The sequence below is a fragment of the Micromonospora sp. NPDC005367 genome (genome assembly GCF_040606825.1).
In the GTDB taxonomy this organism is placed as follows: Bacteria; Actinomycetota; Actinomycetes; order Mycobacteriales; family Micromonosporaceae; genus Micromonospora.
Genome location: NZ_JBEXFP010000008.1, coordinates 113448 through 170513 on the forward strand (window position 1 = coordinate 113448; position 57066 = coordinate 170513).

Annotated in this window: 52 protein-coding genes, 3 tRNA genes, 1 other RNA gene and 1 pseudogene (2 of these 57 running past the window's edge); 26 read left to right on the plus strand and 31 right to left on the minus strand. The window is 71.5% G+C overall.

The genetic code is table 11. The features are described 5' to 3' along the window. From ABZS42_RS08640 to ABZS42_RS08660, 5 genes are all read right to left on the minus strand, one after another. Positions 1 to 3506: the 5' portion of an adenylate/guanylate cyclase domain-containing protein gene (locus ABZS42_RS08640; protein WP_355143320.1), read on the minus strand. The gene continues 85 nt to the left of window position 1, outside the view; the window shows 3506 of its 3591 coding nt (coding positions 1-3506); it begins with the start codon at positions 3504 to 3506; the stop codon falls past the left edge of the window. Continuing rightward, positions 3503 to 4336, minus strand: a complete 834-nt coding sequence (locus tag ABZS42_RS08645; protein WP_355143321.1) for an MBL fold metallo-hydrolase — start codon at positions 4334 to 4336, stop codon at positions 3503 to 3505. The genes ABZS42_RS08640 and ABZS42_RS08645 overlap by 4 nt, the downstream gene beginning before the upstream one ends. 128 nt (positions 4337 to 4464) lie before the next feature. Beyond that, entirely contained in the window at positions 4465 to 4926 is a 462-nt protein-coding gene (locus ABZS42_RS08650; protein WP_355143322.1) for a RidA family protein, read from the minus strand. 22 nt (positions 4927 to 4948) lie between these two features. After that, positions 4949 to 5104, minus strand: coding sequence for a DUF4177 domain-containing protein (locus ABZS42_RS08655; protein ID WP_132350902.1), 156 nt, complete (start codon positions 5102 to 5104; stop codon positions 4949 to 4951). Positions 5105 to 5147: 43 nt separating this feature from the next. Beyond that, entirely contained in the window at positions 5148 to 5636 is a 489-nt protein-coding gene (locus ABZS42_RS08660; protein ID WP_355143323.1) for a hypothetical protein, read from the minus strand. 759 nt (positions 5637 to 6395) lie between these two features. On the opposite strand from ABZS42_RS08660, the pseudogene ABZS42_RS08665 reads away from it, so the two are divergent. The 3 genes and pseudogenes from ABZS42_RS08665 to ABZS42_RS08675 all read left to right on the plus strand — a co-directional run. Then, positions 6396 to 6848, plus strand: a pseudogene (locus ABZS42_RS08665) (hypothetical protein); the annotation flags it as partial. 26 nt (positions 6849 to 6874) lie between these two features. Next, complete coding sequence (locus ABZS42_RS08670) at positions 6875 to 7852, plus strand: ArsA-related P-loop ATPase (RefSeq protein WP_355143324.1); 978 nt, start codon at positions 6875 to 6877, stop codon at positions 7850 to 7852. 54 nt (positions 7853 to 7906) lie between these two features. Further along, positions 7907 to 9058 carry an ArsA-related P-loop ATPase gene (locus ABZS42_RS08675; protein ID WP_355143325.1) on the plus strand — a complete coding sequence of 384 codons (1152 nt, stop codon included), beginning with the start codon at positions 7907 to 7909 and terminating at the stop codon, positions 9056 to 9058. On the opposite strand, the gene ABZS42_RS08680 is transcribed toward ABZS42_RS08675, so the two are convergent. Next, positions 9045 to 9356, minus strand: coding sequence for a WhiB family transcriptional regulator (locus ABZS42_RS08680; protein ID WP_120680036.1), 312 nt, complete (start codon positions 9354 to 9356; stop codon positions 9045 to 9047). The genes ABZS42_RS08675 and ABZS42_RS08680 overlap by 14 nt on opposite strands. A gap of 404 nt (positions 9357 to 9760) precedes the next feature. Between ABZS42_RS08680 and ABZS42_RS08685 the strand changes: the two genes are divergently transcribed. Beyond that, positions 9761 to 12214 (plus strand): transglycosylase domain-containing protein, encoded by a 2454-nt coding sequence (locus ABZS42_RS08685; RefSeq protein ID WP_355143326.1) that lies wholly within the window; start codon positions 9761 to 9763, stop codon positions 12212 to 12214. Positions 12215 to 12407: 193 nt separating this feature from the next. On the opposite strand, the gene ABZS42_RS08690 is transcribed toward ABZS42_RS08685, so the two are convergent. Beyond that, positions 12408 to 12863 carry a GatB/YqeY domain-containing protein gene (locus ABZS42_RS08690; protein ID WP_355143327.1) on the minus strand — a complete coding sequence of 152 codons (456 nt, stop codon included), beginning with the start codon at positions 12861 to 12863 and terminating at the stop codon, positions 12408 to 12410. Between the two features lie 25 nt (positions 12864 to 12888). On the opposite strand from ABZS42_RS08690, the gene ABZS42_RS08695 reads away from it, so the two are divergent. The 4 genes from ABZS42_RS08695 to mraY all read left to right on the plus strand — a co-directional run bounded on the left by ABZS42_RS08695 (position 12889) and on the right by mraY (position 15767). After that, a complete protein-coding gene (locus ABZS42_RS08695) occupies positions 12889 to 13782 on the plus strand; it encodes a metallophosphoesterase (protein ID WP_355143328.1) in 894 nt (297 codons plus the stop codon). 282 nt (positions 13783 to 14064) lie between these two features. Continuing rightward, positions 14065 to 14141, plus strand: a tRNA-Pro gene (locus ABZS42_RS08700). Positions 14142 to 14544: 403 nt separating this feature from the next. Continuing rightward, positions 14545 to 14667 carry a hypothetical protein gene (locus ABZS42_RS08705; protein WP_355143329.1) on the plus strand — a complete coding sequence of 41 codons (123 nt, stop codon included), beginning with the start codon at positions 14545 to 14547 and terminating at the stop codon, positions 14665 to 14667. After that, entirely contained in the window at positions 14664 to 15767 is a 1104-nt protein-coding gene (gene mraY / locus ABZS42_RS08710) for a phospho-N-acetylmuramoyl-pentapeptide-transferase (RefSeq protein WP_355143330.1), read from the plus strand. Before ABZS42_RS08705 ends, mraY begins: the two co-directional genes overlap by 4 nt. Before the next feature lie 113 nt (positions 15768 to 15880). Here mraY and ABZS42_RS08715 read toward each other — a convergent pair whose 3' ends face one another. Then, entirely contained in the window at positions 15881 to 16405 is a 525-nt protein-coding gene (locus ABZS42_RS08715; RefSeq protein ID WP_355143331.1) for a GNAT family N-acetyltransferase, read from the minus strand. A gap of 55 nt (positions 16406 to 16460) precedes the next feature. Here ABZS42_RS08715 and ABZS42_RS08720 point away from each other — a divergent pair, with 55 nt between their 5' ends. After that, a complete protein-coding gene (locus ABZS42_RS08720) occupies positions 16461 to 16886 on the plus strand; it encodes a glutaredoxin domain-containing protein (RefSeq protein ID WP_355143332.1) in 426 nt (141 codons plus the stop codon). A gap of 110 nt (positions 16887 to 16996) precedes the next feature. Here ABZS42_RS08720 and ABZS42_RS08725 read toward each other — a convergent pair whose 3' ends face one another. Both ABZS42_RS08725 and ABZS42_RS08730 read right to left on the minus strand, forming a co-directional pair. Then, the gene (locus ABZS42_RS08725; protein ID WP_355143333.1) at positions 16997 to 18193 is read right to left on the minus strand and encodes a low temperature requirement protein A; all 1197 of its coding nucleotides are present in this window, start codon (positions 18191 to 18193) and stop codon (positions 16997 to 16999) included. Between the two features lie 82 nt (positions 18194 to 18275). Further along, the gene (locus ABZS42_RS08730; RefSeq protein WP_355143334.1) at positions 18276 to 18749 is read right to left on the minus strand and encodes a hypothetical protein; all 474 of its coding nucleotides are present in this window, start codon (positions 18747 to 18749) and stop codon (positions 18276 to 18278) included. Positions 18750 to 18875: 126 nt separating this feature from the next. Between ABZS42_RS08730 and ABZS42_RS08735 the strand changes: the two genes are divergently transcribed. Then, positions 18876 to 20159, plus strand: coding sequence for an MFS transporter (locus tag ABZS42_RS08735; RefSeq protein WP_355143335.1), 1284 nt, complete (start codon positions 18876 to 18878; stop codon positions 20157 to 20159). A 275-nt stretch (positions 20160 to 20434) separates the two neighbouring features. Here the strand turns inward: ABZS42_RS08735 and ABZS42_RS08740 are convergent, their stop codons facing one another. After that, positions 20435 to 21214, minus strand: a complete 780-nt coding sequence (locus ABZS42_RS08740) for a phosphodiesterase (RefSeq protein ID WP_355143336.1) — start codon at positions 21212 to 21214, stop codon at positions 20435 to 20437. Between the two features lie 356 nt (positions 21215 to 21570). On the opposite strand from ABZS42_RS08740, the gene ABZS42_RS08745 reads away from it, so the two are divergent. Further along, positions 21571 to 22992 carry a diguanylate cyclase gene (locus ABZS42_RS08745; RefSeq protein WP_355143337.1) on the plus strand — a complete coding sequence of 474 codons (1422 nt, stop codon included), beginning with the start codon at positions 21571 to 21573 and terminating at the stop codon, positions 22990 to 22992. Between the two features lie 100 nt (positions 22993 to 23092). On the opposite strand, the gene ABZS42_RS08750 is transcribed toward ABZS42_RS08745, so the two are convergent. Further along, entirely contained in the window at positions 23093 to 24154 is a 1062-nt protein-coding gene (locus tag ABZS42_RS08750; RefSeq protein WP_355143338.1) for an aspartate-semialdehyde dehydrogenase, read from the minus strand. A 5-nt stretch (positions 24155 to 24159) separates the two neighbouring features. Then, positions 24160 to 25425 (minus strand): aspartate kinase, encoded by a 1266-nt coding sequence (locus ABZS42_RS08755; RefSeq protein ID WP_355143339.1) that lies wholly within the window; start codon positions 25423 to 25425, stop codon positions 24160 to 24162. Positions 25426 to 25797: 372 nt separating this feature from the next. Between ABZS42_RS08755 and ABZS42_RS08760 the strand changes: the two genes are divergently transcribed. Both ABZS42_RS08760 and ABZS42_RS08765 read left to right on the plus strand, forming a co-directional pair. Further along, a complete protein-coding gene (locus tag ABZS42_RS08760; protein ID WP_355143340.1) occupies positions 25798 to 26661 on the plus strand; it encodes a hypothetical protein in 864 nt (287 codons plus the stop codon). A gap of 84 nt (positions 26662 to 26745) precedes the next feature. After that, positions 26746 to 27273, plus strand: a complete 528-nt coding sequence (locus ABZS42_RS08765) for a nitroreductase family protein (protein ID WP_355143341.1) — start codon at positions 26746 to 26748, stop codon at positions 27271 to 27273. On the opposite strand, the gene ABZS42_RS08770 is transcribed toward ABZS42_RS08765, so the two are convergent. Beyond that, on the minus strand, positions 27274 to 28272 hold the full coding sequence (locus tag ABZS42_RS08770) for an ArsR family transcriptional regulator (protein ID WP_355143342.1): 999 nt from the start codon (positions 28270 to 28272) through the stop codon (positions 27274 to 27276). Positions 28273 to 28381: 109 nt separating this feature from the next. Here ABZS42_RS08770 and ABZS42_RS08775 point away from each other — a divergent pair, with 109 nt between their 5' ends. Continuing rightward, the gene (locus ABZS42_RS08775; RefSeq protein ID WP_355143343.1) at positions 28382 to 29623 is read left to right on the plus strand and encodes an MFS transporter; all 1242 of its coding nucleotides are present in this window, start codon (positions 28382 to 28384) and stop codon (positions 29621 to 29623) included. A gap of 236 nt (positions 29624 to 29859) precedes the next feature. Further along, positions 29860 to 31611, plus strand: a complete 1752-nt coding sequence (leuA, locus tag ABZS42_RS08780; RefSeq protein ID WP_355143344.1) for a 2-isopropylmalate synthase — start codon at positions 29860 to 29862, stop codon at positions 31609 to 31611. Positions 31612 to 31680: 69 nt separating this feature from the next. Here leuA and ABZS42_RS08785 read toward each other — a convergent pair whose 3' ends face one another. After that, a complete protein-coding gene (locus tag ABZS42_RS08785) occupies positions 31681 to 33147 on the minus strand; it encodes an MFS transporter (protein ID WP_355143345.1) in 1467 nt (488 codons plus the stop codon). A gap of 135 nt (positions 33148 to 33282) precedes the next feature. On the opposite strand from ABZS42_RS08785, the gene ABZS42_RS08790 reads away from it, so the two are divergent. After that, positions 33283 to 33924, plus strand: coding sequence for an HNH endonuclease family protein (locus tag ABZS42_RS08790; RefSeq protein ID WP_355143346.1), 642 nt, complete (start codon positions 33283 to 33285; stop codon positions 33922 to 33924). A gap of 41 nt (positions 33925 to 33965) precedes the next feature. Further along, positions 33966 to 34397, plus strand: a complete 432-nt coding sequence (locus ABZS42_RS08795; RefSeq protein ID WP_355143373.1) for a hypothetical protein — start codon at positions 33966 to 33968, stop codon at positions 34395 to 34397. Between the two features lie 129 nt (positions 34398 to 34526). Here the strand turns inward: ABZS42_RS08795 and ABZS42_RS08800 are convergent, their stop codons facing one another. From ABZS42_RS08800 to ffs, 9 genes are all read right to left on the minus strand, one after another. Beyond that, positions 34527 to 35624 (minus strand): ABC transporter ATP-binding protein, encoded by a 1098-nt coding sequence (locus ABZS42_RS08800; RefSeq protein ID WP_355143347.1) that lies wholly within the window; start codon positions 35622 to 35624, stop codon positions 34527 to 34529. Then, positions 35621 to 36607, minus strand: coding sequence for an ABC transporter ATP-binding protein (locus ABZS42_RS08805; protein WP_355143348.1), 987 nt, complete (start codon positions 36605 to 36607; stop codon positions 35621 to 35623). Before ABZS42_RS08805 ends, ABZS42_RS08800 begins: the two co-directional genes overlap by 4 nt. Before the next feature lie 112 nt (positions 36608 to 36719). Then, complete coding sequence (locus ABZS42_RS08810) at positions 36720 to 37733, minus strand: ABC transporter permease (protein ID WP_355143349.1); 1014 nt, start codon at positions 37731 to 37733, stop codon at positions 36720 to 36722. Next, positions 37730 to 38737, minus strand: coding sequence for an ABC transporter permease (locus ABZS42_RS08815; RefSeq protein WP_355143350.1), 1008 nt, complete (start codon positions 38735 to 38737; stop codon positions 37730 to 37732). The genes ABZS42_RS08810 and ABZS42_RS08815 overlap by 4 nt, the downstream gene beginning before the upstream one ends. A 96-nt stretch (positions 38738 to 38833) precedes the next feature. Beyond that, entirely contained in the window at positions 38834 to 40507 is a 1674-nt protein-coding gene (locus ABZS42_RS08820; protein ID WP_355143351.1) for an ABC transporter substrate-binding protein, read from the minus strand. A gap of 256 nt (positions 40508 to 40763) precedes the next feature. Continuing rightward, the gene (gene recR, locus ABZS42_RS08825) at positions 40764 to 41357 is read right to left on the minus strand and encodes a recombination mediator RecR (protein ID WP_076467244.1); all 594 of its coding nucleotides are present in this window, start codon (positions 41355 to 41357) and stop codon (positions 40764 to 40766) included. Positions 41358 to 41364: 7 nt separating this feature from the next. Next, entirely contained in the window at positions 41365 to 41673 is a 309-nt protein-coding gene (locus ABZS42_RS08830) for a YbaB/EbfC family nucleoid-associated protein (RefSeq protein WP_217696722.1), read from the minus strand. Positions 41674 to 41778: 105 nt separating this feature from the next. After that, positions 41779 to 44280, minus strand: coding sequence for a DNA polymerase III subunit gamma and tau (locus ABZS42_RS08835; RefSeq protein WP_355143352.1), 2502 nt, complete (start codon positions 44278 to 44280; stop codon positions 41779 to 41781). A 178-nt stretch (positions 44281 to 44458) separates the two neighbouring features. After that, positions 44459 to 44553, minus strand: an RNA gene (gene ffs, locus ABZS42_RS08840) — signal recognition particle sRNA small type. A gap of 79 nt (positions 44554 to 44632) precedes the next feature. On the opposite strand from ffs, the gene ABZS42_RS08845 reads away from it, so the two are divergent. The 5 genes from ABZS42_RS08845 (at position 44633) to ABZS42_RS08865 (ending at position 47875) form a co-directional block, all read left to right on the plus strand. Next, positions 44633 to 44717: transfer RNA gene (locus ABZS42_RS08845), tRNA-Ser, on the plus strand. Positions 44718 to 45002: 285 nt separating this feature from the next. Further along, positions 45003 to 45827, plus strand: coding sequence for a hypothetical protein (locus tag ABZS42_RS08850; protein WP_355143353.1), 825 nt, complete (start codon positions 45003 to 45005; stop codon positions 45825 to 45827). Between the two features lie 241 nt (positions 45828 to 46068). After that, positions 46069 to 46635, plus strand: a complete 567-nt coding sequence (locus ABZS42_RS08855) for a hypothetical protein (protein WP_355143354.1) — start codon at positions 46069 to 46071, stop codon at positions 46633 to 46635. 49 nt (positions 46636 to 46684) lie between these two features. Further along, positions 46685 to 47212 (plus strand): hypothetical protein, encoded by a 528-nt coding sequence (locus ABZS42_RS08860; RefSeq protein WP_355143355.1) that lies wholly within the window; start codon positions 46685 to 46687, stop codon positions 47210 to 47212. A gap of 66 nt (positions 47213 to 47278) precedes the next feature. Then, a complete protein-coding gene (locus tag ABZS42_RS08865; protein ID WP_355143356.1) occupies positions 47279 to 47875 on the plus strand; it encodes a MarR family winged helix-turn-helix transcriptional regulator in 597 nt (198 codons plus the stop codon). A gap of 69 nt (positions 47876 to 47944) precedes the next feature. Here ABZS42_RS08865 and ABZS42_RS08870 read toward each other — a convergent pair. Further along, positions 47945 to 48034: transfer RNA gene (locus ABZS42_RS08870), tRNA-Ser, on the minus strand. A 75-nt stretch (positions 48035 to 48109) separates the two neighbouring features. On the opposite strand from ABZS42_RS08870, the gene deoD reads away from it, so the two are divergent. Beyond that, a complete protein-coding gene (gene deoD / locus ABZS42_RS08875) occupies positions 48110 to 48817 on the plus strand; it encodes a purine-nucleoside phosphorylase (protein ID WP_120679978.1) in 708 nt (235 codons plus the stop codon). Positions 48818 to 49061: 244 nt separating this feature from the next. Here the strand turns inward: deoD and ABZS42_RS08880 are convergent, their stop codons facing one another. The 4 genes from ABZS42_RS08880 to ABZS42_RS08895 all read right to left on the minus strand — a co-directional run bounded on the left by ABZS42_RS08880 (position 49062) and on the right by ABZS42_RS08895 (position 51027). Next, a complete protein-coding gene (locus ABZS42_RS08880; protein ID WP_355143374.1) occupies positions 49062 to 49529 on the minus strand; it encodes a nucleoside deaminase in 468 nt (155 codons plus the stop codon). A gap of 208 nt (positions 49530 to 49737) precedes the next feature. Further along, entirely contained in the window at positions 49738 to 50265 is a 528-nt protein-coding gene (locus ABZS42_RS08885) for a tRNA adenosine deaminase-associated protein (protein ID WP_355143357.1), read from the minus strand. A gap of 125 nt (positions 50266 to 50390) precedes the next feature. Beyond that, a complete protein-coding gene (locus tag ABZS42_RS08890) occupies positions 50391 to 50558 on the minus strand; it encodes a hypothetical protein (protein WP_355143358.1) in 168 nt (55 codons plus the stop codon). A 76-nt stretch (positions 50559 to 50634) separates the two neighbouring features. After that, positions 50635 to 51027: a hypothetical protein gene (locus tag ABZS42_RS08895; protein WP_355143359.1), complete on the minus strand. Its 393-nt coding sequence runs from the start codon at positions 51025 to 51027 to the stop codon at positions 50635 to 50637. Positions 51028 to 51088: 61 nt separating this feature from the next. On the opposite strand from ABZS42_RS08895, the gene ABZS42_RS08900 reads away from it, so the two are divergent. Together ABZS42_RS08900 and ABZS42_RS08905 are read left to right on the plus strand one after the other, a co-directional pair. Further along, entirely contained in the window at positions 51089 to 51826 is a 738-nt protein-coding gene (locus ABZS42_RS08900; protein WP_355143360.1) for a M23 family metallopeptidase, read from the plus strand. A gap of 28 nt (positions 51827 to 51854) precedes the next feature. Beyond that, a complete protein-coding gene (locus ABZS42_RS08905; RefSeq protein ID WP_355143361.1) occupies positions 51855 to 52925 on the plus strand; it encodes a PHP domain-containing protein in 1071 nt (356 codons plus the stop codon). A 150-nt stretch (positions 52926 to 53075) separates the two neighbouring features. On the opposite strand, the gene ABZS42_RS08910 is transcribed toward ABZS42_RS08905, so the two are convergent. Next, positions 53076 to 54056: a DMT family transporter gene (locus ABZS42_RS08910; protein WP_355143362.1), complete on the minus strand. Its 981-nt coding sequence runs from the start codon at positions 54054 to 54056 to the stop codon at positions 53076 to 53078. 157 nt (positions 54057 to 54213) lie between these two features. Between ABZS42_RS08910 and ABZS42_RS08915 the strand changes: the two genes are divergently transcribed. Then, complete coding sequence (locus tag ABZS42_RS08915; RefSeq protein ID WP_355143363.1) at positions 54214 to 55884, plus strand: DUF885 domain-containing protein; 1671 nt, start codon at positions 54214 to 54216, stop codon at positions 55882 to 55884. A gap of 66 nt (positions 55885 to 55950) precedes the next feature. On the opposite strand, the gene ABZS42_RS08920 is transcribed toward ABZS42_RS08915, so the two are convergent. Next, a protein-coding gene (locus ABZS42_RS08920) for a DUF6114 domain-containing protein (protein ID WP_355143364.1) crosses the window boundary here: on the minus strand, positions 55951 to 57066 show its 3' portion. The gene runs 477 nt beyond the window's last position; 1116 of the gene's 1593 nt are visible here — the last part of the coding sequence; the start codon falls outside the window, past its right edge; it ends in the stop codon at positions 55951 to 55953.

A 57066-nucleotide genomic window follows, 5' to 3' on the forward strand; every position in this document is an offset into this window, starting at 1 on the left:
TCCTCCGCGCTGGCCAGCGCCTCCACGGGACTGCCCGCAGCGGCCAGCGCCTCGGCCAGCACCATCGCTCCGATCACCTGGCTGCGGACGTCCTCGGCCGGAGCCGCCATCGCCCGGCGGGCCCAGTCGAGCGCCTGATCCGGCTGACCGTGGGCGAGCAGCGCCGAGGCGTACCGGGCGAGGGTCTGCCGGCGGGAGAAGAGCATCGACGGAGTGCTTCCGGCCGCGGTCGCGACCGGTGCGAGCAACCCCACCGCGGTCGCCGAATCGCCGGCCGCGAGCCGGGCGGTGGCCAGCAGCACCCGGGGCGCGACCTGGGCCGGCGCCTGGGGGTTGTTCGGCTCGACAGTGGTCAGCACCGCACGGGCGTCCCGCTCCGCCGCCGCGACGTCGCCCATCTCCAGCGCCACGAAACCGCGCAGCGTGCCGGCCATCCCGGTCAACAGCGGGTGAGCCGTGCGTTCGGCGTACCCCAGCGCGTCGGTGAACAGGTCGGCGGCGTGCGCCGGCTCGCCCAGCCCGCGCGCCACCAAGCCCCGCACCACCAGCGCGAACCCGCATCCCCACTCGTCCGAGGCGGCGACGAAGTCCCGGTACGCCTGCCGGGCCTCCCGGTCCGCCTCGGCCAGGTCGCCCATCTCCGCGGTGGCGAACGCCTCGACCGCCCGCAACGTCCCGACCGCCCACGCCTCGCCCACCCGCTCACCGAACGGCAGGAAGACCCGTGCCAGCCGGTCGGCCTCACGCAGCCGCCCGGCCAGCAGCCGCGCGAACGCCGTGGTCCCGCGCAGCCAGGCCCGCCCGTACGGGTCCTTCAACTCGGCGAAGAGTCGTGCGGCGCGGTTCAGGACGGCGTCGGTGCCGGCGAAGTCGCCTCGGGTGGTGGTCACCCAGGCGAGGTTCTGCAACGACCAGGCCTGCCCGCGCCGATCCTTGGCGGCGAGGCTGACCTGGTACGCGGCCGCAAGGCGGCTGCTCGCCTGGCTCAGCCGTCCGGCCACGAAATCGGCCATGCCCAACCGGCGCATCGCGGAGGCGCGCAGCGTCGGCAACCCACCGGCGGTGGCGACCTGCAGGGCCTCCTGCCACGCCTCGACCGCCCGCCCCTGGTCGCCGAGCGTCTGGTGTGCCTGACCGGCCAGCAGGAGAGCGCTGGCCCGGGTCGCCTGCTCCCCCGCGTTGACGGCGATCTTCTCCGCCGAGGCGAGGGCGTCGGCGGCCCGGCCGATCTGGAGCAGGGCGCGAGCGTGGACCACGAGGTCGTTGGCCGGCACACCGTCGCGGGCCAGCTCGGCGGCGCGTTCGGCGTACTCGACGGCCAGGGCCGGCTCCCCTGCGGCGAGGGACCGGCGGGCGGCCTGGCCGAGCGCCGCGACGCCGAGCGGGACCACCGCGCGGGCCGGTGCGTCGGGGCGCAGCTTCACCGCGTCGGCGAGCGCCGCGGCCCGCTCGACGTGGGCGGCGACGAACTCGTCCCGGTCGATGTCGGTGAAGTTGCCGGCCGGCGTCGGGACGTTGTCGTCCCCGACCGCGCACGGTGCCGCCCAGCGGGCCAGCGCGGCGTGCCGCTCGGCCAGCTCCGCCTTGCTGATCCCGGCGTACGCGGCTTCCCGCATCAGCGGGGTGGCGAACGCGAATCCAATACGCGTCCGGTGCAGCATGCGCCGTTGCAGCAGCTCGTCGACCGCTCGTTCGAACTCGACCGCGACCACGGCGGCGGGCCGGCCGTCCAGCCCGGCATGCTGCTCGCGCAGCGCCTCGAGGGCCCCGGCGGGCACCGTGTCACCGACCACCGCGGCGTCACGCAGCACCGACCGGGCCTCCGGCGGCAGCGCGTCGATCCGGGCCGCCAGCACGGCGGCCAGGTCCCGGGAGAGCAGCCGGCTGCCCAGCGAACCGGGCACCAGCCGCCAGGCGACGCTGGAGGTGCCGGCACGTCCGGCGACCGCGGTGAGAGCACCCCGCTCCATCAACAGGGTGACCAGCTCGGCGAGGTAGAACGGGTTGCCCTGGGCGGTGGCGAGCAGTCGGTCGGCATCCGCCTGCGGCAGCCTCCCGCCGTTGAGGTAGGTGGTCAGCAGCCGGGCCGCGTCGGCGCCGCGCAGCGGCGGCAGCGCGTGCACCTCGGCGTCGGCGACCCGGGTCAGCGCGCCTGCCGTCCGGACCAGCTCCGGCCGGCCGAGCAGCAGCACCAGCACCGGGCCGGCGAGCCGGGACAGGGAAAGCCCGAGCGCCCGGATGGTCTCCGCCGTGGCGTCGTGCAGGTCGTCCACGATCACCACCAGCGGCGCCTCGCCGGCGAGCGCGCTGAGCAGGTCGGCCACCGCGTTCGGCACCGCCTCGGCATCGGCGGGCGGCTGAGCCGCCGTCCAGCCGTCCTGATCGGTCGCGTCCGGGGGCAGCTCCGCGTAGCCGAGCAGGGCGAGTAGCTGGTCGACGGCGATCGGCGCTGGCTCACCACCGCGTCCCAGCCGTTGACCGAGCCGGCGCAGCCGCTCCTCGACCGCCGGGCGGGTCACCGCGGTGGACGCCTCGTTGGGCAGCCCGACCGCGGCCCGGACCAGGTCGGCCAGCGGAGCGAGTCGCCGCCGCTCGCCGAACGCCGCGCAGCGCACCGAGAGCACCCGGGCGCCGGTGTGCGCCGCGTACCGGCCCGCGCCCACGTCGTACCCCGCGGCCAGGCGCTCCACCTCGGCGGCGAAGCGGGACTTGCCGATGCCCGCCTCGGCCGTCATCAGCAGCACCCGCGGCTCACCACGGTCGATCACCTCGGCGAGCCGGCCGGCGACCCGCCCGATCTCCGTCTCCCGCCCGACGAACGGCGCCTCGTCGCCGAGGCCCGAGCGGGTGCCGGGAGCGTCCAGGAGGCCGAGCAGCTCGTACGCCTCGACCGGATCACGCTTGCCCTTGAGCCGCAGCGGCCGCAGCGCCCGCCAGGACGCGACGTGCCGGGTGGCGGCGGCGGTCCGGGCACCGGCGTAGACCGCGCCGACGGCGGCGGCGTCGGCGAGCCGCGCGGCGGTGTTCACCGTGTCGCCGATGACCGTGTATTCGATGGCGGCCTGGATGCCCGCGATCACGTCGCCGGTGTTCAGCCCGACCCGCAGGCCGAGCGGCGCGCCGCCGCCGCGTTCGTCGTCGAGCACCCGGCGCACCGCCCGCTGCATGGACAGCGCGGCGCGGACCGCACGCTCGGCGTCGTCCTCGTGCGCGACCGGCGCGCCGAAGACGGCCATGATCCCGTCACCGGTCAGCTTGTCGACGTGGCCGCCGAAGGTCTTCACCGCGCCGGCGAGGGCGGCGAGCACGCGGTCGGTGACGGCCCCGACCCGTTCCGGGTCGAGATCCTCCGACCAGGAGGTGAAGTCGGAGAGGTCGCCGAAGAGCACGGTCACCACCCGGCGTTCGGCGGCCGGCAAGGTGGCGGCAGCCGGCAGCGCGGCGCCGCAGTTGTGGCAGAACCGCGCACCGGGGACGGCAACGGTTCCGCACACAGGGCAGGTCACGGAAGCTCCAACTCCGTGTCCCCGGTCACGAATTCCCGGATCTCGGGACCGAGATACTCCAGCTGCGCGCGCACCGACCATTCGGCCGCCCACCACAGGGACCGGTCGACGTCGGCGTAGACCACGGCGACCACCTCGGCGGCGGTGGTGGCGCCGGCGACGACCGCCGCCCGGACCTGGTCCAGGCGCGCCCGACGGTGGGCCAGGTAGAAGTCGGCCGCCGCACCGCAGTCGGCCAGCGCCGGGCCGTGACCGGGCAGCGCCGGGACGCCCCGGTACGTCGAGAGCAGCTCCAGACTCGCCAGGTAGTCACCGAGGTGCCCGTCCGGGTGGGCCACCACGGTCGTGCCCCGACCCAGGATGGTGTCGCCGGTGAGCACGACCCGCTCGTCGCCGTGCTCGACGAGGAGACAGACCGAGTCACCGGTGTGCCCGGGGGTCGGTACGACCTGCAGGTTCAGCCCGGGAACCTCCGGGGCGGCGTCGGCGCCGAGCGGCCGGCCGTTGCTGGTGTGCGCCGGGTCGACGGCGCGTACCGGCACGTTGCCGAGCAGGTCGCTGAGCCTCGGCGCGCCCTCGGTGTGGTCGGCGTGGCCGTGCGTGATCAACACCAGCGCGATCGGTCCGTGCGCGGCGATCGCGGCCAGGTGCGCCTCGTCCGCCGGGCCCGGGTCGACGACCATCGCGTGCTCCGCACCCGGGGCACGGAGCACCCAGGTGTTGGTGCCGTCGAGGGTCATCGGACCCGGGTTGGGCGCGCGCAGCAGCGTCACCCAGGTCGGCAGCTGGTCGGCGAGCGCCGCTGCCGGCGCGGTCACGTGCCCGGTCATGGCTGCGATCGTACGGCCCCGCCCGCCCCTCCCCGCGATCTTGTGGAGACCCTCTGCGGGTTTGTGCCCGTTCGCGATTTTCGTCCCGGACGGGCCTGCGGTTCGTAAGCGGAGCGGGGCCGTTCAGGTCAGCTGACCTCGACGATGACCTCGACCTCGACCGGAGCGTCGAGGGGCAGCTCGGCCACCCCGACGGCGCTGCGGGCGTGCCGGCCGGCCTCCCCGAAGACGGCGCCGAACAGGTCGGAGGCACCGTTGATCACGGCGGGCTGGCCGGTGAAGCCGGGAGCGGACGCCACGAAGCCCGTCAGCTTGACGATCTTCACGACGCTCTCCAGGCCGACCAGTGAGTCGATCGCGGCCATCGCGTTGAGCGCGCAACGCTGGGCGAGATCCTTCCCCTGCTCGGCGGAGACGCCGGCGCCGACCTTGCCGGTGGCCAGCAGCTTTCCCTCCGCCATGGGCAGCTGGCCGGAGACGTACACGTGCCGGCCGGACTGCACCGCCGGCACATAACTCGCCACGGGCGGAACCACCTCGGGCAGCTCGTGGCCGAGTTCGGCGAGCTTCGCGTGCGGACCGTTGCTCATGCCGCCACCTCGCTCCGCTCGCTCATGCCTTCGGCCGCTTCAGATAGGCGACCAACTGGTCCGGGCTCGGACCGGGCACCACGGCGACGAGTTCCCAGCCGTCCTCACCCCAGTTGTCGAGGATCTGCTTGGTCGCGTGGACCAGCAGGGGGACCGTGGCGTACTCCCACTTTTGCATCGGTGCAGGGCTCCCTCGAAACGCGGATCGTTCGAGGCACAGCCTACGGACCGACGGAGGGCCGGGATGAAGGACGCTGCTCCGGGGCGGCGGGCAGTTCGCCGCAGGGGCCGCTGTGCTCGTACCGCTGGGGGCAGCGGGAGCGGTCGGGCAGCAGGAGGTCGCAGAAGACCCGGTACCTGTTGTTCTGGTCGTCGGCGTTGGAGACGGTCGTCTCGCCCGCGTCCAGTTCGGGCAGGAAGCCGAGGGAGACCGCGATCCGTCCGGCGAGGGCGGTGGCCGAGGCCAGGTCGGGCACCCGGATCGGCAGATGGATCACGTAGCCGGGCTCCTCCTCCTCCCGACCGTGCTCCGCGGCGCGCCGCAGCGTACGCACCACCTCGACCGGTTCCGCGATCGGACGGTACGACCGCTCGTTGATCGGCAGGCTGCCGACCGGCCCCTCGCCGTCGCCGGTCGAGCCGGTTCCGGCCCGGCGCGACCGGTCGATCGCCGGGAACTGGGCTCGAGGGGTGTTGTCCGCGTCGCGCATGCACTTCCTCCGGGCGTCGTACCTGCTCAAGTCCCTGCTCACCCGGTCCGGACAGGATGACCGGACGGGCTCCCCCGCGACGGCACGACCGTAGGTCCGGTGCCGGAGTCCCGCCAACAGGACGCGCACGCCCTCCGCACCGCCAGTCACATATGCGACACATGCCGTGTACGCGACAGACATTGGCCGCGCTCCCACTCCACCGGCCGCCTCGGGCGACACCGACGGGTAGATCGACCGCTACCCTTCCGGTCGGACGGCGCGACACGGCCGCCCACTCGACTTCACGCTCGACGCCGGGTGGCGGCGAGCGCCGCACCCCCGGGGGAAGAGATGAGCCAGCCACCCAACGACGACGCGAGCGGATCCCCGGCCGTACCGCCGGCCCACCCCGGCGCCGAGCAGCCTTTCCCTCCGACCTACCCGGGGCAGCCGATCCCGCCGGCGCCCGCGGCCGGCATCGGTGGTCCGGTCGCCCCCGGGGGCCCGGCCGCCCCGCCGCGGGCCACCTCCGCCGATGTCCAGGCCGGCCAGCCGGGCGGTCAGCCCTGGATCGCGAGCGGCTTCCCGGCGGCGCCGGGCGGCCAGGCCGGGGTTCCCGCCGGCTACCCGGGCGCACAGCCCCCCGCCGGCTACCCGGGCGGCCAGGCCGGGGTTCCCGCCGGCTACCCGGGCGCGCAGCCCCCCGCCGGCTACCCGGCTTCGCCGGGCTTCCCGCCGGTCGACCCGGCGGCGGCCGTCCCGGGCTTCCCGCCACCCGCCGCGCCCAAGAAGAAGCGTGGCGTGCTGATCGCGGTGATCGCGCTGGCGGTGGTCCTGGTGCTCTGCGTCGGAGGTGGTGTCACCGCGTTCCTGACCCTGCGCAACGTGGAGACCGGCGAAGGGGCGAACGAGCCGGCGGCGGCGGTGGACCAGTTCCTCACCGCGGTCTACAAGGAGCGGGACGCGACGAAGGCGGCGGAACTGGTCTGCGCCTCGGCCCGCGACGAGGACAAGATCGCCGCGAAGGTGGCCGAGGTGGAGAAGTACGCCTCGGCGTACCAGAACCCCCGTTTCCGGTGGAGCACCCCGAAGGTGGACAACCAGAACGCCGAGCGGGCCACCGTCTCGGCCAAGGTCACCATGACCACGTCCGACGAGAAGGTCGCCGACCAGGAACTGCGCTTCACCGTGGTGCAGAAGACGGGTTGGTGGGTCTGCGAGGTCGCCTGACCGCCGCGGCTGGATAGGCTCGACGGGTGGGAGCAGCTGAGCAGCCGGCCGGACCGGCCGGTACCGCGTGGCCGGCCCGCCTGCACGTGGTCACCGGCAAGGGCGGCACCGGCAAGACGAGCGTGGCGGCGGCGCTGGCCCTGGCCCTGGCCGCCGGCGGGCGGAGAACGCTCCTGATCGAGGTCGAGGGACGACAGGGCATCGCCCAGTTGTTCGGCATCGACCCACTGCCGTACGAGGAGCGGCACCTCACCGACGCTCCCGACGGGGGCGAGGTGCGGGCACTGGCGGTGGACGCCGAGGAGGCGCTGCTCGAGTACCTCGACATGTTCTACCGGCTCGGCGCGGCCGGGCGGGCGCTGCGCAAGTTCGGTGCGATCGACTTCGCCACCACCATCGCCCCCGGCCTGCGGGACGTGTTGCTGACCGGGAAGGCCAAGGAGGCGACAACCCGCACCGTCGACCAGCGCCGGGTGTACGACGCGGTGGTGCTGGACGCCCCGCCCACCGGGCGGATCGGCCGGTTCCTCAACGTGACCGCGGAGACCGCCCGGCTGGCCAAGGTCGGCCCGATCAAGACGCAGAGCGAGGGTGTCGCCGCGCTGCTGCGCTCACCGATCACGGCGGTGCACGTCGTCACCCTGCTGGAGGAGATGCCGGTCCAGGAGACGGTGGACGCGATCGGCGATCTGACCTCCTTCGGCTTCCCCGTGGGCCGGATCATCGTCAACGGCACCCGTCCGCCGCTGCCGGCCGACCGGGTGGTCAGCGCCGCCGAGCTGCGCCGCGGCCTGCTCGCCGCGGGCCTACCCGCGGACCGGGAGACCGTCGCCGGTCTTCATACCGAGGCACACGATCAGGTCATCCGCCGGGAACTGGAGGATTCCCTCCGGGCCGACCTGGTAGAGCTGGGGCTCCCGATGACCGAGTTGCCGTTGTTGCCCGACGGGGTCGACCGGGCCGGGCTGGCCGCGCTCGCCGACGCCCTGCGACGAGCCGATTGACTCACACCTGTCCTCGGCACGGGCGCGCGGACCCAGCCGGCCCGATACGCTCGATTGGTGCCTTCTGCAGACGCGGCGCCACAGCTGGACGTCGACCAGATCCTCGCTGATCCGGGCGTCCGGATCGTGGTGTGCTGCGGTGCCGGTGGGGTCGGCAAGACGACCACGGCCGCCGCGCTCGCGCTGCGGGCCGCGGAGCAGCACGGACGCCGTACGGTGGTGCTCACCATCGACCCGGCCCGCCGGTTGGCCCAGTCCCTCGGCCTCACCGAACTGGACAACACGCCCCGCCAGGTGAAGGGCATCGACGTCGAGAGCAGCGGCGGCGAGCTGCACGCGATGATGCTCGACATGAAGCGGACCTTCGACGACGTGGTGCTGCAGCACACCGACCCGACGAAGGCCGCCGAGATCTTCGCCAACCCCTTCTACCAGGCCATGAGCTCGACCTTCGCCGGCACCCAGGAGTACATGGCGATGGAGAAGCTGGGGCAGCTGCACGCCCGGGGCGAGTGGGATCTGATCGTGGTCGACACCCCGCCGTCCCGCTCGGCGCTGGACTTCCTGGACGCGCCCGCCCGGCTCTCCCGTTTCCTCGACGGCCGGATGCTGCGCCTGCTGCTCGCTCCCGCGCGCAGCGGCGGCCGGAGCGTGTTCAGCCTGGTCACCGCGTCGTTCGGGATGTTCTCCAAGGTCGTGCAGAAGGTGCTGGGCGCTCAGTTGCTGACCGACCTCTCCGGCTTCGTGGCGGCGCTCGACTCGATGTTCGGCGGCTTCCGGCAGCGCGCCGAGCAGACGTACCGCATCCTCCAGGCCCGCGAGACGGCGTTCCTGCTGGTCGCGGCACCGGAGCCGGACGCGGTCCGGGAGGCCGCCTACTTCGCCAGCCGGCTGCACGAGGAGCGGATGCCGCTGACCGGCCTGGTGCTCAACCGGGTGCATCGGCCCGCGGTGCCGACGCTGGACGCGGCCAGCAGCCGGGCCGCGGCGGACCGGCTGGCCGAGCTGGGTGGGCACGAGGGCACCGCCGACTTGCTGCGGGCGCACGCCGCGCTCGCCCGTCAGGCGGTACGCGAGCAGCAGGTGGCCGCTCGGTTCACCGAGGCGTTCCCGCTGGTGCCGACGGTGTCGGTGACAGCACAGCCCGCCGACGTTCACGACGTCGACGGGCTGCGAACGATCGGCGCGGCGATCAGCCGGTCGTGACGAGGTCCTTGCCGGCCTTCTCCTTCGCGTTCTTCTTCATCGCCGCCTCGAACATCTTGCGCCAGCTCGTCACCTGCGGGTGACGGCGCAACAGCGCCCGCCGTTCGCGTTCGGTCATGCCACCCCACACACCGAACTCGATCCGGTTGTCGAGCGCGTCGGCCAGGCACTCGTACCGAACTGGGCAGCTCCGGCAGATCCGCTTCGCCACGTTCTGTTCGGCGCCCTGTACGAACAGCGCGTCTGGGTCCCCGTTCTGACACGCCGCCAGCGACGGCCAGTCAGCAATCATGCCCATGCGTACACGTCCCCCCTTGCAGTACCTACCGACCTCGTTGCGCGTCAGCCGGCAATCCCCCCGATCGCCCGCCCGGCCTTCCCCTAGGCGGCACGGACGACATGTGGCGCTGTCGCCGTCCACCATCATGCTCTGTAGTCACCCGATTACGCAACGTTGTCGGCCAAATCCATCATTCCGGACACTCCCGGCTTCCCGGGCCATCGACCGCCGCTTACCCCGCCCCAGTACGCGAAAACGCTGCGAAGACCCGTCTCGGGAAGGAAAACTCGCGGCAGGTCCCACGCAACCACGCACCAGGGGTCGTGCGTTTAGCACAACGAGGGCAGCGCGCGCAGGAAATGGGGAAAGAACGCCCCAGCGCCCCTCGTTCCCTACTCGCGTACCCTGTCGAGGTGACCTGGATGCGGAAACGTGACCACAATGTGCTGACCAACACCGCATCGCTACTCATATGTGGCCTACTGGCCGGCGTGGTGGTCGCAGCGGCGGCCTTCCCCGCGGTGGCGATGTCCGGACTGGCCGCGAAGGCCGGCGCGGAGACCTTCGGCGCTCTGCCCACAGAGCTGACCGTGGCCCGCGCACCGCAGATCACTTACCTGCTCGCCAAGGACGGCAAGACGCCGCTGGCCACCATGTACGACGAGAACCGTAAGGACGTCAAGCTCTCCGAAGTCTCGCCCTACATGCAGAAGGCCATCGTCGCGGCCGAGGATCACGACTTCTACAAGCACAACGGCGTCGACATCAACGGCGTCGCCCGCGCCTTCGTGAACAACCAGTCCGGCACCAACTCGCAGCAGGGTGCGTCCACCCTGACCATGCAGTACGTCCGGCTGGCCATCGCGTACTCGGCCACCCACCCGGCCGACGTGGTCGCGGCAACCGAGGACACCAGCGCCCGCAAGCTGCGCGAGATGCGCTACGCGCTCCAGATCGACAAGGAGCTCTCCAAGGACGAGATCCTGGAGCGCTACCTGAACATCGCGTCGTTCGGTAACGGCGCCTACGGGATCTACGCCGCGAGCCAGGTCTACTTCGGCAAGAGCCCCAAGAACCTCACCATCCCGGAGGCGGCCATGCTCGCCGGGATGGTCAAGGCCCCCAGCACCAACGATCCGACCACCAAGAGCGGTTACCCGCTCGCCCTTCAGCGACGCGACTACGTCATCCAGAACATGGTCGACATCGGCGCGATCACCAAGGAGGAGGCGGAGACCGCCAAGGACACCAAGCTGGTGGTCAAGGGCAAGCGGGCACCGAACGGTTGCGTGGCCACCAACAAGAAGGAGTGGGGCTTCTTCTGCGACTACTTCTACCGCTGGTGGTTGCAGCAGGAGACCTTCGGCTCCACCTCGTACGACCGGGAGCGGCGCCTCAAGAGCGGCGGCTACACCATCACCACCACCCTCGACGTCCAGGCGCAGACGGGGGCGGACAAGGCCGTACGCAAGGCGAAGAGCGTCAACAGCAAGGAAGCCGCGATGGTGGCCGTGGTCGAGCCGGGCAGCGGTCGGGTACGCGCGCTCGCGGTGAACCGGAACTACAAGCTCGACGACCCGAAGAACCCGCAGAACAAGCAGCACAGCGACCCGAAGCAGCGCGCGAAGGGCAAGCGCGGCAACTACCCGAACACGGTGAACCCGCTGCTCACCGGCGGTGACGGCATCACCGGTTACCAGGCCGGCTCCACCTTCAAGATCTTCACCATCGTGGCGGCGCTGGAGAAGGGCATTCCGCTCAGCTACACCTACAACGCACCGAAGCAGTTCAAGTCCGAATACATCATCGATTCCAGCAGCCCGGCTGCCTGCCCGGGCACGCACTTCTACTGCCCGACCAACTCCAACATGCAGCCGGGCGGCGTGCAGACCATGTGGAGCGCGTTCAGCGCCTCGACCAACACGTTCTTCGTGCCGCTCGAGCAGAAGGTCGGCGCCGAAAACGTGGTCGACGCGGCCAAGCGGATGGGCATCCAGTTCCGAGCCTCCAACGACGCCAAGTTCGCCGGTACCAAGGACGCCGCCCACCAGTGGGGCGCGTTCACCCTCGGGGTCTCGCAGACCACCCCGCTGGAACTCGCCAACGCGTACGCCACCCTGGCCGCGGACGGCAAGTACTGCGAGCCGATCCCGGTGCAGGAGATCCGCGACCCGGACGGCAAGAAGCTGGACATCGCCAACCCGCGTTGCGAGAAGCGGATCAGCACCGAGGTCGCCCGGGCCGCCGTGGACGCCGCCCGCTGCCCGGTCGGTGATAACTCCCCGACCACCAAGTGCGGCGGCACCCGTACGGCGTCGAACGTGCGCGGCTTCGTCGGCAAGCCGGTGGCCGGCAAGTCCGGCACCACCGACTCGGAGAAGACCGCCGCCCTGGTCGCCATGACCAAGCAGTACGCGGTGGCCGGCATCATGGCCGACCCGGACTGGCCGCAGACCAACAAGAAGATGGGGCACAACGTGCCCGACGGCATCAACCCGCCGGTCTACGAGACGCTGCGCGCCGCCATGCAGGGCAAGAAGGGCATCGAGTTCGAGCCGCCCGGTCAGAAGATCTCCAACGGTGACCAGCGCTCAATTCCCAACGTGAAGTGCCAGTCCGTCGACACCGCGAAGTCCCGGATCAACGGCGCCGGCTTCGAGGCCGTCGTCTCCGACGCGAAGGTCGCCTCCAGCTGCCCGCCCGGCACGGTCGCCGGCACCAGCCCCGACGTTCGGACGATCAAGGGCGGCGTGGTGACCATCCAGATCAGCAGCGGCGGTGGCGGCGGTGGACCCGGCAACGGCCCCGGCAACCCGCCGGGCAACCAGCCTGACCGCCCGGGCAACGACCGTCCGGGCGGCCGTCCCGGCGGCTGAGCCCCGCCGGTCCGGACACCCGACCTGAACGAAGACGGGCGGGCACCCTTCGTGGGTGCCCGCCCGTCCGCATGTAACGCACCCCGCGGCGCGCACCCGAGAGCGCGACAGCGCAGAGGGCTCTTTCAGCGAAAGCGTGGCCGTCGACGGCGCCCAGGCACTCCTTCCGCGAAAGAGTGGCCAACGGCCGGTGTCAGAGGCCGAGCTGGCGGCGTACCTCCGCGGCCACCCGGCCGCCCTCGGCCCGGCCCGCCACCGCGGCCTGGGCCGACTTCATGGCCGGGCCCATCTGCGCCTTGCCGGTGAAACCGCCCGCCGCCAGCGCCTGCGAAACCAGCTCGGCCAGCTCGGCGTCGGAGAGCTGCTTCGGCAGGTAACGCTCCAGCACCTCCCCCTCGGCGGTCTCCTTGGCGGCCTGCTCGGCGCGGCCGGCGTCCGCGAACGCGGCCGCCGACTCGCGGCGCTTCTTCGCCTCCTTGATCAGCACCGCGAGCACCTCGTCATCGGAGAGCTCGCGCTTCACCTTCCCGGCGACCTCCGCGGTGCCCACGGCGGCCAGCGCCAGCCGCAGGGTGGACGTGGTCAGCTCGTCACGCGCCTTGAGGGCGTTACGCATGTCAGCGGTCAGGCGGTCCTTCAGCGTGCTCATGGACGGTCAAACTACCCTGATCGGCATGCGAAAGCGCACAGTATTCCGGCTCGCGGCCACCACCGCCGCGGTGGGCGCGGCCACCCTGGCGTACGCGTCGCTCATCGAGCGCAACCTGTACACCCTGCGCCGGTACGACGTACCGGTGCTGCCGACCGACGCGGAACCGCTGCGCGTCCTGCACATCTCGGACCTGCACATGACGCCCGATCAGGCGCGCAAGCAGCGCTGGGTGGCGTCGTTGGCGGCCCTCGACCCCGATCTGGTCGTGGTGACCGGCGACAACATGGCGCATCCGGAGGCCGTACCGGGGGTGCTGCGCGCCCTGCAACCGCTGCTCGACTACCCCGGCGTCTTCGTGTTCGGCTCCAACGACTACACCGGCCCGGTCTGGAAGAACCCGTTCACCTACTTCCTTCCCGACCGGGAGTACGTCGAGGGCGTCGAGCTGCCGTACGAGGAGCTGCGCGAGGTGTTCACCGGCGCCGGCTGGATCGACCTCAACAACGCCCGGGCGACGTTGAAGGCCGGCGGGCGGCTCATCGACCTGGTCGGCGTGGACGACCCGCACGTCGAGCGGGACGACTACGCTGCCGTGGCCGGGCCGGTCGCCGCGTCCGCCAACCTGTCGATCGCGCTCACCCACTCTCCGGAGCCACGCGTGCTCGACCAGATGGCCGCGGACGGCTTCGGCCTGATGCTCGCCGGTCACACCCACGGCGGACAGGTCTGCATACCGGGCGTCGGGGCGCTCGTCACCAACTGCGGGCTGCCCAGGTCGATGGCACAGGGGCTGCACCGCTGGCCGGGCTCCGACTCCTGGCTGCACGTCTCCGCCGGTCTCGGCACCCACCCGACCGCACCGGTCCGGTTCGCCTGCCCACCGGAAGCGAGCATCCTCACACTCATCCCCCGCTGATCATTCACTCGCCCGCAGGCGGGCCGGCCTGGCTCGCACACGGGCGTACCCGGGCGCTGCGTCCGTGGCACCGCGGCCGGCTCGGGATCCGCCCGATTCCCCGGAATTCTCGGCGCGTGGTGGATCTCGGGCACCGACTTCAAGCGACTTGTCCGGATCTTGGCCCGACCCTGGCGGCGGTTGATCCAACTACCGGGCCGGACGGTCCGCGAAGGCGGCTCGACCCAGGGGGTACCGAGTTGGAGCGCCAGGGCGGGTGGGCTACTATTTGTCGGCACGCCTCGGGGTGTGGCGCAGCTTGGTAGCGCGCTTCGTTCGGGACGAAGAGGTCGTCGGTTCGAATCCGGCCACCCCGACCAGAGGTAACAGCAGGTCAAGGCCCCTCCACGGAGGGGCCTTGATTCGTTTCCAGAGGTCGCCGCTCCTCCTGAGGCAGCGAGAACGCAGCGGACGAGGCGAGCACCGTACGGTCCCGGTCCCGCGTCGAGTCGAGTGCGCGTAGCTCTCCAGGCGGCCGCGCTGGCACACCTCGCCCTGAACGCCATGACGCTCGGCCGTGTACCGCTCCTGGACGGATTGCCTCGCGCACACAGTCGACAAGGGACCATGGCGCCCGGGTTGTTCTTGCCGGTTCGGGCACGTGTTGAACCCCTGGCCGGCGCTGCGAGATCGTCGTTGGATTCCTGTCGGCGAGTCACGAACCACGGCGCCGCGAGATCCCGGGCTGCTCCGCTCGCCGTCCGGATGGCAAGCTCGTGTCTCGTGATCGACGATCTTGTTAAGGGCCATCTGCACGGCCAGCTCACATCGATACGTCAGGCGCTGATCTGGAAGCCCGGTGGGGACGTCGTGAGAATTCCGGATCTGGTGGAGGTTCGCCGGTGAGGGCCGCCATCGTCGCGGCCGGGGTCGCGTTCATCGTCTCCCTGCTCGGCACGCCACTGGCGATTCGCGTCTTCACCGCGCTCAAGGCCGGACAGCCGATCCGTTCCCTCGGCCTCGCCTCGAACGAGGGCAAAAGGGGCACGCCTGCGATGGGTGGCGTGGTGTTCATCGTGGCGACCGTCGTCGCCTACGTCGCCGGGCATCTAGCGCTGACCACGCTGCCCGAGGGGCAGATCGCGCAGGTGAAGCCGACCATGACGGGCATCGTCCTGCTCGGCCTCTTCGTCTTCTGCGGCGCGGTCGGCTTCGTCGACGACTTCCTCAAGGTCCGCCGGCGCAACTCCGACGGCCTGTCCGCCAAGGGCAAACTGCTCGGCCAGGCGATCATCGGCACCGGATTCGGCATCGCCGCGCTCTACGTGGCGAGCGCCAACGGCCAGACCGTGGCCAGCGAGCACATCTCATTCATCCGGGACATCAGCTGGCTGGACGTCGGCAAGGTCGGCTCGGTGATCGTGTTCGTATTCGTGATCACGGCGATGTCGAACGGCGTGAACCTCACCGACGGCCTCGACGGCCTGGCCACCGGAGCGTCGACCCTGGTGCTCGGCGCGTACGCGCTGATCGGGTACTGGCAGTACCGGCACTGGTGCGCCGACGAGACGTACGCCCGCGCGAACGACTACTGCTACCAGGTCCGCGATCCTCTGGAGATCGCCATGATCGCGGCCGCGGCCGCTGGCGCCTGCGTGGGCTTCCTGTGGTGGAACACGTCCCCGGCGCGGATCTTCATGGGTGACGTGGGCGCGCTCGGGCTCGGCGCGCTGATCGGCGGGCTCGCGGTGGCAACCCGCACCACGCTGCTGTCGATCCTGATCGGCGGTCTGTTCTTCATCATCACGGTCACCTGGGTGATCCAGATCGTCTCGTACCGGACCACCGGAAGACGTGTCTTCCGGATGGTGCCGTTGCACCACCACTTCGAGCTGGCCGGATGGAGTGAGGTCAATATCGTGGTCCGGTTCTGGATCGTGGCCGGCGTCTGCGTGGCGGCCGGCCTGGGACTGTTCTACTCGGACTTCTTGGCGGTCGTCGGATAGCGGCCCCGCGACAAGGCTGTGTCGTGCCGCCGACGGTGATCCGCCGGGCAGCTTGGTTCCCCACCGTCATCGGTGGCAGTTCGCTTCCGCCACCCGGATCGAGGGACCCGCTGCTACAGCTCGACCCAGTAACGTCGCACCGTGCCGAGTTCGGTGCCCCGGATGTCCTCCAGGACGCCGCCCTGGCGCTCGATCGTCCGCGCCGAGGCGGTGTTGTTCACCTCGCAGGTGATCAACACCCGGTTCATGCCGAGCGTGCGCGCCTCGTCGAGCATCCGGCCCAGCGCCCACGTGGCCAGTCCGCGGCGGCGCGCGGACGGCCGGATGCCGTAGCCGATGTGCCCGCCGATCCGCAGCAGGAAGTCGTCGAGCTCGTGCCGCAGGGCGATTCCGCCGAGCACCTGGTCACCCTCGACGATCCATCGGTACGTACAGTGCACCCGCCCGGCATCCAGAGGCTTCGTCGGATCCGACTCCTCCGTGAGCCGGGCCACCCAGGCGGTGAACCCGTCGGGCGAGTCCACCTCGTCGGACGGCCGCAGGCCGAAACCGTCCTCATGAACGCCGAGGCCCCAGTCGTCACGCGCTGCCAGCCAGGCGGTGTGGCGGCGAACGGTGGGGGCGATCAGCTCGGGCACCCGGCGACGATACCGGCCGACGCGGATCACGCGGCGGCGACTAGCATCCCGAGCTGTGCTGCGCAGTTGGGGTCCGCCGGGGTTGCTGCTGGCGAGCGGACTGTTCGCCGCGTCCGGCCAGCGCTCGCTGTGGGCCGGTGCCGTCTGGCTGGCGGTCCTCGCCGCGCTGGCGTTCGTGCTGTCGCCGCTGGCCTTCCCCCGTTCCGTGACGGCGCAACAGGCACAGCAGCACAGCGCGGCGGACGGTCGGCCGGTCGTCTACTGGCGGCCCGGTTGTCAGTACTGCCTCCGGCTGCGCCTCCGGCTCGGCCGTGCCGCCCGCCGGGCGCACTGGGTCAACATCTGGAGCGACCCGGCCGGGGCGGCGGCCGTCAGGGCGGTCGCCGGTGGGAACGAAACGGTGCCGACGGTGGTGCTGGCCGACGGTGAGCCGGCCGTCAATCCGAGCCCGGACTGGTTCCGAAGCCGGCTGGGACCGTAGCCCTCCGCCGCCCACCGTCGGCCGGCGACCTGCGGCGGGCAGCCGGGGACGCGGCGACACGGCCGGGGGCGGCGGCCGACGCGGGGCTCCGACCCGGCTGACGCGGCCGATCAGCTCGCCGGCTCGGCGGTGAGGGACGCCGCCAGCTCGCCGTACCTCCGCTCCACCGCACACTGCACCGCCAGTGCCACCACCAGCAACGCCAGGGCGGAGAGCGCGGGCAGCAGCCGGGCCGGGGCCATGAGAAGCAGCAGTACGACGGCGCCGACGACCGGCGGCAGCGCGGTACGGCCGACGGCGAGCCGCAGGCAGAGCCCACGACCGACGAGGTAGAGCGCGGCACCACCGTAGAGAGCCACGACGCCCGGCAGGCCCAGTCGATCGGCGGCGCCCTGGTGGATGAGCATGGCCAGCACCTGCTCGATGCCGAGCGCGATGTACATGATTCCGGCGATCATCGGCAGGTGGGCGAAGGTGAAGGCGTCGGTGGCGATGGTGCCCAACCGCGGCCGGGGCGCGGTCGCCATGATGCGCTCGATGACCGACGCGAACCGGTCGAAGTACAACCGCCACAGGCATACGCTGACCACGAAGCCGAGCAGCGCCGCCAGCAGCACCCACCAGGTGGCCAGCTCCGCACCGGCACCGAGACCGATCGAGATCAGTGACTCGCCGATCGCAATGATGATCACCAGGCGGTGACGCTCGGCGAAGTGGCTGACGCTGCGTAGTTCCCACGGGCTGTAGCCGGAGGCGATCCGCTCGCCACCGACGTCGACCAGGAACACCACCGCCCAGAGCACCGTCTGCGCCATGCCGCCGACCAGCGCGCCGGCCACCAGCGGGAGCGACGCCAGCGCCAGCGGAACCAGGCTGAGCCGGAGCGTGCGGGTGAGCTGAGGGCTGCGGGACACGTACAGGTAGAGCGTCATGTGCAGGACCCGTACGACCAGGTAGGCGGCGGCGATCAGGAGCGGGGCCGGCAGCGGGTTCTCCTCCTCCTGCCAGGCGTCCGGAATGGCCAGCGCCGCCACGAAGAGTGCCGCCATGGCGGTCATGGTGCCGGTGCGGATGAGACCGACGTCGGCGCGCGCCTCGTTACCCAGCCAGGCGTACGCGGACCAGGAGAACCACAGCAGCAGGATGAGGATCAGCCCACGGAGCATGGTGATGGCGGCGGGGGTCTGCGCCATGAACTCGACGGTCCGGGTGAGCGCGAAGACGAAGACGAGATCGAAGAAGATCTCGAAGTTGGTCGTCCGGTGCGTCTCCTCGGTCGTCTCGTAGCGGTACCGGGGGATGCGCACCCCGTCATCTTCGTGGCCACGACCAGCCGACGAGGCCGGTTCGCTGAACGAGCCGACGAGGCCCGTTCGGCAGCGACGGCGCTCAGTCGTGCCGTTCGGCGCGCTCGATCTCGGCGAACGCCGCGACGAGGTAGGCGTCGAGCGGCCGGCCGGTGTGGGCCGACAGGTCGGCGACGAGCAGCGGGGCGTGCCGGGCGATCGCCGGTGGGTCCGGCGGCGAATCGTCGCCGTCCGGGTCGTACACGCCGAGCGCACCGGCGAGCAGGACCAGCAGCACGTGCGGATCGACGTCCGAGCGCCACTGTGCCGCGCCGCGGGCGCAGCGTTCCAGCACCTGTCGGACGTCGTCGCCGTCCACGCCGTCCGGGTGGCTCTCCTCGAGCAGCAGCCGGACCACCGCGCCGAGTACCAGCCCCGACCGATCGGCCGTCGCCAGGCGCGCCACCGACTCGTCGTACGCCCGCGTGTCACGCTGCCGTGCGGCGCTGACCGCCTCGACGGCGCTCTCCGCGATCTCGCGGGCGGAGGCGGGCAGATGACGCCAGGTGGTGGTCACCCGGTCAGCATCGCAGAGGGGTCGGACACCGGCCGGGGTGGGATCGATCACGAACCGGCGTTCCGCCGGGCGGGACGAAGATTAATCGAGTCGCACACTGTCACAGCCGACGCAGAGAATGCGGACATGCTGCGCCGCGCCCTACCCCGCCGTCCCGAAGCCCGACGCATCCTCGTCGGCACTCTGCTCTCGGCGATCGGGCGCGGTCTCACCCTGCCGTTCCTCTTCATATACCTGACCGACGTGCGGGGGCTCACCGACGCCCGCGCCGGCCTGGTGATCGGTTGGTACGGCGCGGTCACGCTGGTGCTGTCGCCACTCGGCGGCACCCTGATCGACCGGTTCGGTGCTCGGCGGGTGGTGCTCCCCTGCCTGCTGATCGAGGCCGCAGGCACCGGCTCGCTCGCCCTGGTCCACTCGTCCGCGTCCGCGTTCCTGGTGGTCACGGTGATCGCGATCGGCAGTTCGGCCATCTGGTCCGGGCAGAACACGATCCTCGCCTCGCTGACCGACGACGGCGAGCGGCAGCGCGTCTTCGGGCTGAACTTCGCCCTGCTCAACCTCGGCATCGGCATCGGCGGCATGACCTCGGGCGCGATCGTCGACACGGGCCGTCCGGTGACCTTCCAGACGATCTACCTGCTGGACGCGGTGAGCTACCTGATGCCGGCCCTTATCCTGCTCACCCTGCCCGGCGTCGGCCGCCGGATCAGCGCGGCCGTGGCGGGTGACCGGCCGTCCGGGGGCGGCTACCTCACGGTGCTGCGCGACCGTCCGTTCCGCCGACTGGTCATCTTCGGTCTGATCCTCACCACCTGCGGCTACGCGCAGATCGAGGTGGGCTTCACCGCGTACGCCGTCCGGGTCGTCGAGGTGAGCCCCCGGGTGGTGGCCTGGGCCCTCGCCGCGAACACCGTGATGATCGTGCTCGCGCAGCTGGTGGTGATCCGGCGGCTGGAGGGGCGGAGCCGGACCGGAGCGCTCGCGGCGGTGGGTGCGGTGTTCGCCGCCGCCTGGCTCGTCCTGGGTGCCGCCGGTGTGGTCGGTACGGGCAACGCGCTCGTCGCCGCGCTCGGCGTGGTGGCCTGCTCCGCGATCTTCGGCTTCGGCGAGACGATGCTCTCACCGGTCATGCCGGCGCTGACCAACGCGCTCGCCACCGACGAGCTTCGCGGCCGCTACAACGCGATGAGTTCGATGATCTTCGGTATCAGCGGGGTCATCGGCCCGGTGACCGCCGGCCCGTTGATCGGCGCGGCCGACGGCAAGGTGTGGGTCGTGGCCGTCGTCGTCGGTTGTCTGCTCGCCTCCGTGGTGGCGCTCTCCCTGCGCCGCCTGCTCGCCCCCGCCGAGGACGGCCGCACCCGCGACGTCGAGGTCGTCCCCGAACCCGCCCCCGCCTCGGCCTGACCCCGTGCGGGGCGCGCGCCCCGCCCGCACAACGCCCTCGCACACCCCACGCGCGCACGCCGCCCCACCGCGCCGGCACACCGCACGCGCCCTACCGTGGGCACCGCGCTGCGTCTTCCAGCCGGGAGTGAAGATCACGCTGGAACTAGGAAGTAGTGGCATCCCGGGCCGCAGGATGCCACTACTTCACGGAACGAGCGCGATCTTCACGGCTGGGAGGGCGCCGACGGCGCAGGACGGATCGGTCCGCGTGTGCGACCGGGGCCGACCGTGATTCAGAAACCGCAGGTCTGCCCGGCGGAGTGGCTGACCTGGACGGTGTGCGTCACGCAGTTGCCGTCGGCCACCAGGTGCAGCAGGAACCCGGTGGGCTCGGTGACCCAACCGATCGGTTCGTCCGAGGTCATGGTGAGCGACGCCTGCCGCCAGGTGCTGGGCGCGGTGGTGAGCACGGTACCGGCGAACGCCGCGGTGACCGGGCGGTGCAGGTGGCCGGCGCCGATCCGGACCACGTGCCGGTGCCGCCCGACCACCTCGGCGAGCGCGTCGGCGTCCGCCAGCCCGATCGCGTCGGCGGCCGGTAGCCCCACGAGCACCGGCGGATGGTGCAGGAAGACCAGTGCCGGCACGTCCGGCCGCCCGGCCAGCACGCCGTCGAGCCAGCCCAGCTGCTCCTCGCCGAGCTGCCCGCCGTCCGCGCCCGGCACGAGGGAGTCCAGGACGATGACGGTGGCCGCAGGGTGGTCGACGTGGTAGTACGCGGAGAAGCCGCCGCCGAGCCACGGCGTACCGCCGAACTGGTCGAGCAGCGACTCGCGGTCGTCGTGGTTGCCCGGTGCCAGGTGCACCGGCAGCGGGAATCGGCCGATCACCTCCCGGAGCGTGAGGTACTCGTCGGGTCGCCCGCGGTCGACGAGGTCACCGGTGATCACCACGCAGTCGGGACGGGGCCGCAGCGCGAGCACCCGGCCGAGCGCCTGGTGCAGCCCGGTGGCCGGGTCGGCGGCGAGCGGACCGGTGGTCAGGTGCGGATCACTGAGCTGGGCGATCAGCATGCGCGCCTCCTCGCGGACGAGGTCTTCACGCTACCGCCGTGGCCGCCCGCCGGTGGGGCGACGGAGAGCCACGGTCGTCGCCGGTCCCGGCGGCTGCGGCCCAGCGGGACGGCTCGCGTCGTACACCTCGGTGGCGCTGGACGAACTCCGGGCGACGAGCGCGTCGCCGGGCCGACCGGTCGCTGTCGCCCCACCGGCGCCGCGCCATCCACCGGCGCTGTCCACAGCCTGTGGATAGCACATGTGTACGAAGGGCGTGCGCGATCTTGATCGCGACGGCACCGGTCGCGTCATGAGTACGCTTGGTCGCAGGTTCGGCACCGGCCGACCCCACCCCTACCTGGAACGACGAGCGAGTGGATCACCAGCGGATCATCCGTGACGTCACGGCCGACCTTCCCGCGGCCACAACCGCCCTCGACGCCTGCCAACGTTTCGTCACCGCGCTCGCCGGGCACACCCCGGCGGCCATCTCGTTGCTGCTCCAGGTCCAGGGCCGGTTGCGCTGTGTCGCGGCCACCGGCGCCTGGCAGATCTTCTCGACCGTGCCGCCGAAGACCGGCATCGTCGGCCGGGTGTACGCCACCGGCGAGACCGCCGTCGTGCCCGACGTCGCCGCCGACCCGGACCACCTGCCGATCCGACCGGACGTGACCGCCGAGATCTGCGTACCGGTCGTCGACCCGGCCGGGCGAGCCGTCGGCGCGCTGGATCTCCAGTGGAGCGCACCGGTCGACCTGGCACCGTGGCGAGTCACCGCCGAGCGGCTGGCCGCCCGCCTCGGCGCCCGGATCCTGGCGCTCGGCGGACCGCCGCCCGAGAGCCGAAGCGAGAAGCTGCTCCGGCACGCGGCTGCGCTCTCCGCCGCGACGACGGACTGCGATCTGATCACCTCGGCGATCTGCGCCGCCCGTGACGTCTCCGCGCTCTCCGCCGCGGTGCTGCTGCTGGACGGTCCCGAGACGTCCCGCCTCTGCCGACCACCGCGCACCCCGGGTGAGTTGGAGGACCGGATCCGCGCCGAACTGACCGAGGCCGGACCGGTGGCGCTGGACCGCATCGTCGAGCTGGTCCACCGGTACGGCGCCGGCTACACGCTCGGCGAGGCCGGGCAGCCGCCGACGGAGGAGTACGTTCCGCTCTCCCACGCGGGCGTACGCACGCTGGTGGCGGTCCCGCTCGGCCCACCCGACGGCGGGGGCGTGCTGCTCGTCGCCGACGAGCGCCTGCTCCGCCCGGACCCCACCACGGTCAGCCTGATGGAACTGCTCGCCGGTCAGGCCTGGAACAGCCTGGACCGGCTCCGCACCCTCAACAGGCTGCGCGAGCAGGCCAGTTCCGATCCACTCACCGGGCTGCGGCACACCGGCCCGTTCGGCAAGCGGATCGCGACGGCCACCCCGGGGCGTACGGCGCTGCTGGCGATCGACGTGGACGGCTTCAAGACGGTCAACGACACGTACGGGCACCAGGCCGGCGACCGGCTGCTGATCGGCCTGGCCCGGGCGCTGGAGAGCGCGCTGCGGCACGGCGACGAGTTGTACCGCATCGGTGGCGACGAGTTCGTCGCGGTGATCGAGGTGAACCGTCCGGAGGAGGCGGTCCGGATCGCCGAGCGGCTGACCGAGGCGGCCCGGCGTACCGGCCGCACGATCAGCGTCGGGGTGGCGCTGCCGCGCCCGGGCGAATCCGCCGAGGTCACCCTCCGCCGCGCCGACCAGGCTCTCTACACGGTCAAGCGGCAGGGCCGCGACGGCGTACGGCTGGCCCCGGCCTGACCCGCCCCGGAACCGCGCAGCCGCCGTTCGCCTCCTCCGGCGGCTTCCCGGTCCCGGCCCGGCGACGGGTCTGCGCGCGGCAGCCGGTCGAGCGGCACGGTCAGGAACGGGACAGCTCGCCGGCCAGGAGTTCGGCGATCTGGGCGGTGTTCAGCGCCGCGCCCTTGCGGAGGTTGTCGCCGGTGATGAAGAGGTCCAGGGCGCGCGGGTCGTCCAACGCCCGGCGAATCCGGCCGACCCAGGACGGGTCGGTGCCGACCGCGTCGATCGGCATCGGGAACTCACCGGCGGCCGGATCGTCGACCAGGATCACACCGGGGGCGTTCCGCAGCACCTCGCGGGCTCCCTCGGCGTCCACCTCGGTGGCGAAGACCGCGTGCACGGCGACCGAGTGGCCGGTCACCACGGGCACCCGTACGCAGGTGGCGGAGACCTTCAGGTCGGGCAGGCCGAGGATCTTGCGCGACTCGTTGCGAACCTTCATCTCCTCGGACGACCAGCCGCCGTCGGCGGGCGAGCCGGCCCACGGCACCACGTTCAACGCGAGCGGGGCCGGGAACGGGCCCAGCTCGTCACCGACCGCCTGCCGGACGTCGCCCGGCCGCGAACCGAGCACCCGGTCACCGGCGATCTTGCCGAGCTGGGCGTGCAGGGTGTCCACGCCGGCCTGACCGGCGCCGGAGACTGCCTGGTACGAGGAGAGCACCAGCTCACGCAGGCCGTACTCGCGGTGCAGCGGGGCGACCGCGACGATCATCGCGAGCGTCGTGCAGTTGGCGTTGGCGATGATGCCCTTCGGCCGGTTGCGTACCTGCTCGGGGTTGATCTCGGGGACCACCAGCGGCACGTCGCGGTCCATCCGGAAGGCCCCGGAGTTGTCCACCACGACCGCGCCACGGTCGACCGCGACCGGCGCCCACTGCGCCGACACCTCGTCCGGTACGTCGAACATCGCGACGTCGACGCCGTCGAACGCCTCCGGCGTGACGGCCTGGACGGTCAGCTCGTCGCCCCGGCAGCGGACCTGCCGCCCGACGGACCGCTCGGAGGCGAGCAGCCGGATCTCGCCCCAGACGTTGCGACGGCCGGTGAGCAGCTCGCACATGACGGTGCCGACGGCACCGGTCGCCCCGACGACGGCGAGGGTGGGCAGGTCGCCCATCGGCCCTACCGCCCGGTGCCCGCGTAGACCACGGCCTCGGTGTCGCCGCCGAGGTCGAAGGCGTCGTGGATGGCGCGGACCGCCGCGTCGAGGTCGGTGTCCCGGCAGACCACGGAGACCCGGATCTCCGACGTCGAGATCATCTCGATGTTGACGCCGGCGGCGCCGAGGGCGGCGAAGAAGCCGGCCGCCACACCCGGGTGGGAGCGCATCCCGGCGCCGATGAGCGAGACCTTGCCGACGTGGTCGTCGTAGAGCAGGCCCTTGAACTTGACCGACTCCTGGATCTTGCTGAGCGCGGCCATCGCCGTCGGACCGTCGGTCTTCGGCAGCGTGAAGGAGATGTCGGTGCGCCCGGTGCCCTCGGTGGAGACGTTCTGCACGATCATGTCGATGTTGATCTCGGCGCCCGCCGCGGTGTCGAAGATGCGCGCGGCGGCACCCGGCTCGTCCGGCACGCCGACGATCGTGATCTTCGCCTCGCTGCGGTCGTGGGCGACCCCGGTGATCAGTGCTTGCTCCACAGGAAGGTCCTCCATCGATCCGGTGACCATCGTGCCGGTGTTGGTCGAGTATGACGAACGGACGTGGATCGGCAACCCCGCCCGGCGGGCGTACTCCACACTGCGCAGGTGCAGCACCTTGGCGCCGCAGGCGGCCAGTTCCAGCATCTCCTCGTAGGTGATCTGCTTGATGTGCCGCGCGTCGGGCACGATCCGCGGGTCGGCGCTGAAGATGCCGTCCACGTCCGTGTAGATCTCGCAGACGTCGGCGTGCAACGCGGCCGCCAGCGCCACCGCGGTGGTGTCCGAGCCACCCCGACCCAGCGTCGTGACGTCCTTGGTGTCCTGGGAGACCCCCTGGAAGCCGGCGACGATCACCACCGAGCCCTCGTCGAGCGCGCCCTTGAGGCGGCCGGGGGTGACGTCGATGATCCGCGCCTTGCCGTGCACCGAGGTGGTGATCACGCCGGCCTGGGAGCCGGTGAACGAACGCGCCTCGTACCCCAGGTTGTGGATGGCCATGGCGAGCAGCGCCATGGAGATCCGCTCCCCGGCGGTGAGCAGCATGTCCAGCTCACGGCCCGGCGGCAGCGGACTGACCTGGTTGGCCAGGTCGAGCAGCTCGTCGGTGGTGTCGCCCATCGCGGAGACCACCACCACGACATCGTCACCGGCCTTGCGTGCGGCGACGATCCGCTCCGCGACCCGCTTGATCCGCTCCGCGTTGGCGACGGAGGACCCGCCGTACTTCTGCACCACGAGTGCCACGAAGTGCACTCCCTCCCAGTGACCCTGAGCGTGCCGACGCCGCCGGTCACGGGGCCGGCGGCGCGTGTCAGACCTCCCCAGGGTATCGGGCCGGCCGGACCGCCGGGTCAGGTGATCCCACCATCCGGCCCGGCCGCGTCGGCCCGCACCGCTACGCAGCGGCCGTGACCAGCATCGATTCGGACACCAGGGAACACCACGCCCGGCAACCCGGGGCCGACACGCCGGGGCAGGGCCGACTCGGACGGGCTCGCCGCGCGCCGGCGGGTGCCGCCCGCGACACGCCGGGCCGCTGGCCCGAGCAGGCCAGCGCCGCGAGCGCGAGCGCCGGAGAATGAGGCGGTGTACGACCTCTCCCGACCGATCCGACGCGTGACCGTCCCGCGCACGCCCGTCCACCGCTCGCCCGGCACCCCCGCGGTCGAGCCGGCGGCGTTCCGCCCGCGCGCGGCCGTCCTCCGTCGCCACCGACCATCCGCCCCGCTCGCGCTCTTCGCGCTCGCCCTGCCGGCGCTCCTCGTCGCCTGCAGCGCCGACCCGCCGCCCGCGCCCCCGCCGCCCGACCCCGGGCCGGTCGCGGTGGACGCCGCGCGGGACGAACTGGCCGCGCTGGCCGCGGCGGCGCAGGATCGGCATCTCACCGCCCACTACAAGTTCGGCCGGAGCGGCGAGGCGGACCGGACGATCGTCGTGACCAGCGCGAACGACGGCAGCTGGCGGGTCGACGTACCCGGTGGCGCGCTCGGCGGCGCCTCGGACATCTCGTTGGCCGCAACCGCGGACGGGCTCTTCCAGTGCGCCCTGCCCTCGGCCGCCCGGCCGGAACCGCCGAGCTGCGTACGCCTCGGCGACACCGACGACGCGCTCCCCCGCCGGCTGGATCCGCGGGTGCAGCACCCGTTCACCGACTGGCTGGAAGTGCTCACCGATCGGCGTGCCCCGCTCTCGATCTCGCCCGCGCAGCCGCTTCCGGGGGTCCCGGGCAGCTGCTACTCGGTGGAGACCACCGCGGCCTCGCTGAACGCCCCGCTCGACGTGGGCATCTACTGCTACGACCAGGACGGCACGCCGACGGCGGTCCGGACCGACTACGGCACGCTCACGCTGGCCGGCCCTCCCGCCCCGGCGCCGGCCAGCGTGCAGCTGGCCGGGCCGGTCGTCGATCGCGAGCCGCTCGGCACGGCCTCGCCGCCACCGCCTGATCCGTCGGACAGTCCGAGTGCCGGAACGCAGTGATCTTCTAACCGTTACGGGTGCTATTGCCCACATTTGACACCCCGGTCTGTGGCGGCGAATCGGCCATACGGGACGCTTCCTCCCATGCCCGACCTCACCCCGCTGCTCGCCTTCCGCTGGAGCCCCCGGGCCTTTGACCCGAATGCCGAACTGAGCCCGGACGAGGCCGCCTCGCTGCTGGAGGCGGCCCGCTGGGCGCCCTCGGCGGGCAACAGCCAGCCCTGGCGGTTCGCGCTCGGCCACCGGGAGGACGAGACGTGGAAGCGGATCCTGACCTGCCTGCCGGTCGACGACCAGGGCTGGGCGCGGCACGCCGCCGCGCTGCTGGTGGGCGCGCACACCGGCGACGACGAGCGGGCCGCGTACGACCTGGGCCAGGCCGTCGCCCACCTCACCGTGCAGGCCACCGCGCTCGGCCTGCACGTGCACCAGCTCACCCGCTTCGACCGGCCGGGCCTCGCCCTGGAGCTGGACCTTCCCGGCGAAGTCCACCCGCTGGTCGTCGCGACCGTCGGTCGGATCGGTGACCCGTTCACGCTGCCGGAGGAGCTGCGTCGTCGGGAGGTCGGCCTGCGGCATCGCCACCCCGTCGCGGACCTGCTGCTCGCCTGACTACCCGATCGGGTCGCCGCCGCGGCTGGCCCGAAGCAGAACCCTCGCGGCGTCGGTGTTGCGATAGAGGACGTGCCGGCCCTGTCGGGACCGGGAGACCAGACCCGCGGCGTGCAGCGCGCCGAGGTGCTGGGAGACACCTCCGGCGGACATCGCGGTGCGTCGGGCCAGGTCAGTGGTGGTGGTCGCCGTCTCGAGCAGGTGCAGCAGCGCGGCTCGGCCGGGGCCGACCACCCGCGCCAGCGAGTCGCCGGGCGGCGACGCGGTCGCCTCCCAGAGCGTCCCGACCGCCCGCACCGGGTACGCGCCGGCCGGCAGCGAGTCCTCCAGCAGGTTCCACAGCACCTGCTGCCCGGTGAACACCGTCGGGTTCAGCGCCAGTCCACGACCGCGGAGGTCGAAGTCCCGCTCGAACGGGTCGTCGCTGACCACCCGGTCGCCGAGCCAGCGCAGACTCGGGTGGAGCTGTTCGAAGAACCGGCCGGCACCGTTCTCGGCGAGCTGGGCGGCCCGGTACGCAACGTCGGCGTCGAGCAGCGCCCGCATCCGCGGCCAGTCCGGGGCGATCGCCTCGTCGTACCAGACCCGCACCGCGTCGACGAGCTGCGGCAACAGCCCACGCGGGTCGGCGAGGAGCGCCTGCCCGAACGCGTTCAGCGGCTGGCGCGGGGTGGTCGCCAGCAGGTCCTGGACCACCACGGCCGGTGGTGTCGCCGCGATCTGGTCGAGCTGCTCGGCCATCTCCACGTTCGGCCGGGCCGCCGGAGTGAGGAAGTCGGGCAGCCAGCAACCCTGCCGGGCCAACGCCCTCAGCGGTCGGACCCGCTCGGCGACCTCGGGACGGCGCACTGTCACCCGGGCCCGGTCGATCCAGGGCAGGTGCACCGCGTAGCGGACCGGACTGGCCAGCGCCCACATGCTCATGACCGTCTCGTTGACCGGCGACACGGCCAGCCGGACGCCCGCCACGTCGGCGAGAGTGAACCGCAACTCGGACACGCGCCCTCCCCGGGAGCAGGATTCGGCCCAGCCTAAAAGGCTCGACCGATGTCGTGGGGGCTCGGTTCACTTCCCGGCCATGGGGACCAGAGACAGCATCCGCAGCGCTGTGGCAAACGTCGTACCGCCGGCCGGCTTGACCCGCGCGCTGGCCGTGCAGGCCATGGTCTCCGCCGTCGGCAGCGGCCTGTTCCACGCCGGCAGCGCCGTCTTCTTCACCCGGGCGCTGGGGCTCAGCGCCGCCCAGGTCGGGCTGGGCCTGTCCATCGCGGCAGGGGTGTCGCTGCTCGGCACGGTGCCGCTGGGCGGGCTCACCGACCGGTACGGACCGCAGCGGGTCTGGATCATCGGGCTGGTGCTGAACGCGGCGCTCTTCGCGACGTACCCGTTCGTGGGCGGCTTCGCCGGTTTCCTCGCCGTGGTGGTGGCGCTGGCGGCGGTGGACGCGTCGACCGGGGTGGCCCGCCAGGTCTACTCGATCAACGCGCTCCCCCCGGCCGAACGGGTCACGGCGATGGCGTACCAGCGTTCGTCGTTGAACGTCGGGTTCGGGCTGGGCGCGGTGATCAGTGGTCTGGTGCTGGCCGTGGACACGATCGAGGCGTACCGGGGAATGGCCTGGTTCATCGCGACCGTGATCCTGGTGACGGCCCTGTTCGTACGACGACTGCCCCGGCTGCCGCAGGTGGTCAGGCCGGTGGAACCGATGGGTCGGCTCGCCGTGCTGCGGGACCGGCCGTTCATGACGGTGTCCCTGCTCTCCGGGCTGCTCACCGCACACGGAGTGCTCTACCTGACAGTCATGCCGCTCTGGATCCTCACCCACACCGACGCCCCGAAGACGGTGATCGCTGCTCTGGTGCTGCTCAACACGGTCCTGATCGTGCTGCTCCAGGTACGCGTCAGCCGCGGTGCCGACACCGCCGCGGGCGCGGCGCGGGCCTCCCGCCGTGGGGGCCTGCTGATCGCCCTGTCCTGTCTGGTCCTGCCGATCTCCGGGGCCACCCGGGGGCTGCTCACCGTCGTGGTGCTGGTGGCTGCCGCGACGCTGCTGATCCTGGCCGAGCTGATCGAGTCGGCGGGCACCTGGGGACTCACCGCCACCCTTCCGCCCGACGACCAGCGCGGCGCGTACGTGGGGGCGCTGCGGCTCGGCGAGCAGGTGCAGTACCTGATCGCTCCGGCGGGGTTGACCGCGCTCGGGGTGACCACCGGGGGCTGGGGCTGGTTCCCGGCGGCGGCGATCTTCGTGCTGCTCGGGCTGGCGATCGTACCCGCGGTTGCCTGGGCGGGACGGACGCCGAGGCTGGGTTCCCCGGCCCCGGAGCCGGCCATGACGCCGGTCCCATAATCCGGACCTACCTTCCCACCCCCGGTTCCCTCACGTAGGGTGACTTGGTCATGTGGCGGGCGCTTCTTCTCCTTGGCCGCCGCGACGAGGCCTGACCGGCCGGCACCTCGTCGCGGAGTCGCTTCGCGCCGTCCAGCACATCCGAACTTCCCATCGGCACCGCCGGAGCATCGTGGCCCGGCACCAGCCGACACCTTCCGATTGCTGACGCCACCTGTTCAGGAGACCACTCCGTCATGACTGACACCGTCACCGACGTCGAGACCGATCCCTTCGCCCGGCAGCGCCCCGGCGGCATGCCGTTCCAGCGTTACGAGCCCTACCAGCGGCAGTTCCGCGTCGACCTGCCGGACCGCACCTGGCCCACCCGGCAGGTGGACGCGGCGCCGCGCTGGTGCGCGGTGGACCTGCGGGACGGCAACCAGGCGCTCATCGACCCGATGTCGCCCGAGCGCAAGCGCCGCATGTTCCAGCTGCTCGTACAGATGGGCTACAAGGAGATCGAGGTCGGCTTCCCGTCGGCGAGCCAGACCGACTTCGACTTCGTACGGCAGCTCATCGAGCAGGACCTGATCCCGGAGGACGTCACCATCCAGGTGCTGACCCAGTGCCGGGAGCACCTGATCGAGCGGACGTTCGAGTCGCTGCGCGGCGCCCGGCGGGCGATCGTGCACCTCTACAACTCCACCTCGACGCTCCAGCGCCGGGTGGTCTTCGGCCTCGACCGGGACGGCATCACCGACATCGCCACCACCGGGGCCCGCCTGTGCCAGAAGTACGCGGAGATCCACACCCCGGACACGGACATCCACTACGAGTACTCGCCGGAGTCGTACACCGGCACCGAGCTGGAGTACGCGCTCGAGGTCTGCTCGGCGGTGATCGACGTCATCGACCCGACGCCGGACCGGAAGCTGATCATCAACCTGCCGGCCACCGTCGAGATGGCCACCCCGAACGTGTACGCGGACTCGATCGAGTGGATGCACCGCCGCCTGCCCCGCCGGGACAGCCTGGTGCTCAGCCTGCACCCGCACAACGACCGGGGCACCGGCGTGGCCGCCGCCGAACTCGGCCTGCTGGCCGGCGCGGACCGGATCGAGGGCTGCCTGTTCGGCAACGGTGAGCGCACCGGCAACGTCGACCTGGTCACGCTGGGGCTGAACCTCTTCTCCCAGGGCATCGACCCGATGATCGACTTTTCGAACGTCGACGAGGTCAAGCGGACGGTCGAGTACTGCAACCAGCTCCCGGTGCACGAACGCCACCCGTACGCGGGCGACCTGGTCTACACCGCGTTCTCCGGCTCGCACCAGGACGCCATCAAGAAGGGTCTCGACGCCCTCGCGGCGGACGCCGCCGCGGCCGGGGTACCGGTCGACGAGCAGCCGTGGGCGGTGCCGTACCTGCCGATCGACCCGAAGGACCTGGGCCGCACCTACGAGGCGGTCATCCGGGTCAACTCGCAGTCCGGCAAGGGCGGCGTCGCGTACATCATGAAGAGCGAGCACCAGCTCGACCTGCCGCGCCGGCTCCAGATCGAGTTCTCCGGCGTGGTCCAGCAGGTCACCGATCACGACGGCGGCGAGGTCGAACCGGCCGCCATGTGGGCCATCTTCGCCCGCAACTACCTGGTCGATCACCAGCCCGACCCGGCGGTCAAACTGGCCGGCTACACGATCGGCACGGCCGACGGGAAGGTCGAGATTGAGGCACGGGTGGACCTCGACGGCGGGCACCGGTCGCTCTCCGCGGTCGGCAACGGCCCGATCGACGCGTACGTCAACGCGCTCCACTCGGTGGGTGTGGGCGTACGGGTGCTCGACTACCACGAGCACGCGCTCTCCTCGGGCGGGGACGCGCAGGCCGCCGCGTACGTGGAGTGCGAGGTGGACGGTCGGAACGTGTGGGGCGTCGGTGTCGACGCGAACATCGTCACCGCCTCGATCAAGGCGGTGACCAGCGCGGTCAATCGCGCCCGCCGCTGACACCGGAAGGGGCCCCCGCCGAGACGGGGGCCCCTTCCCCGGTGCCGGGAGCTGGGCGGGAAACCCCAATCAGCGTTCTCGCGGTGGGGTCGACACCGGGAGTGTCTGACACGGCTGGGAGGGTGGCGCCTCCCGGGGCGGGCGGTGGATCAGCAGGAGAGCCATCAGCGCGCCGGCCAGCAGCAGGCCCGCACACCAGAGCATCGCGGCACGGAACGCCCCGGTCAGCGCGCTGTGCTGCTGGTAAGCGGCACCGGAGAGCCCGACCAGCAGCGGCAACGCGGCCACCGCGAGCAGGCCGCCGGCCCGGGCGGCCGCGTTGTTGAACCCGCTGGCCACTCCGGCGAACCGGTCCGCCGCCGCGGCCAGCACGGAAGCGGTGAGTGGTGCCACGACCAGGGTCAGACCGATGCCGAAGAGCAACACCCCGGGCAGCACGTCGACCCAGTACGACGCGCCGGGGCTGAGCCGGCGCAACAGCAGCAGCCCGGCGGCCCCCACCACCGGACCCACGGCCAGCGGCAGCCGGGGACCGATGCGCGCCGAGAGCGCCCCCGCCCGGGCCGAACCCACCAGCATCAGCAGGGTCCAGGGCAGCAGCGCGACCCCGGTGAGGAGCGCCGACCAGCCGAGCACGTTCTGCAGGTACACGGAGAAGAAGAAGGTGAAGCCACCGAGCGCGGCGTAGATGGCCACGGTGAAGATGTTCAGCACCGAGAAGAGCCGGCTGTCGAACAGCTCGGTGGGCAGCATCGCGGCCGCGCCCCGGTGCCGTTCCAGCAGCACGAAGGCCACTCCCGCGACCAGGCCGAGCAGCGCCGACCCCCACACCGGCGGCGAGCCGAAGCCGCGGCCGGTCGCGTCGATCAGCGCGTACGTGAGACCGCCCAGGGCCAGCGCACCGAGCAGGGCACCGGCCACGTCGAACCGCTGGCGCCGGTCGCCCTCGACCCGGGCCCGCGACACGCCCTCGTCCCGGCTCTCCGGCACCCAACGCAGCGCGGAGAGCACCACCAGGACCGCGAGCGGAAGGTTCAGGAAGAAGATCCACCGCCAGGAGAACGCGTCGATCAACCAGCCGCCGATGAACGGACCGAGCGCCGTGGAGACGCCGGAGAGCCCGGACCAGGCACCGATCGCCCGGCCACGGTCGTCCGGATGGAAACTCGCCTGGAGCACCGACAGCGAGCCCGGCGTGAGCAGAGCGCCGCCGGCGCCCTGGAGGAACCGGGCGCCGATCAGCCAGCCCGTCCCCTGCGCCAGGCCGCAGAGCACGGACGCGGCGGTGAACCAGATCACCCCGAGCAGGAAGATCCGGCGTCGGCCGAACCGGTCGCCGAGCGACCCGCCGAGCAGTACGAACGCGGCGAGCATCAGCATGTAGCCGTTGACCGTCCACTGGAGGTCCGCCACGGTGGCGTGCAGTTCGGAACCGAGCCGGGGCAGCGCCACGTTGACCACGGTGCTGTCCAGGAAGACCATCCCGGAGGCGAGGACCGTGGCGAGCAGCGTGCCGCGACCTGCGGCGGTAGTCATCCGGAGGGCAGGCGAGGGTTGGGGCACGGGTACCCATCTTCCACGCGCCACCTGAGAGACGCCACGAAACGCCGAAACCATGCTTGGGTACTGTGCGGGATCGCCGGAAGCCCGCAAGCTGGAGAGGTGTCGTCTGTGCGTACCAGATCAGGACCGCGCGCGGCGGTGGCCGCGCTCGCCGTGGCGCTGACGCTCGGTGCGTCCGGCTGCATGCCCCTGGACGAGCCGGAGGCCGCTCCCAGCAGCACCGGCGGCAACGCGATGGAGATGCTGGGCCAGCTCACGGTGGCCAGCGCCGGGTCGATGAAGGGCTACAGCCGGGCCCGCTTCCCGCACTGGCGGGACACCGGCACCAACTGCGACGTACGCGACACGGTGCTGAAGCGGGACGGGGAGAACATCAAGCTCTCCGGCTGCAACGTGGTCGGCGGCCGGTGGCAGAGCGTCTACGACGGCCGCACCTTCACCGACCCCTCCGACGTTGACATCGACCACATGGTGCCGCTGGCGAACGCGTGGCGTTCGGGCGCGGACGAGTGGAACGACACGCAGCGGGGCGACTTCGCCAACGACACCACGCGCCCGCAGCTCCTCGCGGTCTCCGCCTCCTCCAACCGGTCGAAGGGCGACCAGGACCCGTCCCAGTGGAAGCCCGCGAACCAGTCGTACTGGTGCCAGTACGCCCAGGCCTGGGTAATCGTCAAGCACCACTGGCGGCTCACGGTGACCAGCGCCGAGAAGACCGCCCTCACGGACATGCTGGAGGGCTGTGCATGAGCGAGCGACCGGTGACCGGGCCGAAACCGACCACGGCCGGCATGAACGCGGACGGCGACGCCGCGCCGGGGGCTGTTCCGGGGGCCGGCATGAACGCCGACGGGCCGCCCGCCGCCACCACCGCGGTGCCCGGCGCCGGAATGCAGGCGGACGCGGACAGTGGCGTTCCCGCGAGTGAGCGCGAGCCCACCGTGGCGGGCGGGGACGCTGCCGTCGGGGGTGCCCCGCAGAGCCGGACCACCGACATCGTGGCCGGGCCGGGCGGGGTGATGACCGACGAGGTAGGTGTCGTCACCGGCGAGCTGACCCTGCGCAGCGACTACGCCGACGGGCACGTCACCCTCACCGTGCAGTACAAGGACGCCGACGAGTGGTACGCGGTCACCGGCGGCCGGGTCGCGTTGCCCGACCCGGCCGGACTGGACGCGGTGCACGGCATCGCGGTCGGCCTGCTCAATCGTCCGGAAGGCTGACCGCCGGGAGGCCTGCGGCACGGTCCGCCCGGTGCTCGAGCGAGCGCTGCCGCGGAGGCTTGTTCCAGCCTCCGCGGCAGCACAGGTCGCGGGCATCCGAAGCCGGCGGCAGGGCCACCGGCTTGGCGGTCAGATCGTCGGGATCAGCTCGCCCGGGTCACCCGGGGCGGTCCCCTCGGTCGGCCGGACGATCTCCGGCTCGACCTCGTGCGGCCGGATCTTCCCGGCGGCGATCTCCTCCGCGTAGTGGCAGGCCACCCGGTGGCCGGAGAGCACCTCGCGCAGCGCCGGCCGCTCGTCGACGCAGCGGGTCGGCTGGGCCCACGGGCATCGGGTGTGGAAACGGCACCCCGCCGGCGGGTTCGACGGCGACGGCAGGTCACCGGCGAGCAGGATCCGCTCGCGCCGGTCCTCCACCACCGGGTCCGGTACCGGCACCGCCGACATCAGCGCCCGGGTGTACGGGTGCATCGGCTCGCGGTAGAGCTCCTCGCTGGATGCCTCCTCGACCAGCCCGCCCAGGTACATCACCCCGACGGTGTCCGAGATGTGCCGGACCACCGCCAGGTCGTGCGCGATGATCAGATACGTGAGGCCCCGCTCGATCTGCAGATCCTTCAGCAGGTTGAGCACCTGGGCCTGGATCGACACGTCGAGCGCGGAGACCGGCTCGTCGGCGACGATCAGGTCCGGGTTGAGCACCAGGGCCCGGGCGATACCGATCCGCTGGCGCTGGCCGCCGGAGAACTCGTGCGGGTATTTGCTGAGCGCCGAGGCGGGTAGGCCGACGGCCTCCAACGTCTCGCGCAGCCGCTTGTTGGTCTCCGCCTTGTCGTCCGCCAGTCCGTGCGCCTTGAGTCCTTCCAGCAGCAGCGACTCCACCGACTGCCGCGGGTCCAGGCTGGACAGCGGGTCCTGGAAGATCATCTGCATCCGGCGGCGCGCCCGACGCATCTTCTCGCCCTTGAGCGCACGGACGTCCGTGCCGTCGAAGACGATCTCGCCATCCGTCGGCTCGACCAGCCGCAGCAGGCCGCGGCCCAGCGTCGACTTGCCGCAACCGGACTCGCCGACCAGCCCGTACGTCTCACCCGCGTTGATGGACAGCGAGACGCCGTCCACCGCGTAGACGTAGCCGACGGTGCGGTCGAAGAGCACACCGCTCTTGATCGGGAAATGGACCTTGACGTCACGCAGTTCGACCAGTGGTCCGGTCCGCTCGGTCACGGTACCGCCACCTCCTCGGAGACAGGGTTGTTGCAGCGCAGGTCGCCGCCGGTGGCGGTGGGCTCGAGCGTGGGCGCTCCTTCGAGGCAGGCATCGACAACGTTGTCGCAGCGCGGCGCGAAGGCGCAGCCCTCCGCCCACGGAATGTTGTCGGCCACCGAGCCGCGGATCGCGTGCAGGCGCTCGCCCCGCAGTGAGTCGAGCCGGGGTACGGAGCTGAGCAGCCCGTGCGTGTACGGATGCCGGGCGTGCGCGAACAGTTCGTGCCGCCGGGCCCGCTCCACCACCTTGCCGCCGTAGAGCACGTTGACGGTGTCGCAGAGACCGGCCACCACGCCCAGATCGTGAGTGATCATGATGAGCGCCGTCCCGGTGTCGTCGACCAGCTGCTTGAGCAGCGTAAGGATCTGCGCCTGGATGGTCACGTCCAGCGCGGTGGTCGGCTCGTCGGCGATCAGCAGTCGCGGCTTGCAGGCCAGCGCGATGGCGATCAGTGCCCGCTGCCGCATGCCGCCGGAGATCTGGTGCGGGTACTCCTTGAGCCGCCGGTCGGGGTCGGGGATGCCGACCGCGTCCAACAGCTCGCGGGCCTCCCGCAGCGCCTGCCTGCGGTCGCGGCCCTGGTGCCGCTCGAGCACCTCGGCGACCTGGACGCCGATCGGGATGACCGGGTTCAGCGAGGAGAGCGGGTCCTGGAAGATCATGCCGATGTCCCGGCCGCGCCGGTCCCGCATGTCGTCCCGGCGCAGCTTGAGCAGGTCGGCGCCGTCGAAGAGCACCTCACCGGTGACCTTGTTGCCGCGCTTGGGGAGCAATCCCATGATCGCCAGGCTGGTCACGCTCTTGCCACAGCCCGACTCGCCGACCAGGCCGACGGTCTGCCCCGGCTCCACCGTGAAGCTGACCTTGTCGACCGCCGTGAACGGTCGTTCGCCGCGCCGCTGGAACACGACGCTCAGATCACGTACGTCGAGCAGGCTCATCGGGTCACTTCCTCACCGTGCTGGTCCGTCACTCGTGACCGTGGGACTCGCGGGCCGGCTCCTCGCGGCCGCCGCCGGTCCACGCCGGCCGTGCTGTCGTCTCGCACCGTCGTCACCGCCGGTTCTTCGGGTCGATGGCCTCACGCATCGCCTCACCGAGCAGGGTGAAGCCGAGCGCGACGATGATGATCGCCAGCGCCGGGTAGTAGGCCAACTCGGGGCGTACCTCGAAGTAGCGGACGCCGGCGTCGCCGAGCATCGCGCCCCACTCGGCCCGGTCCCGGTTGGGGTCGCCGAGGCCGAGGAAGGAGAGCGACGCGGCCTCGATGATCGCGACGGAGAGCGTCAGCGTGGCCTGCACGATCACCGCCGTCATGGCGTTGGGGAGCATGTGCCGCAGGACGATGTTGTGCTCCTTCACGCCGAGCGCCCGGGCGGCGAGCACGTGGTCGCTCTCCCGTTGGGCGAGCATGGAGCCGCGCAGCAGGCGGGCGAAGACCGGCACGCTGACGATGGCCACGGCCAGGATGACCGTCCACTGGCTGGACTTGCTGGCCAGCGCGACCAGGGTGATCGCCAGCAGCAGGGCCGGCAGGGCCAGCATCACGTCCGTGACCCGCATGAGGATGTTGTCCACCCAGCCACCGAAGGCGCCGGCGACCGCGCCGAGCAGTACGCCGATGGCGAGCCCGATGAGGGTGGCCAGGACGCCGACGAAGAGCGTCTGCCGACTGCCGTAGATCAGACGGGACAGCAGGTCCCGGCCCAACTCGTCGGAGCCGAGCGGGAATCCGTCGGTGGCTCCGGGGATGTGGTCCGCGGCGAGCCGGCTGGTCAACTCGTCGAAGCGCTGCACCGGATCGTGCGGGGCGATCAACGGCGCGAAGATCGCCACGAGCACGAAGAGCGCGATGATGGTGGCGCCGACGATCGCGGCCGGGTTGCGCCGCAGCCGGCGCAACGCGTCCCGGAAGAGACTCACGCCACCCTTGCCGGCGCTGGCCTGCGCCAGTTCCTCCAGGCGCGCCTTCTTCCGGTCACCGAGTCGGTTGAGGCTCGCGCCGCCCAGGCGCTCGTCCTTGCGCCGGGGGGCCGGGGTACCAGCCTGCGTGGTTGGTTCGGTCATCGCACACGCACCCTCGGGTCGATGAAGGCGTAGGAGAGGTCGACCAGCAGGTTGACCACCACGAAGACCAATGCGGCCAGCAGGATCAGCGCCTGGAGGACGGGGTAGTCACGGCTGCCGGTGATCGAGTCGGTGATCAGGGTGCCGAGGCCGCCCCAGTTGTAGACCTTCTCGGTGAGTACCGCACCGGAGAGCAGCGCACCGGTCTGCAGGCCGATGGTCGTGACCACCGGCAGCAGTGCGTTGCGCAGGATGTGCCGTCCCCGGATGGTGCGGTGCCGCAGACCCTTGGCCTCGGCGGTGCGGACGTAGTCCTCGTTGAGCACGTCGAGCACGCTCGCCCGGGTCATCCGGACGATGACCGCCAGCGGGATGGTGGCGAGCGTGACCGCCGGCAGGATCAGATGCCAGAGCGCGTCCGCTGTGGCGTCGAACTCCCGGGTGAGCAGGCTGTCGAGGACGAAGAAGCCGGTGATGTTGGTGTTGTCCAACCCGATGCCGACCCGACCGGACGGCGGGAACCAGTGGATGTTCTGGGTGAAGACGTCCTTGAGCAGGTAGCCCAGGAAGAAGATCGGGATCGAGATGCCGAGCAGCGTGCCGACGACGGTCAGGTGGTCGAGGGACCGGCCCCGCCAGCGGGCGGCGAGGTAGCCGAGCGGAATACCGAGCCCGACCGCGACGATCATTGCGGCCAGGGCGAGCTCGACGGTCGCCGGGAAGGCCCGACCGATCACCTCGATCACCGGATCGCCGGTGCGGATCGAGTTGCCGAAGTCCCCGGTCAGGATCCGCTGCATGAACTTGCCGTACTGCACGTGGATCGGCTGGTCGTAGCCGAGCGCCTTGGTCAGCAGGGCACGGGTCTCGGGGGTGGCCCGCTCACCGAGCAGCGCGTCGACCGGACCGCCGGGCAGGTTCCGCAACCAGATGAAGATCAGCGCCGACAGCGCTATCAGCGTCACCACCAGCTGTAGCAGGCGGCGGACTATGACTCGCAACATCTCTCACACACCAGACTCTCGATGGTCGCGGAATCGGCCCGGGCGGGGGAAACCCCCAACCCGGGCCGATTCCGCTACGGCGTCAGCCGATCGGCGTCACTGCTTGACGCTGACGGTGTTGAACCGCTCGTCGGTCAGCGGGCTCGCCACCAGGCCGTCGACGTCCTTGGTGACGACGATGGCCGGCGGGGCGTGCCAGACCGGGACGGCCGGCAGCCACTTGCTGGCGAGGTCCCGGTTGACCTGCTCCCAGGCCGCCTTCTTGCCCGCCTCGTCGACGGTGCCGTCGGCCTTGGCGATGGCGTCGAACATGTCGGTCATCGCCTGGTCGCCGAACTCGGCCTTGGCCCGGCCGAAGAACGTCCCGACGAAGTTGCCCGGGTCGTTGTAGTCACCGGTCCAGCCGAGGATGTGCAGGTCGTGCTTGCCGAACGTCTGCACGTCGTCCTTGAAGCCACCGTTCCACGGACGCGGCACACCGTTGACCTTGATGCCGACGGCCTGCAGGTCGTTGGCCAGGATGGTGAAGATCTCCTGCGGGTTCGGCATGTACGGCCGGGTGACGTCCGGCGGGTAGTAGAAGTTCAGCGTCAGGTTCTCGGCGCCGGCCTCCTTGAGCAGCTGCTTGGCCTTCTCCGGGTTGTACTCGTACTTCTGCACGTCCGAGGCGTAGCCGAGCACGGTGTCCGGCATGAGCTCGTCGGCGACCTTCGCGCCGCCCGGGCCCTTGGTCTGCACCAGCTGCTGGCGGTTGAGCGCGTAGGCGATGGCCTGGCGTACCCGCAGGTCCTTCAGCTTCGGGTTCTTCTGGTTGATACCCAGGTAGAGGATGTTGAAGGCCGGGCGGTCGATGACCTGGAAGCCCTCGTCGGTGAGCGCCTTGCGGTCGGCCGGGGCGGGGAAGTCGATGCCGTGGACGGTGCCGGCCCGCAGCTCCTGCTTACGGGTGTTCTCGTCCTTGATGATCTTGATGATCAGCTTGTCGACCTTGGCCTTGTCGCCCCAGTAGTCCGGGTTCCGGTTCAGGGTGATCTCACCCTTGGCCTTGTCCCAACCGCCGAAGGTGAACGGACCGGTGCCGACCGGGTGCTCGTTGGCGAACGCGCTGTACGCGAACGAGTCGCCGTTCTGCGTGACCGTGTCGGCGTCGTACTTCTTGAGCGCCTCGGGGCTGGCGATCGACAGCGAGGTCAGCGCGAAGGCACCGGGGAAGGCACCCTTGTACTTGTTCAAGGTCAGGACAGCGGTGCCGTCGTCCTTGGCCTCACACTTGTTGTAGATCGACTCACCGGCACCCTCGGCCTCGTTCGAGGCGAACCCGCCGAAGGTGTCCATGTAGTAGATCATGTTCGCCTGGGCCGCCGCGCCCTTCATGTTGTACCAGCGGTCGAAGTTGTAGCAGACCGCAGCGGCGTTGAACGGCGTTCCATCGTGGAACTTCACGCCCTGGCGCAGCTTGAAGGTCCAGACCTTGCCGGTCGCGTCGTGCTCCCAGCTCTCGGCCAGGCCGCCCGTCAGCTCCGCGGTGCCTGGCTTGTGGGTGACCAGAGTGTCGAACATCTGCCGGATCGGCCGGAACGACTCACCGTCGTCGTTGAAGATCGGATCGAAGTTCTTCGGGTCACCGGCACCCGCGAAGATGAAGGTGCCGCCGGTCTTGGCCTCGCCGCTGTCGCCGTCACGCTCACTCTCCGCGCACCCGGCGGCGCCTACCGCCAGGGCGGTGACGGCCGCGATCGCAACGGCCGTTCTGAGCCTTCTCCCCTGCATCTCTCACCTCTGTCATGCGCCTGACCACACGAAGTCGTGGCTCGGTCCGTGTGCGGGAGGCTATGACAGGTCACACAGGAAGCGGAACGCCCGCGAGGTAATCGCTATCAAGCCGACACCTTCTGACACCCGAAGGCTCACCAGGTACCGAAGGCGACACATGCTGACGGCAGGAATAAGCGATTTGTCGGCTGCTCGGGCGTCATCGATCACACCCGATCAGAGCGGTGCCGGGCGATCGCACCTGAGTTGCGGCTCAGACGGCCCGGCGGCCCTCGAAGGCTCGGCCGAGCGTGATCTCGTCGGCGTACTCGAGGTCACCACCGACCGGCAGGCCGCTCGCGAGCCGGGTGACCGCGATCCCCATCGGCTTGACCATCAACGCCAGGTAGGTGGCGGTCGCCTCGCCCTCGGTGTTCGGATCGGTGGCGAGGATCAGCTCGCGGACGGCGCCACCGCCGAGCCGGGTCATCAGCTCGCGGATGCGCAGGTTGTCCGGCCCGATCCCCTCCAGCGGATTGATCGCTCCACCGAGCACGTGGTAACGACCGCGGAACTCACCGGTCCGCTCGATCGCCACCACGTCCTTCGGCTCCTCGACCACACAGATCACCTCGTCGGCGCGACGCGGGTCGCGACAGATCCGGCACTGCTCGGACTCGGCGACGTTGTAGCAGCTGGTGCAGAACCGCACCAGCTCCTTGACCTTGCGCAGGGCGCCGGCCAGCCGGTTGACGTCGGCCGGGTCGGCGGAGAGGACGTGGAAGGCGATCCGCTGGGCGCTCTTCGGGCCCACGCCCGGTAGCCGGCCCAGCTCGTCGATCAGGTCCTGGATGGCGCCTTCATACATCTGCGGCTCAGAAACCCGGCAGGCCGAGGCCGCCCATGCCGCCGGTGACCGGACCCATCTTGCGCTCGGTCAACTCCCGGGCCGCCTCGGCGGCGTTGTGCAGGGCCGCGACGACCAGGTCCTCCAGGGTCTCCACGTCCTCCGGGTCGACCGCCTTCGGGTCGATCTTGACGCTCTTGACCTCGCCGGTACCGACGACGGTCACGGTGACCAGGCCGCCCCCGGCGGTGCCGGTCAGCTCGGCCTCGGCCAGCTCGGCCTGCGCCTTGGCGATCTGCTGCTGCATCTTCTGCGCCTGCTTCAGCATCTGCTGCATGTTCGGCTGTCCACCTGGGCGCACGATGGCTCCTTCTCGCACTCGTCTGCTGGGCCGTCGCTCAGCCTATCCGCTGGGTCCGACCGACCCGCTCTCCGTGCCCGCTCAGCGGGCGTCCACCTCGTCGATCTTCTCAGCACCGAGGGCCTCGCGGAGCAGCCGTACCGCCTGCTCCTCGCTCGACTCCCGGGCCGTCTTCTCGTCGATCACGTCGTCCAACGGCTCGTCGCCGGGGTCGAACCCCTCGTAGACCGGGGTCGCCGGCGGTCGCCCACCGCCGGACCGGGCCGGACCGTCGTAGTCCGGGTCGTACGGCGGTTCGCCCGCCCAGTCGCTGTCCGCGGTCGGCCGGGCCGGCTGGGCGGTACGCGGACCACGGCCCGCGGCAGCGGCCCGCGCCGCGGCGATGGCGCTGCTCACCGGCGCGCCGTTGCCGTTCGCCGCCGGAGCGGCGGGGTTCGCCGCAACGGCGGTGCCTGCCGGAGGAGTGGCCTGGGCGGTGGCACCCGCCGGGGTGCTTGCCGAAGCGGGCACGCCCTCCGGGGCGGACGCCGGGCCACCGCCCGGGCGCGCCGGCTCGGGCCAGTCGTTCCCGGCACCATCACCCGCGGCGGGACCGCCGGCCGGAGCCGGGGCGGCCCCACCGGGGCGGGCCGGCTCGGGCCAGTCGTCCTCGTCGTCGCCCCCGGCCGCACCGGCCGCCGCCGGGCCGGACTCGCCACTCCCACGGCCGCCGGCCGGGCCGGACTCGCCATTCGCACCGGGTCGGGCAGCCGGGCCGGTGCCGCTGCGCGCGCCGGACGCCGGGGCCGCCGGAGCAGGGGCAGGCGCGGTCGGACGGGGCGAGCCGGAGAGCGTGGCCGCACCCCGCTCGCCGGCGACCTCGCAGCGGATCTGCCAGCGCCCACCCAGCTCCTCGTAGAGGGCGTCGGTGAGCACCGCGGCGTGGTCGGACACCATCCGGGCCAGCACACCGGACTTCACCGTGAGCACCAGCGTGTCGCCGTCGAGCTCCCGCACCACGGCGTCGCGCATCAACGCGGCGATCCGCTTGTTCGTGCGGTTGACCTTTCCGACCACGTCCGGCCAGACCCGTCGTACGGCTACCGCGTCCAGGGCACCGGGCGTCTCGGCTCCCGGCCGGGGCGGCTCCGGGGTGGCCGGGTCGGGCATCACCGCCGAGGGCGGCACTACCCGCCGGGACGTGTCGTCCGGACGGGTCGCCGCCGCGGGCCGGACCTCGGCCGGGGACTGCGGGCGGGGCGCGCCGACGGCGGGAGCCTGCTCGGCGGAGGTGCTCGGTGCGGGAATGGCGGCAGCCGCCGTGGCGGACCCGGCCGGTGCCGCGGCGTCAGCCGCGTGCGGGGCGGGGGGCGCCGGGCGTACGGCCGGGGCCGGGGCGACCGGCGCGGAGCCGGCGGCGGCCGACGGCGCGTCGGCGCCGGCCAGGGTGAGCCGGCGCTCCATGCGTTCGAGGCGCTGGAGTAGGCCGCCGGCCGAGTCGTCTGCGCCCGGAAGCAGCATCCGGGCGCAGATCAGCTCCAGCAGCAGCCGGGGCGCGGTGGCGCCGCGCATCTCCACCAGCCCGTTGTGCACGATGTCGGCGCAGCGGGACAGCGTGGCCGAGCCGAGCTGCGACGCCTGGGCGGCCATCCGCTCGATCTGGTCGGCCGGGCCGTCGATGAGACCCTTTGCGGCGGCGTCCGGCACCTGCTGCATGACGATCAGGTCGCGCAGCCGCTCCAGCAGGTCGGAGGCGAACCGGCGCATGTCGTGCCCGGCCTCGGCGACCCGGTCGACGGTGGCGTACGCGGCCGCACCGTCACCGGCGGCCAGCGCGTCGCACATCTCGTCGATCAGCGCCGAGTCGGTGACACCGAGCAGCGCGACGGCCCGGGCGTAGCTGACCCCCTCCGCGCCGGCGCCGGCGATGAGCTGGTCGAGCACGGAGAGGCTGTCCCGCATGCTGCCGCCACCGGCGCGGACCACCAGCGGAAAGACCGCCGGCTCGACGGCGACGCCCTCGGCCTGGGTGAGCTGCTCCAGGTATGGGCGGACCACCTTCGGCGGAAATAGCCGGAACGGGTAGTGGTGGGTCCGCGACCGGATCGTGCCGAGGACCTTCTCCGGCTCGGTGGTGGCGAAGATGAACTTGACGTACTCCGGGGGCTCCTCGACCAGCTTGAGCAGGGCGTTGAAGCCCTGGGTCGAGACCATGTGCGCCTCGTCGATGATGTAGATCTTGAAGCGGCTGCTGGCCGGCGCGAAGAATGCCTTCTCGCGCAGCTCCCGGGCGTCGTCGACGCCGCCGTGGCTGGCCGCGTCGATCTCGATGACGTCGATCGATCCGCCGCCGTCGGGGGCCAGCGAGCGGCAGGACTCGCACCGCCCGCACGGCTCGGGGGTGGGGCCCTGCTCACAGTTGAGCGAGCGGGCCATGATCCGGGCGCTGGTGGTCTTGCCGCAGCCGCGGGGGCCGGAGAAGAGGTACGCGTGGTTGAGCCGGCCGCTGCGCAACGCCTGCGACAACGGCTCGGTGACGTGCTCCTGACCGATGACCTCGGCGAACGTACGCGGCCGGTACTTGCGGTAAAGGGCCAGTGCCACCCGTCCCGCCTCCTCTCGACCGAGCCATTCTGCGCCGGTACGCCCCGGGTGACCACCCACCCCGCCGCTGGCGAGGGTCCGCGCGCTCGATCAACTCGACTTCACGAATGTCGGGGTGTCAGTACGTGGAGAACGCCCCGACTTCACTGAGCTCGAGTTGATCGAGGGGACCCGGAACAGAAGGGCCCCCCGTGCACCCGTCAGAGCCCGCTTATCCTTGCTGCCTTCCGGCCCTGGGGAGGTTCACGAGATGCACGCCGCACGGGGGGCTCGCCAAGCGTACCCGACCTCCGGTCGATCTTCAGGGGGTGGTGGGGTGGCCCACCCGCCGGGTGCCTGTATTCTGGCTCGCGGAGGATTCGCCTAGAGGCCTAGGGCGCACGCTTGGAAAGCGTGTTGGGTTTACACCCTCACGAGTTCGAATCTCGTATCCTCCGCTCACCTGAGCAGCACGAACGGAAGGGCCGGCCCCACGGGGACCGGCCCTTCGTCGTACCTATGGTCACTCTCGTCTCAGCTGCCGACCCACCTGCACTGTGGGGACGGACAGCTCCACGGATTCGACCCCGCCACAGCTCGTTAACGGCTCGGACCCGGGTGGGTCCGCGAGGGCCGGCTGGGCGGTCCTCCACCGACCGTCCATGGACTCCCGTCTGTGGCAGGATGCAGCCGCCCGTGCCCGCTGCACGGTTTCTGAACCCCGTGGAGGACCCTTGGTATCGATGCGGAACGTCGCCCGGCTCGTGGCGGTGGCGGTCGTCGGCAGTCTGCTGCCGGCCACCCCGGCTCACGCCGACCCCTACGAACCCTATGACACCCGACTCGTCAAGACCGTCATCAACGACGGCAAGCCCATCGCGTTCGGCGCCAGCGGCTCGATCACAGTCCCGGTCACCGTCCAGATCGCCGAGGACTCCGGTGGCCTGGCAACCGTCGACGCCAAGCTCCACAGCTTCGGCGGCTTCTTCTTCGCCTACCTCGATGGGCCGGCCGATCACAACATGACGTGCGCGCCGGTTCCGGCCACCATGTTCACCTGCACCGGCGCCGCGACCTTCGGGATGGGCTACGTGGACAACACCTCCGCGGGGCTTCCGGTCCAGTTGAGACTCGACGGCTACGCCTACGACAGCGGGCGGTACACCCTCTTGGGCGACCCTGCGGACAACGTTCTCCTGCTGAAGAAGGCCGGGCTGGTGGCGCCGGAGGCTGGTTCCGGAGCTGTCCGCAAGGGTGGCAGCCTCACCATCACCGGCAAGCTCACCTATCCCGATTGGAACCGCCTGGAGGTGGGTGGCAACTCGTACTACTCCGCGGCGTACGCCGGCCAGCCGGTGAGCCTCGAGTTCAAGAAGGCCGGCACCACGTCGTACACGCGGGTCAGGACCGTCACGTCTGCCGCGGACGGCACGGTGCGGACGACCGTCACGGCCGACGCCTCCGGAACATGGCGGTGGTCGTTCGCCGGCGCCGGCGTCGTCGCGGCGTCGGTGTCGCCCGACACGAGCATCCTCGTCCACGACGTGCGCCCTGGAACTCGTCCGTGAAGTCGCAACGCTGAGGGCGGGCCGCGACGGTACTGCGGGACCGGACCGCGGCCCGGCCTCGACCGCTTCAGCTCGCCGCGCCCGACCCGCTCGGCTGGCTCGGCTGGCGACCCGCGTGACGGCGCCGCGATACTGGCGGCGTGGAAGGACGGGCACGGCACGGCGAAGAGCACTATCCACAGCCGCGGCCGACCGTCGTACACATGTTCTATCCACAGCCTGTGGATGCGGGAGCAGGCCGGTGAGTTACCAGCTCAGCGCCGTGATCGCTGACATCGAACTGTTGCGCGAGCAGACAGCCGAGCTGGATCACGCGGTCCTCGGCGAACTGCGGCAGGATTTCGCGCTGCTGCCGGTCACCCCACAACTGGTCGAGGAGCTGACCGGCGCGTTGCCGGACTATTCGGTCGAGGAGCGCGACGACGAGTACCCGTTCGACCTGGTCCTCGGTACGGCACTGACCGCGATACTGGCCCGCTGGTCCGGGCGAGGCCCGGTGGCGTACGTGGAGGCGAAGTTCGCCGGCGGGCTCGGGTACCAGTCGGCGGCCGTCTGGCTCGGCGGGGCGCTGAGCTGGGGACCCCGCCTCGACAGGACGCTCGACAGCCCGCGGGCGGGGTGGCCGATCAACGCCGCTCTCGTCGAGCTGGGCGTCGAGCCCGGGCCGTGGATCGACGCGTTCGCGGAGGTGGGGCTGCACCTGGAGCGGAACACCGACGGCTGGCTGGCCCACGGACGGCGACGGCTGAGCGCCGACTACTGGGACGAGCTCGCCGATGCGTGGGAAAAGGAGCAATCCGGGCGCTGAGTGCGCAACTTAGCCGCACCCGGGGCGTTAGGGACCCCGGGGGGAATCCATGAAATTGCGACAATTTGCCCTGATTGCCGGGCTGCTGGCGGCTGCCGTCGTCTCAGGTAGTCCGCCGTACATTCCCGCCTCCGGTCCACAGCAGACCGTGCCGGCCGGCGAGGTCCTCGACCTGAACGGCCTGCCCGACGTCGAGTTCGGCGACACCGAGCACGAGCTGGCTCGGCGCGGTCTCCTGGGTACGGACGTGGGAGGTTGCGGCCGGACGCTGACCGGGCACCGTACGACCAGCCCGGTCTTCATCGACGACCGGCTGGTGCTGCTCTGGCTCGGCGACTCGACCCGAACCACGGGAGGGGTCGGCGTCGGCAGCCCGGTCCAGCAGGTCCGGATGCGCTATCCCGAGCTGACGGCACTGCATGCTCCGCAGGGGACGTACCGGCTCGACGGCCTGCTCGCCCGCGACGGCGAGCTGGCCTACCTCTTCCTGCACGACGGCCGTACCGTCCGAAAAGTCATCGCGGGCTATGCCGACTGGGCGCAGCGCCTCTTCGCCGAGGGCGACGGCCCCTGCTGAACCAGACGCGCCTGGTCGGTGCCGCTGCGGCGGTACGCGGCCCAGGCGCCGCGTGTGCGCCCGCCGATGGCGGGGCACAGTCCCGTCGACGCCGCTGCGCCGGCGCAACCCGCCCGACTACCGGTGATCCACCGAAGGTCAGCTCTGGTCGAGGCACACAGCCTGGGTGGTGTAGTCACGCAGGGCCGTCTCGTTGATCCCGTCGAGCGTCTTGATCTTCACGTGCCGGGTCTTCTTGCCGACCCCTTCGAGCAGTCCGCGGGTGTCGACGAACTCGGCGCCGCGCCCGAAGGCGGGGCCGTACGCCCACGGCACGGTTCGGTCCTGGCGTTCCTCGGACCCGAGGGGGCCCGGGCAACCGACATCTCCGCCCGCTCCGGGCAACACAAACAGATCGTCGGCACGATCGTCGACGAACTCGTCGGGCTCGGCTACGTCACTCGGGAGCCCGAGCCGGACGATCGTCGCGCCAAACGCGTCGTACTCACCGAACTCGGCCTCGACGAGATCACCAAAGCCCGTGCGACCCTCGCCGCCATCGAACACCGCCACGCGAAGGACCTCGGAGTCCGATCCTTCGCGGCCTTCAAGACGAAGCTCCAGGAGATCACCAGGAACCAGCTCAACTGGCGGCAGGCCGGCCCGGACGAACCGGCCGCCTGAGCGCACCGAGACCACAAAACGAAACGCCTGGCCGGTCCCTTCGGACCTACCAGGCGTTTCGCCTGTTACTGGCGGTGGCGGCGGGATTTGAACCCGCGGAGGGCGTAAACCCTCACACGCTTTCGAGGCGTGCTCCTTAGGCCACTCGGACACGCCACCGCCGAGTAGGCTACAGGACCGCGGGTTCCGATGCCGAACCGGTGTCGGCCCGCCGCGCCTGGCAGGATCTTTGCCATGAGTACGCACATCGGCGCGAAGCCGGGAGAGATCGCCGAACGGGTCCTGATGCCGGGCGACCCGCTGCGGGCCAAATGGATCGCGGAGACCTACCTCGAGGACGCTCAGTGCTACTCGACCGTCCGGGGGATGCTGGGCTTCACCGGCCGCTGGAAGGGGGTCGACGTCTCGATCCAGGGCTCCGGCATGGGCATGCCGTCCGCCTCGATCTACGCCCACGAACTGATCAACGAGTACGGCGTGAAGTCGCTGATCCGGGTCGGCTCGTGCGGGGCGCTGCGGGAGGACCTGAAGCTCCGGGACGTGATCGCCGCCATCGGGTCGTCCACCGACTCGAACATGAACCGGATGCGCTTCGACGGTCTGATCGACTACGCGCCGGTGGCCGACTTCGGCCTGCTGCGCACGGCGGTCGAGGTGGCCGAGCGGCAGGGCATCACCATGCACGTCGGGCCGATCCTGGCCGCTGACGCGTTCTACACCGACCGGCCGGATCTGTACGACACGCTCGCCGACTACGGCGTGCTGGCCGTGGAGATGGAGTCCGCCGCGCTCTACACGATCGCGGCCCGGTTCAAGGCGCGGGCGTTGACCGTGCTGACCGTCAGCGACCACATCAAGACCGGCGAGAAGACCACGTCCGCGGAGCGTGAGCAGACCTTCAGCCAGATGGTCGAGATCGCCCTGGACACGATCATCAGCTGACCCCGCCACCCCACCTGCGCCCCGCCCGTCCCCCGGACCGGCGGGGCGCCCCGTTCCCAGCCACCGCCGGAACGCACCACCCCCAGCCGCCGCCCGGACGCACCGCCCCCCAAACAACGTCGATCATGAAGTTAGCGTCACGACACGCCGTGCCGGGCGCCGCTAACTTCATGATCAACGGGGCGAGCGGAAGGAGAAGGGGGCCCGGCGGGGCGGGGGCGGGGGAGGGAGGCCGGGGGAGGGGTTAGCGGAAGAAGGCGCGGAGGACGGCGGCGGTCTCGTTCTCCAGCACTCCGCCGTAAACCTCGGGACGGTGGTTGACCCGCCGGTCGCGCAGCACGTCCCAGAGCGATCCGACCGCGCCCGTCTTCGGCTCCCAGGCGCCGAAGACCACTGTCGAGATCCGGGCCAGCGCCAACGCCCCGGCGCACATGGTGCAGGGTTCCAGGGTGACGACCAGCGTGCAGTCGTCCAGCCGCCACCGCCCCAGCCGCCGCGCGGCTCGGCGCAACGCCAGCACCTCGGCGTGTGCGGTCGGGTCGCCGGTCAGTTCGCGCTCGTTGCGGCCGAACGCCAGTTCGGCCCCGTCCGGCCCGTAGACCACCGCGCCGACCGGCACGTCCTCGACGGCGAGGTCGGTACCGTCCGGGCGGTCGGTACTCGGGCCACCGTCCGCCGGGCCGGTCATCGCGACCTCCAACGCCCGGCGCATCCACAGCTCGTGCCGCTGCCGCCGCCCCGGCTCACCCGGATCCGCCAGCCCCTCGTCGGCCCCGGGGCCGACCCGGCCGAGACGGCCCGGCGTCGGCTGCCCGGGGCGTACCGTCTCGAGGGCCGGATCGGTGGCGTCCGCCGGTTCACCACCCGACGGGAGAAGCGGCTCGCCACCGTTGCGCGGAACCGCGTCGCCACCCGCCGGGTCAGACCTCACGCAGTTCCTCGACCTCGTCGGCGCAGCCCAGCACCTGACAGACCTCCGCGGTCACGTCGGCGGGCAACAGCCCCTCCTCGGCGCAGAGCGAGAGCAGCTTCTGGGCGGAGATGCCGAGGTCGGCCAGGAGATCCGCGTCGCCGACCGGGTCGGCCTCGGGGTCCACGGCCGGTTGCTCGCTCTCCTCCTCGCCACCGCCGCTGGGGCGGGGCTCGTCCACCTCGTCGAGCCCAGTGACGGAGGTCTTCAGGTCACCGACGAGCAGCGCGCCCAGCCGGGACTCCTCCGCGTACGCCGAGTCGGAGCCGAAGACGCGCAGGTCCTCACCCTCGTCGAGACGCATGATCACCAAATACGTGTCGTCGGCCTCGACGAAGAGCAGCGACAGGTCGGCGTCCTGGTCGACGTCCCGCAGGCGGTCCGCGACCTCGTCGATGTCGGTGGCCCCTCGCAGGTTCACCTCGGCGGCCGTCCAGTCGCCGTCATCGCGCACCACGGCCGCAGCGAAGTACGACACGATCCCCCCAAATTGCCTCGGCACAGCACGCCGACTCGTTACGCGTGCACGTTATCCGGTCGGGTCGGCGGGCGGCCGGTCAACGCCCCGACGGGCAGGTCAATACTGACAAAGTCATGGCCGTCTCAGCCGGCCAGCCGCCGCCTCGTGGCGATCAGTTGCCGGAGCCGCTCGGTACGCATCCGCTGCGGGCGTTCGCGCTGGCGTACCGCCCGAGCCCCGGCCAACTCGGCGAGGACTTGCAGGCGACGGCGGCTGCGGTCCGGGTCGAGCCGCGGTGTGGTCCAGGCCATGCTGCCGAGCGTGCCGAGTCCACACGCGCACGTCAAGCCGGGTTCCGGAGCGCAGCCGGGCGGCCACGCGACGCAGTCACCAGAGCGGCCAGTTCCCGGTGGTCGCCCAGCGTACGGCCACCACCGCGGCGGCGATGCTCCATCCGCCGGCGGTCACGATCGCGATCCCGGTGGCCACTCCACGGTCGCCGTGCCGGACCAGCACCAGGGCCGCCGGCCAGGCCAGCAGCCCGGCCAGCAACGTCCACCAGGCGTAGCCCGCCACGTCCGTGCCAAGCAGCCCGAACAGCAGCAGCCAGGCGAAGGCCGCGCCACCGCCGGCCGCGACTCCGACACCGGTGACCGGGTGCGGTTCGCGGTAGGTGGGCCGGGTGGGCGGCCCGGCCGGAAAGAGCCCCGAGGGGGTACGCGCAGACGGGCGGTACGCGGCACCCGGGTCGTACGGAAGGGGCTGCTGCCCGGTCGTCACGCCTCGCCTCCCCTCGGCCGGAGTACTCGTCTCACCGTACCGACTCTGTCAGGATGACCGGATGCCGTCGCCGACGATCAGACGCCGCGCGTACCCGATCCTGCTGCTGCTCGCCACGGCGCTCGCCGGCGGCTGCGCCTCGACCCGGCCGGGGGTGCCGCCGGCCGGCACGGTACCGCCCCCGCCGAGCGCCCCGGCCAGCGCGGACCAGCCGGCGGCACCGGGATCGGCCCGCCCGACGGCGCCGGGCACGGCACCCGCGTCGACGACCACGCCGCGCGCCGAGCTGCGGCATGTCTTCCCGGTTCGCAGCGGCAACGTCGACTACCACAAGACGCACTCCGGCTACCCGGCGACGGACATCTTCGCCGACTGCGGCGAGCCGGTCGTCGCGGTCACCGACGGCACGATCCTCGAGGTGAGCCGGGTGGACCGGTTCGACAAGCGGGGCCCGCTCGGGCCGAACAACGGCGGGCTGTCGGTGTCGCTGCTCGGTGACGACGGGGTGCGGTACTACGGCTCGCACCTGAGCACGATCGCGGGCGGCGTGGACGCCGGTGTGCGGGTACGTGCCGGTCAGAAGTTGGCCGAGGTGGGCCGGACGGGCAACGCGAACAACGTCTGCCACCTGCATTTCGGTATCTCCCCGCGCTGCTCGGGTCAGGACGGTTGGTGGATCCGGCGGGGCGTGGTCTGGCCGGCGCGCTACCTGGACTCGTGGCGCAAGGGCGGCAACCGGGGTCCGGCTTCCGAGGTCACCACCTGGCAGCGGCGGCACGGCTGTCCGAAGGCTCCCTGAACGGCGCTGCTGCACTAGGTTCGATGGGATGAATCCCCGGGACCCCATCGCCGACCTGCGGCGGATCGCGTTCCTCCTGGAGCGGGCGAACGAGGCGACCTACCGGGTACGGGCGTTCCGCTCCGCAGCCAGGTCGCTCGCCGCCCTTGCGCCGGCCGAGCTGGCCGAGCGGGCGAAGGCCGGCACCCTCACCGAACTGCCGGGCGTCGGCGACGTCACGGCCCGCTGCGTGGCCGAGTCGCTCGCCGGTGAGGAACCGGTATACCTGCGCCGGCTGGTCGCCACCGAGGGCAGCGACCTGGACGCCGAGGCGGCAGCCCTGCGTACGGCGCTGCGCGGGGACTGCCACACGCACTCCGACTGGTCGGACGGCGGATCGCCGGTGGAGGAGATGGCGCTGGCCGCGGTGGAGCTGGGGCACGAATATCTGGTGCTGACCGACCACTCGCCCCGGTTGACGGTGGCCAAGGGACTTACCGCCGATCGGCTACGTCGTCAGCTCGACCACGTGCAGAAGCTGAACGCGGCGCTTCCCGAGGGCTTCCGGATCCTCACCGGCATCGAGGTGGACATCCTCGCCGACGGTTCCCTCGACCAGGACGAGAAGCTACTGGCGCGACTCGACGTGGTGGTGGGTTCGGTGCACAGCGGCTTGAACGACGAGCGGTCGAAGATGACCCGGCGGATGCTGACCGCGATCGCCAATCCGCACCTGGACATTCTCGGGCACTGCACCGGGCGGATGGTGTCCTCCCGTCCGGCCGGGGTCACCGGGCCGGGCGACCGTGGGCACCGAGCCCGTACCCGCAAGGAGAGCGACTTCGACGCGGACGCCGTCTTCGCCGCCTGCGCGGAGCACGACGTGGCCGTGGAAATCAACTCGCGTCCGGAGCGGCAGGACCCACCTAAGCGTCTGATCCGGCGGGCGCTGGAGGCGGGCTGCCGCTTCGCCATCAACACCGACGCCCATGCTCCGGGCCAGCTGGACTGGCAGCGCTTCGGCTGCGAGCGCGCGGCCCGCTGCGGCGTCCCCGCCGACCGAGTGATCAACACCTGGTCGGCGGATCAGCTCGTCGACTGGACCCACCCCCACCACTGACCCCCCACCCCCTCCCCCCACCTCCCCCCACCCCGTTGATCAAGAGGTTGGCGTCATGGCGGGCGCCTGATCTGACGCAAACTTCTTGATCAACGGGGGCTAGCCAGGGGTGGAAGGGGGTGGGGGGCATGGGGGGTGGGGGGGTGGGGGTTAATGGGGGGTGGCGGGTTCGGGTGCGGGTGTGGCGGGGGTGCCGACGCTGACGGGCGTGGTGCGGCGTCGGCTGAGCAGGCCCTGCGAGACGGCGACGCCGATCAGCACGATCAGCGCGCCGACCGGCTGGTGCCAGTTGAGTCGCTCACCGAGGGCCACGGCACCGATCAGCACCGCGAACACCGGGATCAGGTAGGTCACGGTGGCGGCCGTGCTCGCCCCGGCGACCCGGATGTTGCGCATGTTGATGACGAAGGCAAGGCCGGTGCCGAGCGCACCGAGCGCGACCACGCTGGCCACCACCGGCAGCGACAGCGCAGTCGGCAGCGGGGGCGCCCCGGCCACCAGCGGGGTGACGATCGCCAACTGCACGGTGGCGAGCAGCAGCTGCGCGGCCGAGAGCGAGAGCCCGGAGTGGGTGCTGCCGGCGACGAAGCGCTTCTGGTAGGGGATCGCGATGCCGTAGCAGGCGGCGGCCCCGAAGCACATCAGCTGGCCGGCGAAGTGCGATCCGCCGACGCCCTCCCAGACGCCGAGCACCACCAGCACGCCGGTGAACCCGAGGGCGAGACCCACCGCCCGGCGCGTGGTGAGCCGCTCGGTACGGAAGACCAGCACCGCCAGCGGCAGGACGATCAGCGGCGTGGTGGCGTTCCAGATGCCCGCGAGCATCGACTCGACCCGCTGCTCGCCGTAGCCGAAGAGCGTGAACGGGACGGCCACGCCGAACGCGGCCACGACGAAGAGATGCGCCCAGACGCGGGGCTCCCGCGGCAACCGGTCGCGCAGCACGGCGAGCACCACCAGCAGGGTGACGGCTCCGGTGACGACCCGGTAGAGGGTGAGCTGAAGGGGATGGAGTTCCTCGACCCCGACCTTGATGAACAGGAAGCTCGAACCCCAGATCGCGGCGAGGGCGAGGAAACCGGGCAGCCAGCTGCGGGACGCCGGCCGGTCAGGAGCGGAGTGGTCAGTCACCCCTGACACTTTGCCGAATGGGTACGACGATGTCGCGCGACTTTCGGACAGGATGCCCCACCCCTTTCCCCGATCGGGTCCGACCCGGCGGACCGGCTGCCCTGAACACGGCAAACACGGGCGACACGGGGCGGGACAGGTCACGTAGGGTCGCCACGTGGGACGAATCGACGAACTCGCGAACCGCTACGTGGCCGAGTGGGTGCCGCTGAGCCCGACCGGTGCCACCTACGTGGGCATCGCCGGATATGACGACAAGCTGGACGACCTGACGCCCGAGGGGTACGAGTCCCGGGCCGAACTTACCCGCCGCACCCTGGCGGACCTGGACGTGACCGAGCCGCAGACCGAGGCGGAACGGACCGCCAAGGAGGCCATGCAGGAGCGGCTCGGCCTCGATCTGGCGCGCTACGAGGCGGGCGAGACGACCAGTGAGGTCAACGTCATCGCCAGCGGCCTGCACGACATCCGGATGGTCTTCGACCTGATGCCGACCGAGGGCGAGGACGCGCAGGCCAACGTCGCATCCCGGCTGAACGGCTTCGCGGCCGCCCTGGACGGCTACAAGACCACGCTGCGTGAGGCGGCCGCCGCCGGGCACATCAGCTCGAAGGTGCAGCTGACCGAGGTGGCCAAGCAGTGCGACATCTGGGTCGACCCGAGCGGCGACAACTTCTTCCACGGCCTGGTCGAGCGACTGGGCGCGGACGGCAGCGTCGGTGCCGAGCTGCGCCGGGGCGCGGCCGCGGCCACTGCGGCCACCGCCGAGTTCGGCCAGTTCCTCCGCACCGAGCTGGCCCCGCGGGGGCGGGACAAGCAGGCCGCCGGCCGGGAGCGCTACGAGCTGGCGTCGCAGTACTTCCTCGGCGCCAAGGTCGACCTGGACGAGACGTACGCCTGGGGCTTCGCGGAGCTGGCCCGCCTGGAGAGCGAGATGCGGCAGGTGGCCGCGCGGATCGCCGGTGCGGGCGCGACGGTCGACGAGGCCGTGGCGAAGCTGGACTCCGACCCGGCGCGGACCATCCAGGGCAAGGAGGCGTTCCGCGACTGGATGCAGGCGCTCGCCGACAAGGCGATCAGCGAGCTGCACGGCACCCACTTCGACATCCCGGAGCAGGTCCGGCGGATCGAGTGCTGCCTGGCACCGACCAGCGACGGTGCGATCTACTACACCGGGCCGAGCGAGGACTTCTCCCGCCCGGGGCGGATGTGGTGGGCGGTGCCGCAGGGCATCAGCGACTTCTCCACCTGGCGCGAGGTGACCACGGTCTACCACGAGGGAGTGCCGGGTCACCACCTCCAGGTCGCGCAGACCGCCGTCCGGGCCGACCTGCTCAACCGCTGGCAGCGGCTGCTCTGCTGGGTCTCCGGGCACGGCGAGGGCTGGGCGCTCTACTCGGAGCGGCTGATGGACGATCTGGGCTACCTGGAGGATCCGGGCGACAAGCTCGGCATGCTCGACGCCCAGGCGCTGCGGGCGGCGCGGGTCATCGTCGACATCGGCATGCACCTGGAGCTGGAGATCCCGCGCGACAACCCGTTCGGCTTCCACCCGGGTGAGCGTTGGACGCCGGAGCTGGGCTGGGAGTTCATGCGCGCGCACTGCCGGGTGCCGGACGAGAACCTCCGCTTCGAGCTGAACCGTTACCTGGGCTGGCCGGGGCAGGCGCCGTCGTACAAGGTGGGCGAGCGGATCTGGCTCCAGGCCCGGGACGATGCGAAGGCCCGCAAGGGCGCCGACTTCGACCTCAAGGAGTTCCACCGGCAGGCCCTCGACCTGGGTGCGCTCGGTCTGGACCCGCTCCGCCAGGCGCTCGCCCGGCTCTGACCACCGCTCGTCGGGCTACGGCCGGGGTACCGCCGATCGCGGCGCCCCGGCCGTAGCCGGCGCTCGTCAGGTCAGGTCGATGTGCAGCGGCCCGGTGGGCTTCTTCGCGGTCAGCGTGTCGCAGTCGATGTACGCCAGGCCGATCTCGACATCGGTGAAGGTGATGGGCACCGGCGAGGTGACCGGTATCCCGTCCGGGAAGGGCAGGTCCGGGGTGAGCGTGACCTTCACGCCGGCGAGCCGCCCCACGTACCGGGTGGCGTAGAACGTTACGTTGCCTTTCACGATCAGCCGCTCGGTGACGTACCGGACGGTCTTCCCCTCCGGACCGCCTACCTCGAGCACGAAGTCGTTCGTGACGGCCTTGTCCATGGTGAACATCAGCGTCTTGAGCTTGCCGTCGTCGGTGTCCAGCTCGGCGATTCCCGCGAAGTGCAGGCCGGTCATGGTCTGCTTCGAACCGGTGAGCTTGCCGGGCTTGGCCGCGACCTTCGGCACGTCCGAGCCGGTGGCGACCCGGGGCAGTGGTTTGCCGACCTCGACCGGCTTGGGCTTGCCCGGGGTCGGTGCCCCGCACGTGTCGCGGGCCGGCTTGCCCGGCTTCGACGAGGCGCCCGGCCGGTCGCCTGGCGAGGCGGCCCGCGTCGGCGTGGCCGTGCTGCCGCCTCCCGGCCGCGTCGTGGTCGACGGTGACGCCTCGCGGTCGTCGTCCGGGTCGTCTCCGGTGAGCAGGCCGGTGATCCCGTCGACGATGTCGGTCAGCAGGTTGCCGTCCGACGATTCGTCCGGGTCGGGGGTACCGCTGCTCGACGTCGAAGGGCTCGGCAAACTCGGGGCGGTCGGCTTCACCGTCGGTTTCGCGGTCGCCGTCGGCTTCGGGCAGGCCGGGGCGGCGGCCGCCGGCTCCACGGGGCGGAGCCCGACCAACCCGGCCGCAACGGCCGCCGTCGTGACGAGCAGGATCGCGTACGTCTTCGGGTCTCGGTGCCGGCCGTCGGCCGCCGGCTGCTCCGGATCGGCGGGCAGGTCCTGGGTGGTCTCCGTCCTGCCGGACGGCTCGGCAGGTGCCGGTTCCCGCAGCGGGTTACGCGGCTGCGGCGGCACGTCGGCGAGGACGCCGGTGGGCTCCTCGGCACGCTGTCGCGGCATCAGCTCGTCCACGAGCGCGGCCTCGTCGGCGTC

Coding starts and splice junctions, on each gene's coding strand:
- ABZS42_RS08690 (WP_355143327.1), bottom strand. CDS start 12,863: ATGAGCACGCTGAAGGACCGCCTGACCGCTGACATGCGTAACGCCCTC.
- ABZS42_RS08645 (WP_355143321.1), bottom strand. CDS start 4,336: ATGACCGGGCACGTGACCGCGCCGGCAGCGGCGCTCGCCGACCAGCTG.
- ABZS42_RS08735 (WP_355143335.1), top strand. CDS start 18,876: ATGCTGCGCCGCGCCCTACCCCGCCGTCCCGAAGCCCGACGCATCCTC.
- ABZS42_RS08815 (WP_355143350.1), bottom strand. CDS start 38,737: ATGTTGCGAGTCATAGTCCGCCGCCTGCTACAGCTGGTGGTGACGCTG.
- ABZS42_RS08650 (WP_355143322.1), bottom strand. CDS start 4,926: ATGAGCAACGGTCCGCACGCGAAGCTCGCCGAACTCGGCCACGAGCTG.
- ABZS42_RS08765 (WP_355143341.1), top strand. CDS start 26,746: ATGCCCGACCTCACCCCGCTGCTCGCCTTCCGCTGGAGCCCCCGGGCC.
- ABZS42_RS08695 (WP_355143328.1), top strand. CDS start 12,889: ATGCGAAAGCGCACAGTATTCCGGCTCGCGGCCACCACCGCCGCGGTG.
- ABZS42_RS08810 (WP_355143349.1), bottom strand. CDS start 37,733: ATGACCGAACCAACCACGCAGGCTGGTACCCCGGCCCCCCGGCGCAAG.
- ABZS42_RS08785 (WP_355143345.1), bottom strand. CDS start 33,147: ATGACTACCGCCGCAGGTCGCGGCACGCTGCTCGCCACGGTCCTCGCC.
- ABZS42_RS08660 (WP_355143323.1), bottom strand. CDS start 5,636: ATGCGCGACGCGGACAACACCCCTCGAGCCCAGTTCCCGGCGATCGAC.
- ABZS42_RS08750 (WP_355143338.1), bottom strand. CDS start 24,154: ATGGGCGACCTGCCCACCCTCGCCGTCGTCGGGGCGACCGGTGCCGTC.
- recR (WP_076467244.1), bottom strand. CDS start 41,357: ATGTATGAAGGCGCCATCCAGGACCTGATCGACGAGCTGGGCCGGCTA.
- ABZS42_RS08655 (WP_132350902.1), bottom strand. CDS start 5,104: ATGCAAAAGTGGGAGTACGCCACGGTCCCCCTGCTGGTCCACGCGACC.
- ABZS42_RS08850 (WP_355143353.1), top strand. CDS start 45,003: ATGCGGAACGTCGCCCGGCTCGTGGCGGTGGCGGTCGTCGGCAGTCTG.
- deoD (WP_120679978.1), top strand. CDS start 48,110: ATGAGTACGCACATCGGCGCGAAGCCGGGAGAGATCGCCGAACGGGTC.
- ABZS42_RS08795 (WP_355143373.1), top strand. CDS start 33,966: ATGAACGCGGACGGCGACGCCGCGCCGGGGGCTGTTCCGGGGGCCGGC.
- ABZS42_RS08865 (WP_355143356.1), top strand. CDS start 47,279: ATGGCGGGGCACAGTCCCGTCGACGCCGCTGCGCCGGCGCAACCCGCC.
- ABZS42_RS08905 (WP_355143361.1), top strand. CDS start 51,855: ATGAATCCCCGGGACCCCATCGCCGACCTGCGGCGGATCGCGTTCCTC.
- ABZS42_RS08860 (WP_355143355.1), top strand. CDS start 46,685: ATGAAATTGCGACAATTTGCCCTGATTGCCGGGCTGCTGGCGGCTGCC.
- leuA (WP_355143344.1), top strand. CDS start 29,860: ATGACTGACACCGTCACCGACGTCGAGACCGATCCCTTCGCCCGGCAG.
- ABZS42_RS08880 (WP_355143374.1), bottom strand. CDS start 49,529: ATGCGCCGGGCGTTGGAGGTCGCGATGACCGGCCCGGCGGACGGTGGC.
- ABZS42_RS08830 (WP_217696722.1), bottom strand. CDS start 41,673: ATGCAGCAGATGCTGAAGCAGGCGCAGAAGATGCAGCAGCAGATCGCC.
- ABZS42_RS08680 (WP_120680036.1), bottom strand. CDS start 9,356: ATGGGCATGATTGCTGACTGGCCGTCGCTGGCGGCGTGTCAGAACGGG.
- ABZS42_RS08685 (WP_355143326.1), top strand. CDS start 9,761: ATGCGGAAACGTGACCACAATGTGCTGACCAACACCGCATCGCTACTC.
- ABZS42_RS08890 (WP_355143358.1), bottom strand. CDS start 50,558: ATGGCCTGGACCACACCGCGGCTCGACCCGGACCGCAGCCGCCGTCGC.
- ABZS42_RS08900 (WP_355143360.1), top strand. CDS start 51,089: ATGCCGTCGCCGACGATCAGACGCCGCGCGTACCCGATCCTGCTGCTG.
- ABZS42_RS08820 (WP_355143351.1), bottom strand. CDS start 40,507: ATGCAGGGGAGAAGGCTCAGAACGGCCGTTGCGATCGCGGCCGTCACC.
- ABZS42_RS08740 (WP_355143336.1), bottom strand. CDS start 21,214: ATGCTGATCGCCCAGCTCAGTGATCCGCACCTGACCACCGGTCCGCTC.
- ABZS42_RS08805 (WP_355143348.1), bottom strand. CDS start 36,607: ATGAGCCTGCTCGACGTACGTGATCTGAGCGTCGTGTTCCAGCGGCGC.